Source organism: Synechococcus sp. MU1648, assembly GCF_023630615.1.
Lineage (GTDB): Bacteria > Cyanobacteriota > Cyanobacteriia > PCC-6307 > Cyanobiaceae > Parasynechococcus.
Genome location: NZ_JAKUHI010000007.1, coordinates 57,672 through 112,914, shown reverse-complemented (window position 1 = coordinate 112,914; position 55,243 = coordinate 57,672). Strand labels below are relative to the sequence as shown.

The following is a 55,243-nucleotide window of genomic DNA, read 5'->3' as shown; positions in this document are numbered from 1 at the left end:
CCGCTACGGCACAGACCGGCCCGACACCCGTTACGGCATGGAGCTCACCAACGTCAGCGACATCGTCAAAGACATGGGCTTCAAGGTATTCAGCGGTGCCGTCAAGTCCGGCGGATCGGTGAAGTGCATCGCCGTCCCCGGCGGCAACGACGCCGTCTCCAACGTGCGGATCAAGCCCGGCGGCGATGTGTTCAGTGAAGCTCAGAAAGCCGGTGCCGGTGGCTTGGCCTTCATCCGGGTGCGCGATGGCGGCGAGATCGACACGATCGGTGCGATCAAGGACAACCTCAGCGACGAGCAGAAGCAGGAGCTGCTCAGCCGCACCGGCGCAAAACCCGGCACGCTGCTGCTGTTCGGCGCCGGCGACACCGCCACGGTGAACAAGGCCCTGGATCGCGTCCGCCAGTACCTGGCCAAAGAGCTGGGCATGGTCAAGGCCGAGCGCGACAACGACCAGTGGAACTTCCTCTGGGTGGTGGACTTCCCGATGTTCGAGTTCAACAGCGACGAGAACCGCTACGAGGCGCTGCATCACCCCTTCTGCGCTCCCAACGCCGAGGATCTCGGCAGCGATGCGTCGCAATGGGCTGACACCCTCCCGGGTGCTCGGGCCCAGGCCTATGACCTCGTTCTCAATGGTTTGGAGCTCGGCGGTGGATCCCTTCGCATCCACGACTCCGCACTGCAGCGCCAGGTGTTGCAGACCGTTGGCCTGCCACTCGAGGAGGCCCAGGAGCAGTTCGGCTTCCTGATGGATGCTCTCGATGTGGGCGCGCCTCCCCATGGAGGCCTGGCCTTCGGTGTGGACCGCATGGTGATGCTGCTGGCCGGTGAGGAATCGATCCGCGACACAATCGCCTTCCCCAAGACCCAGCAAGCCCGCTGCCTGATGACCAATGCCCCTGGTGGCGTGGCCGACAAGCAGCTGGAGGAACTGCATGTGGCCAGCACCTGGGTGGAGCCCGACCAGGAGGACTGACCTCTGCCGCTGGACTGAACAGATCCCGAAGGGAATCAGCGCATTTGTCGCACCGCAGTCAACGGCGAGGAACCCTGAAGTTGGAGTTCACCAAGGCCAGCTTTTGCCCAGTAAGCCCCGACGGACAGGGGGGACCCGTGAGCGCCGCAGCAGCGGTACGACGGATCTGCTGCGGCTTTATCTCCAGGACATTGGCCGCGTCGACCTTCTCACCAACGAAGAGGAGGTGATGCTGGCGCGTCTGGTGCAACGCCGCGAAGCCCTACTGCACCAGCAAAGGGATCTGGCCGAAAGCCATGCGGCCATCGGGGAACTGCATCGTCTCGAAGAACTGCAACGCCGCGAAGCGAACCAGCACAGCCACTGGCCGACCAAGCAGGAATGGGCCCGGGCGGCCGGACTGCCCTTGCCGGAGTTGCAGCAGCGAATCGACGTGGGGTACCAAGTCTGGGCTGAGCAGGCACAACTGGAGGCCAAAGACTTAAAGCTTGCCCTCCGCAACGGTCGGCGGGCCAAGGACCACATGATTCAGGCCAACCTGCGGCTTGTGGTGGCTGTAGCCAAGAAATATCAGCAGCGGGGCATGGAACTTCTGGACCTTGTGCAGGAAGGGACACTCGGACTGGAACGGGCGGTGGAAAAGTTCGATCCCACCCGTGGCTTTCGCTTCAGCACCTACGCCTACTGGTGGATCCGTCAGGGCATCACCAGGGCCATCGCCACCCAGAGCCGCACCATTCGTTTGCCGGTCCACGTCACCGAAAAACTGAACCGGATCAAGCGGGTCCAGCAAGAGATTGCGAGCAACGAAGGACGCATCGCCTCAATCGCGGATCTCTCGAGAGAGCTAGGCATCAGTGAGGACACCGTGCGCCAGACCCTGGCCAGGGTGCCCCGCTCCGTCTCTCTAGACACCCGCGTCGGCCGCGAACAGGACACCCAGCTCGGGGATCTGATCGAAGACGGTCATGCCACCCCTGAGCAGACCCTCACCCACGACGAACTCCACAACGATCTGGAACATCTCTTGGATGAACTCACCAGTCGGGAGGCTGCTGTCCTTCGACGCCGCTTTGGGCTGGAGGACGACACGCCCCAAACGCTGGCCCAGATCGGAGAAGAACTGAAACTGTCCAGGGAGCGCGTTCGTCAGATCGAAACCCGCGCCTTGCTCAAACTGCGACAACCCCAACGCCGCAGCAAAGTCCGCGATTACATCCAGGGCCTGGATTCCTAAACCCAAAGCCCACCTGTCCCCACCACTCCATGGATATGGACATCGACATCGGCCTCTCGCAAGAGCAGCGCAGCACCATCGCCGATGGACTGGGCCGGCTTTTGGCGGATACCTATGTGCTGTACGGAAAAACCCATGGCTTCCACTGGAATGTCACTGGGCCGATGTTCAACACGCTGCACCTGATGTTCATGGAGCAATACACCGAGCTTTGGACAGCACTGGATGAGATTGCCGAACGAATCCGAGCCCTTGGCCTGATGGCCCCCCATGGCGGCAGCACCCTTGCGGCCTTGTCATCCATCACTGAAGCCGAGCAAAATCCAGCTGCCTTGGACATGGTGCGAGAGCTGGTGGCGGGCCATGAAGCGGTGGCACGAACAGCGCGCAGTGTTTTCGCTCTAGCTGACGCGGCAGACGACCAACCCAGTGCAGACCTTTTGACCCAACGCCTCCAGGTGCATGAAAAAACCGCCTGGATGCTGCGGAGCTTGCTCGACAGTTAGAGCATTCATCGCCTGGCCTCTGGAGCACACGACCAACGCCAGGTAATTTGAAGAATCGCCTGGCAGGTCATGGCCAAATTCGTCTTCATCACTGGTGGTGTGGTCTCCAGCATTGGCAAAGGGATCGTGGCGGCGAGCCTCGGCCGGCTGCTGAAGTCACGGGGCTACGACGTTTCGATCCTCAAGCTGGATCCCTACCTCAATGTGGATCCGGGAACGATGAGTCCTTTCCAACATGGGGAGGTGTTCGTCACCGAAGACGGCGCAGAAACAGATCTCGACCTCGGCCATTACGAGCGCTTCACCGACACGGCGATGTCACGGCTGAACAGCGTGACCACAGGCTCGATCTACCAATCGGTGATCAACAAAGAACGCCGCGGCGACTACAACGGCGGCACCGTTCAGGTCATTCCCCATATCACCGGCGAAATCCGCGAGCGCATCCACCGGGTTGCGTCCAACAGCAACGCCGATGTGGTGATCACTGAGATCGGCGGCACCGTCGGTGACATCGAATCGTTGCCCTTTCTCGAAGCCATTCGCGAGTTCCGAGGAGACGTGGGTCGCAACGATCTGGCCTACATCCACGTCACCTTGCTGCCCTTCATCGGCACCTCCGGCGAACTCAAAACCAAGCCGACCCAGCACTCGGTCAAAGAACTGCGCTCCATCGGCATCCAACCGGATGTCCTCGTTTGCCGCAGTGATCGCGACATCAGTGACGATCTCAAGCGGAAGATCGGCGGTTTCTGCGGCGTACCAAACCGCGCCGTGATTCCCTCCCTGGATGCCGACAGTATCTATGCCGTTCCGCTGACCCTCGAACAGGAGGGGCTGTGCCGGGAAGTGCTGGACGTGCTGAACCTGGCAGACCATGACAGCGATATGGCGGCATGGGAACAGCTGGTGCACAACCTTCGCAATCCCGGCCCATCGGTGAAGGTGGCCTTGGTGGGCAAGTACGTCCAGCTGAACGACGCCTATCTCTCCGTTGTCGAAGCACTGCAGCATGCCTGCATTGCCCAGGATGCCTCCCTCGACCTGCACTGGGTCTGCGCGGAACAGATTGAATCCGACGGTGCCGATGCACTCCTGCGCGGAATGGATGCCGTGGTGGTGCCCGGTGGCTTCGGCAACCGTGGCGTTGACGGAAAAATTGCCGCCATCCGCTGGGCCCGGGAACAACGCGTGCCCTTCCTGGGGCTATGCCTCGGCATGCAAACCGCAGTGATCGAATGGGCACGCAACCAGGCCGGTCTCACGGAAGCCACCAGTGCCGAATTGGATGCTGGCACCCCGCATCCCGTGATTCATCTCCTGCCGGAACAGCAGGACGTGGTTGACCTCGGCGGCACGATGCGGCTTGGGGTGTATCCCTGCCGAATTGCTCCGGGCACCCTGGCCCAGAGGCTTTACGGAGAGGAGGTGGTCTACGAACGTCACCGTCACCGCTACGAATTCAACAATTCCTATCGCAATCTGTTTCTGGAATCCGGATACGTGGTGAGCGGCACCTCACCGGATGGACGCTTGGTCGAACTGATCGAACTGAAAGGGCATCCCTTCTTCACGGCCTGCCAGTACCACCCGGAATTCCTCTCCCGCCCAGGAAAACCACATCCGTTGTTCCGGGGGTTGATCGAAGCGGCACAACAACGACTACCCGACTCGCCCGCCCAGGCCCTGCGTCAGCAAGGAGACATTGCCATCCCATGAGCCCGATCCATGGCTGATGCCTCGCCCCTCCCTGTGGTGGAGACGTTTCATTCCCTTCAAGGGGAGGGCCACCATGCCGGACGCAGCGCTTTCTTCATTCGATTAGCCGGCTGCACCGTGGGCTGTCCCTGGTGCGATACCAAGCACTCGTGGCCCACCCAGGGGCACCCTGAGCATCCAATCGATGACTTGGCTGAGGCAGCCAAAATGGCCGCCGACGAGGGGGCCAGCTTCGTTGTAATCACTGGTGGGGAACCGTTGCATCACGATCTCCATCCACTCACCCAGGCACTCGATGCGCGATGTGGCCTCCCCCTGCACTTGGAAACCAGTGGGGTGGATCCGCTGAGCGGACGCTTCGACTGGATCACGCTCTCCCCCAAGCGACACCAGCCCCCCCTGCAGGGAGTGCTGGACAGCATGCAAGAGCTCAAGGTGGTGATCCATGCGGCTGCAGATCTGCACTTCGCTGATGGAATGGCGCAAGCAGGCCAGGGGGAGGCGCTTCACTACCTTCAACCCGGCTGGAACAGCCCCGAGGGACAGCAACTCGCGATTGAGCACGTTCGGCAGAATCCAACCTGGCGCCTAAGCCTGCAAACCCACAAATGGCTGGGGGTGCGGTGAATTCATAGGCTGGTGATCGTTAGCTCCCGTCTCCACTCGGGTTGTTCGGCCTAACCGGCAGCCATGTCCACGTTCATTCGCCGCAGAAGGCGCCGCGAACACGGCAACGATGGCGCCATCAACGACGTCGACTACTTCGAGCTCGATCAAGTAGTCCAGCTTGATGTTCACCCTTTTCCAGTCATGCGCAGCGTTGCTCTGCTAGGCACCGGTCTGCTCGGCGAAGCCATCGGCCGACGCCTCCTACAACAAGGCGTTTCTCTGTTCGTCTGGAACCGCTCCCAGGAACGCTCCAACGCTTTGATCGACGCAGGCGCCCAAGCCCTGAGCAGCCCCTGTGAGGCCCCACACAGTTGCAACAGCGTGATCACTGTGCTGCGCGACGGGCCGGTCACAGCCGCAGTCTTAAAAGACATCGGACCCCTCGATGGCTCCACCTTGATCACGATGGGAACTGTGGGGATCACAGAAAGTCAGTCGCTGGCCAGACAAGCCGCTCAGCAAGGGGGGCACTATCTCGAAGCCCCGGTACTCGGCAGCAAACCACAAGCGCTCAACGGATCACTGCTGGTGATGGCCGGCGGCGAAGCCCAAGTCTTCGAAGAACAACAACCGCTTCTCTCTCATCTATCCCAAGAGCCCCTCCTCGTGGGCCCCGTTGGCAGCGGCGCTGCCACCAAGCTGGCCCTCAATCAATTGATCGCCAGCCTTACCCATAGCTTTTCCCTTTCCCTTCAACTGATCCAACGGGCCGGTGTCCCTGTGGAGACGTTCATGAATATCTTGCGAACGTCAGCGCTGTACGCCCCCACCTTCGACAAAAAGCTGCAACGGATGCTTGATCACAATTACGCCGATCCCAACTTCAGCACCGCCTTGCTGCGCAAAGACCTACGCCTGTTCCTGGAGGAAGCCACAACCGCTGGCCTCCAAGAGCATGGGCTCACCGGTTTGCTCAGCCTGCTTGAGCAAGCCAAGGGCACCGACCTGGACGAGCAGGACTACTGCGCACTGCACGAGCTCACCGTCTTGCCATGAGTCAACGCACCGCGATTGCTCTGCTCTCAGGAGGGCTGGATTCCGCCACAGCTGCAGCTCTTGCACTTGAAGCCGGCGATCGTGTCATCGGCCTTTCCTTCGACTATGGCCAGAGGCATCGCCGCGAATTGAACGCCGCCACTGCCGTCGCACAGCACCTTGGATTGGCGGAACACCACTGCATCGCTGTGAATCTGGCCAGCTGGGGGGGCTCGGCGCTCACCGATGCAACGATCAGCATTCCGACCGAAGGTGTGGAGGAGGGAATCATCCCCACCACCTATGTGCCCGGCCGCAATACGGTTTTCATTGCAGTCGGACTCAGCCTGGCCGAAGCCAGGGGCGCCGAACGGCTGGTGCTTGGCGTGAATGCTGTCGATTACTCCGGCTATCCCGACTGTCGCCCCGACTATCTCGACACGTTCCAGGAGCTGGCGGCTCTGTCAAGCAAATCAGGGCGAGAAGGTCGTGGCACAAAGCTGTGGGCCCCCTTGGTGCACTGGAGCAAAACGCGCATCGTGGAAGAGGCACTACGCCTGGGCGTGCCGATCGAAACCACATGGAGCTGCTACGGCGGAGGCAGCTCTCCCTGCGGCGTGTGCGACAGCTGCCGCATCCGTGATGCGGCACTGCGGGAGGCAGGACGGCCGGACCTCTGCAGCCAAGCGATTGAATGATCAGCCCAAAGCGGTGTGAACTGCCCTGGCAGGAGCCCCAAGCCATGGCCCGAATCCTCAGGGCCAAGCATGGAGAACAAGGCCTGGTATGGCTGGATGGCGACGGAAGTGAGCTGGGCAGATGGGCAACCCTGGCCGTCGCCCCCCAGGAGATCATCTGCTGCCGGGGCCTCCCCGGAGAACCAGGAGCGACCAATCCCTTCAACGCTCTGCGTGGACTAGCCCCAGGACATTGGTGCGGCTGGCTGAGCTACGAAGCCGCCGCTTGGGTGGAAGCAGGAAACCCCTGGGCCAGCGATGGCATGGCCACGCTTTGGATCGCCCGCCACGATCCGGTGCTGCGATTTGATCTCCAACAGCGCAAGGTGTGGATCGAAGCCACCAGCACGGCTGCTCTCGAGAGCCTGGCCCAAGAATTGGTCCCTAGCGCTCAGCAACCCAGGGCCGAGACCGTATCGATTCCGCTCGCAGCATGGCGTCACCACACCACAACAGAGCAGTACGCCGCAGGCGTGCAACGCATCCGTGATCTGATCGCAGCCGGCGATCTCTTCCAGGCCAATCTCACGGCGTGTTGCAGCACAGCCTGGCCCCAGGAAAGCAGTGCCATTGAGCTGTTTCTCACCCTGCGGAACGCCTGTCCTGCCCCTTTTGCAGGACTGATCATCAGCGATCAAAACGAAGCGTTGTTGTCCTCTTCACCGGAGCGATTTCTGCAGGTGAGTGCCCAGGGAGCCGTGCAAACTCGACCGATCAAAGGCACGAGGCCGCGCCATTCCGAACCCGAACAGGATGCGAACCTCGCCGCAGAACTTGTCTGCAGCGACAAAGACCGCGCGGAGAACGTGATGATCGTCGACTTGTTGCGGAACGACCTCGGTCGTACCTGCCAGCCGGGTTCAATCCAGGTTCCCCAACTGGTGGGCCTCGAAAGTTATGCCTCAGTGCATCACCTCACTTCGGTTGTGGAGGGACAACTGAAAGCCGGGTTGAGTTGGGTCGATCTCTTGGAAACCTGTTGGCCTGGGGGGTCGATTAGTGGGGCACCCAAACTGCGGGCATGCCAACGTCTGCATGAGCTCGAGCCCACCAGTCGCGGTCCTTACTGCGGATCACTCCTCCGAATCGACTGGGATGGCAGCTTCGACAGCAACATCCTGATCCGATCTCTCCTCCGACAGGGCGACACCCTCCGAGCCCATGCTGGCTGCGGAATTGTGGCCGACTCGGATCCCCTCGGCGAAGCGGAGGAGTTGATGTGGAAACTGCAGCCGCTGCTGGAGGCACTGACATGACCTCATCCATTGCCTGGATCGATGGCCAATGGGGAACTGCAGCAAGCCTGAAGCTTCCCCTCGACGACAGGGCCCTGCTCCTGGCCGATGGCCTCTTCGAAACCGTGCTGGTCCGCAACGGCCAGCCACAACTTCTGCAGGAGCACCTGCAGCGATGGAGCGACAGTGCTGCGCGGCTGGGCATGGATGCACCTCCCGAGCGCGACACGCTGGAGCCTCTGATTGAAGACGCGATTCAACGCAGCAAGCTGAACGCAGCCGATGGAGCCCTGCGGCTCAACTGGAGCCGTGGCAGCACACCCCAGCGCGGAATCGGGCTTCCAGCCTCAGGACACCACCGCTTTTGGCTCACGCTCCAGCCCTACACGCCGACGTTTTCAGCCGTCAACACCATCACCAGTCGCCATGAGCGCCGCAATGCCTCCAGCCGGCTGAGCCATTGCAAAACATTCGCCTACGGACAAGCCATTCAGGCCCGTAGGGAAGCGCAGGAGCAAGGGGCTGACGATGCCCTGCTTTTGAACACTGCTGGGGCCATGTGCTGTGGAACGGCAGCCAACCTGTTGATCCGGCGTCGCGGACAGTGGCTCACACCAGCACTCAGCAGCGGCTGTCTACCGGGCGTGATGAGGGGCCGCGCTCTGAGCCAGGGCGTTGCAATGGAAACCGAGCTGGAGGCCGAGTTCGAGGCAGATGATCAGGCCGTTCTGATCAACAGCCTCAGCTGTCGACCGATCGCATCCCACAACGGCAAACCCTTGGCTGCAATGACTGGTGCATTGGAGGTATGGCAATCCCTGCTCCACTGATCAGGATGAGGCAAACGGCTTGGCGCCATGGCACTGCAACGTGACCTCAGCCTCACCAACCTGATCTTGGCGGTGGTGACCGGCACCATCGGTTCCGGTTGGCTGTTCGCGCCTTACTTCACCGCCAAACTCGCGGGGGGAGGAAGCCTGCTGGCGTGGAGTGTCGGCGGATTGATGGCCTTCCTGCTGGCACTCGTTTTTGCAGAACTGGGATCGGTTGTCCCCAGTTCCGGGGCACTGGCACAGATTCCGTTGCTGAGCCACGGCCGCCTGTCTGGATTCATCGGAGGCTGGGCCGTCTGGCTGTCGTACGTCGCACTTCCAGCGGTTGAACTGCTGGCTCTGCTCGAATACCTCTCATCGAGCCTGCCTTGGCTAACCGTCCAGCACAACGGTGGCGAAGAACTCAGCCTTGCTGGCCATGCCGTGGCAGTGCTGCTGCTGATCCTGCTCTGCTGGATCAATCTCAACGGCGTCCGTAGCCTTGCGCGGTGGATCGACAACCTCACCTGGTGGAAGCTGATTGTTCCAGTGGGCGTCGCGATCACTCTGATGCTGATTAGCGGTCACTGGGGCAACCTGCGACTTCCTGTAGGTGGAACACAGGGCGCCGATGTTGTTCAGGCCGTTGGCAGTGGTGGAGTGCTGTTCAGCCTGCTGGGCTTTCGCACCGCCATGGATCTGGCCGGGGAAGCGCGCAGGCCCAGTCGCGATGTGCCCCTCGCCATGGGGCTCGGCTTGGGAATTTGTCTGGCGATTTATCTGTTGCTGCAGCTCAGCTTTCTGGTCAGCGTTCCTCCTGACCAGCTGACCAACGGCTGGCACAGCCTCAGCCTGAGCGCCCATGGAGGCCCCGTCGTTGCTCTCGCCATGGGGCTCGGTCTCAGTTGGATGGTCACCCTGCTGCTGATTGATGCTGTCGTGTCTCCGGGAGCGACAGCCCTCACATATGTCGGTGTCTCAGCCCGAATCAGCTGGATGATGGGGGAATGCGGCCTCGTCCCTAAAGCTCTAGGACAGCTGAATCGCCAAGGGGTTCCCCACATTGCACTGATCCTGAGCACGCTGGTTAGCGCCCTAATGCTGGCGGTAGGCCCTGGGTGGCAGAGCATCGTGAGCTTTCTCACCTCCACGTTGATCATCGCTCTGGCCACTGGCCCGATCAGCTTGATGGCGTTGCGGCGACAGCTCCCGAATGCTCCCCGCGGCTACCAACTCCCCATGGCGTCATGGTTGTGCCCCCTGAGCTTTGTGATGGCCACCTGGGCCATCAGCTGGTGTGGACGAAGCGCCCTTGAAGGAGCTGTGCTCTGCATCGGCATTCCAACGCTGCTGTTCGTCGTCCATCGCCGTTGGACAGGCATCGACATGGACGTTCGTTCGGCCCTCTGGTGGCCGCTGTACTTAGGACTTCTGGTGCTGAACACCGAGCTCTTTGGCGACGGAGGTCTGCTGCAACTACCGCAGGCGGGGCAACTGCTGGTGCTGGCGGGCATAGCACTTGGCGTGATGCCCTTAGCGGTCTTCTGCGCCCTGACCGAAGCATCTCCCCACGCCCAGCTGGAAGGCACCTCCACGACCTAGATCCTGAGAATCCGGCGCACAGCCTCATCCCAACCGGTGGCATGGGGGGCGCCGGCCAACTGAAATCGTCCAGCAGCGATGCCGGAACACAACTCCGGGTGGGGGCCATCAGGCCCTGGAACAACAACAGCGACATCGGCCACCTCGAGCAGCGGCAGATCGTTAGGAGAATCTCCCAAAGCCAAGACCTTCACCTGCTGAGCACCCAAATGTCGCTTCAGGGTTGCCAAGGCCTTGCCTTTGCTGATGTCAGGGCCCAACAGATGCCCCATGCGATTGCCCTGCACCACCGTGAGATGCATCCGCTGCGCTAAGGCTTCAAGTCGGCGCCGCCCCTCCGCCGAGGGCGGAACGAACGGCACACTGCAGCAACGCCGCTGGGCCTGGCGCAACGACTCGCCGCCGAGCCCCAATAACTGCTGACCTTCTTCCTCGCTGAGTTCATCCAACGGACGTAGCGGCTCCCCCAACTCACGCTGGAGATGCTGCAACTGGGGTTTCAGCTCCATCCAACCAGGGCCCAGCGGCAACTCCCAGGCATCCCCCTCAGGGGTTTCACCGTGCACGGCTCCACCGTTTTCAACGATGTATGGATCATGAAGCCCCGCTTCTGCGCGAAAGCCACGCACCTCCTCCGCCGTTTTACTGGTGCACGGAATCACAGGGATCCTGCGCTGTTGCAGCTGGCGGATCAGATCCTTTGCAGGAGACCAGTCGTAGGTGTGATCCAGCAACGTGCCGTCGAGATCGGTCACCACCCACCACGTCAACTCGACCTTCGCGGTCATGGCTGAACCAACCAATGCACCGCATAAGGCTCTAGCGAATGCAATTGATGTGGTGCGAACACATGACCGCTCAGGCAATCGGCCCATGGCTGATTCACATCGCCCCCCAAGCGACCGAGGCGCAAGCTCAGCCGCGATGCCGTCATGTTGTGAACAGCCACCAACGTTTCCCCCCCATAGGAACGCTGCAGGATGACGCGATCAAGGCGGTCAGCGCTCAGCACCTGCATGGGGGCATCAGGATGCAAAGCCAGATGAACAGCCCTTTCGGCAAGCGCCCGCTTCAGGACCGGAAGCAGCGCCGTTGCATCGGCATCAGGATCCGCCAGGCGTCGCTCTAAGGCCTGGGCCGTGAATTGGGGCCGATTGAGATCCCGTCGATGACCCGTCCGACGAAAGCGAGTTAGATCATTGGGAGCCGCTAAAAGCGCCGGCAGATAGAACGCGGGAACCCCTGGCAAGGCCAGGATCATGAGTTGGGTGAGCAGAAACCGCTCCCGTTGGAGATAGGTGGGATCAATCCCCCCATCCGCCATGGCACTCCACCAACTGATGTTGATCTCGTAGGGAACTTCTTCTCCAGAACTGAGCATCCTGTGGCTGACCAACCCACCCCGTTGCTCACAGCCGATCAACAATTGAAGCAAACGTTTCTGGGACATCAGTCCCTCTAGCGGCCTTAAGCCGATGCCGTCATGACAGGCGGTGAAGTTGAGCAACCCCGTCTGCTGCGGAAGGTCGGGCCATCGACTTAACCAGGCATTCAGGAGATCGGCGCGGCCACTGACGCTGGCCTCCAGCAGCAAGGGCGGCAGTGGAAAGTTGTAGGCCAGATGCGCTTCATCACCACTTCTCAGGTACGAGAGGTTTTCCTGCTCCGGCACGTTGGTCTCGGTGACCACAACGCCATCCAGTCCCACCTGATCGAGGAGCAGGCGAAGCACCTGGACCAGTTGATGCGCCTCAGGCAGATGAATGCATGAGGTATTGGGCTGCTTCCAGACAAAACCCACTGCATCCAAACGGATCCAACGCACCCCATGCCGGGCCATGCGCTGCATCAGACGGGCAAAGCCCAGCAGCACCTCCGCACTGCGCCAGTTGAGATCCACCTGATCCGGGCCAAAGGTGGTCCAGACCTGACGCGCACCTTTTGGCCCCCTCAACTGCGTGAACAGATTTGAGCTGCGGGGACGAACGACATCCGACCAACAGGGATCGGGCGCAGCCTCCAGCACACAAGAGCGACCGGGATCTTCATCCCGCATGAACTGCTGCACCCAAGGATGAGACGCCGAAACATGGTTGAGAACGAGATCGGCCATAAGCCGTCTCCCCTGGGCCAGGGCAGCAAGGTCGCTCCAATCACCGAAACGCTTCTCAAGAGACGTGTGACTGGCCACCGCAAAACCTCCATCACTGGTGGATTGCAAGAACGGCAACACATGAATCACTGCAGCAAAGGGGTGCAGATGGCGATTCACAAAGGACTTCAAAGCTTGAAGACCAGGCACACCGTCATCACCAATCGTGTCGGCATAGGTGATCAAGACCACAGCGCGGCCATCCCAACGCTCAACACGTCGCACCGCATCTGTCTCGGTATCGCCATCTGCAGACGATTCGCTCAAGATCTGCAGCAATTGCGACGACAACTCCTTGCCATCCCCGGAAGAATCATTCGGGTACAAATTGCCAAGCAGGTTCCGCAGCGTCTCTTCGCGCGGGGGCTGCATTGCCTTCCTCCTCAACACCGTTCAGGTATGGGGCAGGACTCTGACCTCTGTTGTTGCATCGAACACCACATGGATTTTCAGCAGGGCCTGATCAGCACCGTTCACGACTACAGCTTGGGCAATCTTGATGCAGTTGCCTTTAACCAGGAGTTGAGTCAGCGACCAACCACGCTGCTGATCCCCTGCCTGATGGAGGAATTCAGCCGCCCGGCCCTCGGCCTGATCCGAGAAACGCTCTCTGGACTCAAGGGCCTCAACGAGCTGGTGGTGGCGCTGGCGGCCAACAGCCCCGAAGACGTCAAAGCAGCAGAAAAGTTTTTTGAAGGGATGCCGTTCCCGGTACGGGTGCACTGGACCAACGGCCCCGCGGTTCGGGAACTGCTCGAATCCGTCGGCGAGCTGGGGCTCGATGTGACCGGGCCACCAGGCAAAGGATGGGCCGTCTGGCAGGGGCTGGGGGTGGCTTGCCAAAACGCTGAGGTCGTTGGCCTGTTCGATGCCGACATCAGAACCTTTGGATCGGCGTATCCGGAGCGCATGCTTCGCCCGCTGCTGGATCGATCCCACGGCATTGCCTACGTCAAAGCCTTTTACAGCCGCCTGTCCCTTGAGACCCAGGCGCTTCAAGGCCGCGCCACACGACTGTTTGTTGGCCCGTTGCTCGCGAGCCTGGAACAGATTTTCGGGCCTCTCCCTTACCTGGCCTATCTGCAGTCATTCCGTTATCCCCTCGCTGGTGAATTCGCCTTTACGAGCGATTTGGCCATGAATCTGCGCATCCCATCGGACTGGGGGCTGGAGGTTGGCCTGCTTTCGGAGGTGTACCGCCATGTGGCCTCCAGCCGAATTGCCCAAGTTGATCTCGGGCTGTTCGACCACAAGCACAAGGAGTTGGGCCATCAACCGACGGAAGGCCTGCAACGCATGGCTGGCGAAATCTTCGGCACCGTATTGCGTGGACTAATGGAACACGAAGGCTGCGTGATGTCGATGGACCAACTGCCAACGTTGGAGGTGCTCTATCGGCGGGTTGGAGAAGATCGGGTCCGTCAGTTCGGCCTCGACTCAGCAATCAACCGACTGCCCTACGACCGTCATGGCGAAGAACTCGCTGTTCAGAACTTTGCAAGCCTCTTGCGGCCTGGCCTCGCAAAACTGATGCAGGCACCTATTGCGCATCAACTGCCCAGCTGGTCACGACTTCGCAGTTGCAATTCAGCTCTGCAAGCTGATCTAGCTGAAGCTGGACAAGCTGATCGAAGATCTCTGAAACGGCCTAACCACCACCCACAACGCTTTGCCTCTGAGCTGGCTGCCTAAAGCCAGGCAGTTACAACATTCAGCCCAACTGCTCACGCTGCCGAGTCACCCAGGCCGTTGCAGCACGTTGCGAGTGCCAGGCCTGAAGCAATTGCTTAGCTAGTACCTGCAGTTGCTGTGGATCAAGCGTTGACTCTATGGCTCGATTCATCCGCTCAAGATCGAACTGCTGAGCAACACTCAAGCTGACTTGCTCCTGCATTTTTCAATCCCTCATATCGACGAAACAATCATGCGCAGGAGCAAGCAAAAGAATTGTTTCATTTGAAACGGAAGGCCATCTTTGCGTCGATCCAAACGTTGAACAAAAATCTGCAATCAAAAGCCTTGGGCAGAACTGTAATAGTGATTACAAAAATGACTCGATCTGTATCAACGCATATGTACCAAATCTAAAGCTGTGCTGATTCGGTGACCAATCAAACACTTCGGTTGCATCAAAAACACCAGATTGGCATGATTCGATATTGTCAAAATGATTGAGTGCGTTTATCAAAACGACACCAGCCGAATGGTGATCGTGAAATGCATTGGTAAGGACCACTTCTATCGAGAGAAGGTGGTGATGCCAACAGAGGTGTTCTGGTTCGAAGCACCTCAAGATGCGCGCTTGGAAATTTGGAAAATGTCGATGACTGGGCAGATGCTGCATGTGCGTGCCGATGTCAGTGACTACGCCAGAGATGAAGAGCCTGCCAGGGAATCCCTCTGGGCCAGCTGAACTGACCCGGATGAATTCGAGGAAAAGTGATCTAAACGCTTAGGAACTGGTCGACAACCGCTTGGCTGAGTTCACTTGTTGAACCACTGGCGACAATTCCGCCGCGTTGCATGGCGTAGTAGCGATCGGCCTGACGCACGAAATGGAGATGTTGCTCCACCAACAACACACCAATCCCGGTATCAGCAATAATCCGCCGAACAGCAGCTTCAATATCTTGAACAATATTGGGCTGAATGCCTTCAGTAGGCTCATCCAATAGCAGAAGTTTTGGCTTTCCTAGCAACGCTCGGGCAATAGCCAATTGTTGTTGCTGACCACCGCTTAGATCCCCACCCTTGCGCGGCAGAAACTCCTGCAGAATCGGAAACAGCTCATAGACAAATGGATCAATGTGTCGATGGCGCACCAAGCCACCCGGCAAAGCCTCCATCCCTAGAAGCAAGTTCTCTTCGACCGTGAGGTGCGGAATGATCTCGCGACCTTGAGGCACATAACCAATCCCCGCCCGTGCTCGCTGATGGGGAGCCTGACGATCCAGTTCAGCGCCGTCGAAGGCCATCGTTCCGGAGCGAGGGCGCAACAAGCCGATCAGCGATTTCAGCAACGTGGTTTTTCCCACGCCATTGCGGCCGATCAAACACACCATCTCACCCGACTTCACGCTGAGATCAACATCCCGAAGAATGTGACTTTCACCGTAAAAGGTGTTGAGGCCTTGGATCTCCAACAAATTCGTCATGGATTCTCCTCCTCAGTGGTGCCGAGATAAACCTCAATCACCCGGGGATCTGCTTGCACCTGATCCATCGTGCCCTCACAGAGAACATGACCCTGGTGCAGCACCGTCACCGGACTTTCAAGCCGTCGAATGAATTCCATGTCGTGCTCAATCACCAACACGGTGTGATCCCCTGCCAATGACTTAAGTAGATCCGCCGTGAGGTCGGTCTCCTCATCCGTGAGCCCAGCCACCGGCTCATCCACCAGCAAGAGGTCGGGATCCTGCCCCACCAACATGGCGATCTCAAGCCACTGCTTCTGACCATGAGACAACGACCCAGCAGCCCAATCGGCACGGTTTTGCAGGTTGACGATGCTCATCAACTGATGAACACGGTCTCGCTGATCCCCATTAAGGCTGCCCACCAGCAATGACCAGGGCTGCTTCGGCTGGCTCACTGCCAGGGCCAAGTTCTCCTGGACGCTGAGCTTCTCGAAAACGCGGGGGCTCTGAAATTTGCGGCCGATGCCCAGGCGAGCAATGCGATGCTCCGCTCGCCCCACAAGGGAACGACCTTGAAACATCACATCGCCTTCCGTGGGAGCCGTTTTGCCCGTGATCACATCCAGGAACGTGGTTTTTCCGGCCCCGTTGGGGCCAATCACGGCCCGCAGCTCACCAGGCTGCAGGCTGAGGTTGAGATCTCGCAGCGCCAAAAACCCATCGAAACTGACGGTGATTTGGCGCAATTCCAATAAAGCCGTACTCATGACTGAACCTCCTCCTGACCTTCAAGATCGAGACGTGGATAGGTCTCACTCCGACGGGAGATGCCGAATCGGTTGAGCCAATTGCGAGGACCATCTCCTCGGAACCAACCAATGACGCCTTCAGGCAAGGCCGTCACCACGAGGATGAACAGCCCCCCTTGGATGAAAAGCCAACTTTGTGGGAGAGCTTCGCTCACCAAACTCTTGGCGTAGTTGATGGCCACAGCGCCAAGGATGGCTCCCACGAGCGTGCCTCGACCACCGACCGCAACCCAGATCACCATCTCAATCGAGAAGGGAACAGTCATGTATTGCGGCGAAACGATGCCCGACTGAACGGTGTACAGCGCGCCTCCGATTCCAGCCAACCCACCAGCGATGGCAAAGACGATCGTCTTGAACAGGGTTGGGTTGTAACCCGCAAAGCGCAGCCGGGGTTCGTCATCGCGAATGGCAATCAACACATCACCGAACCGACCCCGCACCACCCAACGCAAGAACAACCACGCCAGGATCACAACAATTGCAGTCAGCCAGAAAAAACTGCGCTGCATCTCTGCCGAACCCACAACCTGACCGAACAACTCCGTGACATCGGTCTTGAGACCATTGGTGCCGTTGATCAGCTTTTGCTGCCCATTGAAAAAATTGAAAAACACCAGGAGAGCGGCCTGGGTGAGGATCGAAAAGTAGACCCCTTTGATGCGGTTACGAAAGACGAGATTGCCCAGCACCGCTGCCAAAACAGCCGGAACCAACCAAATCCCCACCAAGGTGACGAGGGGTGAGTGGAACGGTTGCCAGAACGCGGGCAAACGATCAACCCCGTAGAGACTGAAAAATTCAGGGATGCCATTGGGCAGGTCCGCTGAACTGTTCAGCTGCAAGTACATGGCTGCCACGTAACCGCCAAGCGCGAAAAAGATGCCCTGGCCCAGGCTGAGCAGACCGGTAAAGCCCCAGATCAAGTCAATACCCAGAGCAACGATCGCCAGGGAGAGGAAGCGACCCAACAAATTCAGCCGAAACACCGGCAGAACAGCAGGCGCAGCAACGATGGCCGCAACGATCACCACCCAAAGGATGATCAAGGGCCACCGGCGTTGTTGAAATGCTTGGAACATCAGATCAAGCCTCCACCATGCGGCCTTTTTGCGGGAAGAGACCCGCAGGACGGAACTGCAAAAACACCACGATCAGTGCAAACACCATCACTTGAGCCATGCTCGTTGTGGCGAAGAAATTGACGGCACCGGCCAGGGGAGCCGGCATGTCGGGCCAAATCGTGAGCAAACGTCCAGCACCGATCAGATCGGTCAGGACGCCAATGGCGAACGAGGCCAGCACGGTTCCCAGCAAATTGCCGACACCGCCCAGCACCACCACCATGAAGCAGCCCACGATGTAAGACCCGCCCACGTTGGGGCCCACCGAACCAAGCAGGGAAACAGCAACCCCAGCCACACCGGCTAAACCCGAGCCAATGCCAAACGTGAGCACATCAACGGTCTCCGTCGGGATGCCAAGGCAGTCACTCATCGCGCGGTTCTGAGTGACCGCACGAATGCGCATGCCCCACACACTTTTGTTGAGGAACCAAGTCACCCCAACCACCGCAACGATCGTCAGCACGATGATCACGAGACGGGGCACTGGGAAGGTGATGTCCATGTATTCGATCCCACCGCGCATCCATTTGGGCGCCGTCACATCCACGTTGCGGGAGGTAGCTCGGGCGATGCGGCTGATTTGTGAGGCCAAACCACCAGCCAACAACACACCTGCCAGGGCTGAAACAGCCCAGCTCCCAGCCCGCACCAAGCGGGCTCGCGGCCCCGCCAAGAGAGACGACGGAAGCAGCAGAGGCAGACCAAAGCCCAGCACCAGCGCCAGAATCAGGCCGGCAGCGTGAGCCAGAGGGACACTCCGCACAAACTGCTGAAGAATCAGACTGACACCCCAGGTCGCCAAGAGTGTTTCCAACGGATTGCCGTAAAGACGGCGAATCACGGTGCGCTCTAACAAAATGCCGACAACACCGCTGACGATGAACGCCAGGGGAATGGCAACGAGAACGTAGGCGTTGTAAACGGGCTGCAGGGCAGGAAGCTTGAAGATCAGCTGCACCACGAAGGTGGTGTAGGCCCCGAGCATGATCAGCTCGCCATGGGCGAGGTTGATGACACCCATCAAGCCAAAGACAATGGCCAGTCCGAGAGCAGCGATCAGCAGCACCGAGCCGATGGCCACACCGTTGAACAGGCTTTCAAGAAGCAGTTGCACAGAAGTCTGAAACGAAGCGTTCAGTGAAACGACAAAAAGGAGGAGCCCGGCGACGGGCTCCTCCCTGAAGAGCAATCAGGCTGTGATCGGAGGATCAGAGCTTGTACTTCTCGCCTTTCGCAGCGTCGGTCCAGTCGCAAGCGAAGCCCTTGGAGCTGGGCTCGAACTGGTTCCAGGCCTGAGGAGCCACAGGACCATCGGAAGATTCGAGGATCTCGAACTGGCCGTCAGCAGTGATCTGGCCGATGCGCACGGTCTGGGACAGATGGTGGTTGGGCATCACCGTTACAGGACCCTGAGGGGCATCGAATTCGATACCAATCAGAGCTTCACGCACCTTGTCGTCGTCGAAACTATTGGTTTTCTCGACGGCCTTCTTCCAGAGGTAAACCATGTTGTAGGCCGACTCCTGAGGGTCCGCGACCTGACGGTCGGCGCCGTACTTGTCCTTGAAGTCAGCAGCGAACTTCTTGGATGCCGGGGTGTCGATCGACATCATGTAGTTCCAGGCGCCGTAATGGCCCTCGAGGAACTCAGGTCCGATGGTGCTGATCTCTTCTTCCGCGATGGAGTAGCTCATCACGTAATAGCCGTTCGCAGGCGTGAGACCGGCGTCTTGGATCTGCTTGAAGAAGGCGACGTTCTGGTCGCCGTTCAGGGTGTTGATGATCACACCGCCGTCGGGCAGAGCCTTCTTGATCTTGGCGATGATCGGAGCAACCTCGGTGTTGCCCAGGGGCAGGTAGTCCTCACCGACCACTTCGCCACCCAGAGAAGCGACCTGCTCCTTGGTGATCGTGTTGGAAGTACGGGGGAAGACGTAGTCCGAACCCACCAGGAAGAAGGGCTTGCCAGCGGCAGGCGACTTCTCATACATGAACACGGTTGCAGGCTCCGACTGCTGATTCGGAGTTGCACCGGTGTAGAAGATGTTGTTGGAACACTCCTGACCCTCGTACTGAATCGGGTAGTAGAGGAAAGCGTCCTTCGACTCGTACACAGGCAGCATCGCCTTGCGGCTAGCAGAGGTCCAGCCACCGAAAACCACGGGCACCTGATCCTGGTCGATCAGTTTCTTGGACTTCTCAGCGAAGGTGGGCCAATCGGAAGCACCGTCTTCGACGATGTACTCGATCTTGTAGCTCTTGCCGTCGACCTTGACGCCACCAGCGGCGTTGATCTCATCGATCGCCATCTTCTCAGTGTCCACCAGGGTGGACTCCGAGATGGCCATGGTGCCGGTCAGCGAATGCAGGATGCCAACTGTGACGGTGTCGTCAAAGTCGGTTGCTGGTGCAGAAGCTTTGTCGTCACCACCACAGGCGGTCACGGCGAGACCCAGCGATGCTGCGGCCATGCCAGCAAACAGACGCTTGGAGAGAGGGGTGCTCATGGAATGAGGGGGCACTTAAAAGCTTGGACGCAGGAAACGTCCTGAAATATGACCATCGCCAGAGGAGGAGATTTGAAATGTCGCAAAGAGAACAGTTTTGAGCCAAAAAGCTTGTGTTTTCATGATTTTGGTAGCTGTTGCAACAAAAACTCCACCACTCCATCCATCCCCTCACCGCTGTGCAGATTCGTGAAACACCACGGCCTATCACCGCGCATCCGACGGGTGTCCTGTTCCATCACCGCAAGATCGGCACCGACCTGCGGAGCCAGATCAATCTTGTTGATCACCAAAAGATCAGACCGCGTGATGCCAGGCCCTCCCTTACGGGGGATCTTGTCGCCAGCAGCAACATCGATCACATAGATGCAGAGATCCACCAACTCTGGGCTGAAGCTCGCCGCCAGGTTGTCGCCGCCACTCTCAACAAGAACAAGATCCAGGTCAGGAAATTGGGCTTCCAGATCTGCCACAGCTGCTCTGTTGATCGAGCAGTCTTCGCGGATCGCTGTATGAGGACAACCACCGGTCTCCACCCCGCGGATCCGCTCTGGATCCAAGGCACCGGCACGGGTGAGGAACTGGGCATCCTCCTGGGTGTAGATGTCATTGGTGACGACCGCGAGCTGCAGGTTGTCGCGCAAGCGGCGACAGAGCGCCTCCACCAGTGCGGTCTTGCCGGATCCGACAGGACCAGCCACCCCCAGGCGCAGTTTGCTGCTCATCAGCTTCGAAACAGGCGTGAATACAACTCAGCATGGGCAAGCTGCGCCATGCCCGCACCGACACCGCTGCTCCAGAGCTGCTGCGGATCGGCAGCCTGAAGCAGCTGCGCTTGCAAGGCAATCATCGGTAGCAGCCGCTGTTGCAGCACCTGCGCTCGGGACGGACCCAACGGCAGCAGCCGCACCGACGCACTGAGCTGATTGGCAACCCAGCCGTAGAGATATCCCTCCACCATGTCTCCAGCTGGAACCGACAAGCCCACAGCGGCCCAGGCCCAGGCCGCTGGCCAGCTCAGGGGCATGGGTTCGGGCAGGTCCTGCCCCATGTCAGACATCAACTGCAGCAACGACATTCCCATCTGACGCTGTTGCGCTCGAAGCTCTGCTGCTTCACGGGTGGCCAACAGCCAACCGTCCAGATCAATCAGGCGCGCTTTGGCCGCGCCATCCGCCTGGGTTGACCACCCCACCAGCGACTCTGCAAGGGGCCTCAAGGCAGCGGCCTCCAGTCGCACCGCGCCCCGTTGCAATTCAGCCTCCAACCAAGCCTGAACGGCCTGCTCATCAGCGATGGAGCCAGCCTGAATCAGCACCTCGAGACCTTCCGAGTAGCTGAAGGCACCAACGGGCAACGCCGGGCTAACCAGTTGCAACAACGCCAGGGATGTCATCCGTGCTGATGCCCCCCATAGGCGCCACCTTCGGGAGCAAACGGCTGAAGGCAGCGACTGACCGTCAATCCACGCCCTTCCAGCATCGTGGCCAACACGGAATCCTCCGGGAGCAACAGCTCCTGCTCATGCAGCTCCAGGGCGACATGGCGATTGCCCAGGTGATAAGCCGCCTGCAACAGCTCCAGAGGATGCGACCCCTGCACCCGCAGCAACGCTTCCGGCGCTGCCGTCACCTCCACAACGGTCGAACCGGACTGATCGCCCAGCAGATCACCAGGCTGCAGGGAGCCCATACGGGGCAACTGCAGCAGCACCGGACGACCGCATGAAGTGGTGCGGCGACCGCGCAATACCGTGCGCTCTTCAGCCGTTAACGGCAAGTGCAGGGTTGCCATGGCACTGCTGTTCTGCAGGCGCTGCTCCAACACCACCACTGCATCTGTCACCACCATCTCCTTTCCAGTTCCACAGAGAAAGCCTGCCCAGACATCACCAGCACTTTGGTGTGCGTTGCTACAGAGATGAAGGCGATGGCAGCGGAGCGTGAAGCCATGCAACGTCTCGATCCTTGGCACGGCCGCTGCGACCTGCAGTTTCGTGCAGCCAACGGCAGCACCCGACACCAGGGGGGCTGCACGGCTCCGTTCAAGTTGCTTCGCAGTGAACGCGGTGATGACGGACGCTGCGAGCTGCCGATTCTGCACACAGCTGGAGGCCTGGTAGGCGGCGATCAACTCAGCCTCGACATCAAGCTTGAAGCCAGCAGCCGCAGCCTGATCACCAGTGTGGCGGCGCAGAAGGTTTACGGGTCCATCGGCCGCAGCCGCTTACAGCCTGAGGGCTGCTCTGCACAACAGCACGTGTGCTGCTCGCTAGCCAGCGGCAGTGATCTGGAATGGCTGCCGCAGGAATTGGTGCTGTACGCCGATGCCTTGTTCGAGCAGCACCTGACGGTGACCCTGCCAATGGATGCCTCCTTTGTCAGTGCAGAAATCGTGCGCTTGGGTCGAACCGCCGCTGGTGAAACCCTGCAGCAGGGGCGATGGCGGTCCAGCCTCACGATTCAGCGCATCACTTCAACCAGCTCGACATGGGAGTTGGCGGATCGCGTGGAACTGGGCGGCGCCAGCCTGGACAGCCCCCACGGTCTGGCTGGCGCCCCGGTTTTCGGAACACTGATCTGGGCCGCACCCATGGCCATGAGCGCCGAAACAACGGCGACACTGCTGGAGGAAGCACGGGCCGACCGTGAAGGGCTGACGGGCACGATGCGCTGCGGGGCCCTCGGGCAAGGGCTAATCGCCCGCTATTCCGGCAACTCCAGCCGTGATGCCCGCTTCTGGTTCAGTCGGATCTGGGAGCGCACGCGAACGCTCCGGGGACTGACAACGCCACGCATCCCCAGGGTCTGGCCCCTGCAGGAACAGCCTCTACGCCGACAAACGTCCACCATGAACGCTTTGGAGACCGCAGCGGAGACACACTGAAGAAGACCGAGCTTCGCTATGCATCTCAGTCCCCAGGAAAAGGACAAACTCCTGATCGTGACCGCGGCACTGCTTGCGGAACGACGATTGAACCGCGGCCTGAAGCTCAACCACCCCGAATCGGTGGCCTGGCTCAGTTTTCTGGTGCTTGAAGGTGCCCGTGACGGCAAGAACGTGGCGGAGCTGATGCAGGAGGGCACCACCTGGCTGCGTCAGGACCAGGTGATGGACGGCGTGCCCGAGCTCGTGCACGAGGTGCAGATCGAAGCCGTCTTCCCCGATGGCACGAAGCTCGTCACCCTGCACGACCCAATTCGCTGAGGCAGAACCCATGGCACCTCTCATTCCCGGCGAACTGCTTCCCGAACCGGGTGAACTTGAGCTGAATGCGGGACGACCCGTCACCACGGTGAGCGTCTCCAACAGTGGCGATCGACCGGTGCAAGTGGGCTCCCACTTCCATTTCGCCGAAGCCAACGCCGCCCTGCAGTTCGACCGAGCCGCAGCCCGCGGTCATCGTCTCGACATCCCTGCCGGCACCGCCATCCGTTTTGAACCTGGCGACAGTCGCGACGTGAACCTCATTCCCTTTGCCGGTGCCCGACGCGTCATCGGCTTCAACGGCCAGATCAACGGATCCCTCGACGCCTGACCCATGCCCTACCGCATCTCCCGCCAGGCCTACGCCGAGACCTACGGACCCACCACTGGCGACCGGGTTCGCCTTGCGGACACCGAGCTGATCCTCGAAGTCGAGAAGGATTTCACCGTGTACGGCGACGAGGTGAAATTCGGCGGCGGCAAGGTGATTCGCGATGGCATGGGCCAGTCCCAGACACCTCGAGCCGCGGGTGCCGTCGACACCGTCATCACCAATGCTCTGATCCTCGATTGGTGGGGCATCGTCAAAGCCGATGTCGGACTAAAAGACGGCCGGATCGTGGGCATCGGCAAAGCCGGCAACCCCGACACCCAGGAAGGGGTCACGATCGTGGTGGGCCCCGGCACCGAGGCGATCGCTGGGGAAGGTCACATCCTCACGGCCGGTGGCATCGACACCCACATCCACTTCATCTGCCCCCAGCAGATCGAAACTGCTCTGGCCAGTGGCGTCACCACCCTGATGGGCGGCGGCACCGGACCAGCCACCGGCACCAATGCCACCACCTGCACCCCTGGGGCGTTTCACATCGGGCGAATGCTCCAGGCCGCCGAAGGCTTGCCGGTGAACCTGGGCTTCTTTGGCAAGGGCAATGCCAGCACCCCGGAAGCCCTGGAGGAACAGGTGCGCGCCGGTGCCTGCGGCCTGAAGCTGCATGAAGACTGGGGCACCACGCCGGCCACCATCGATGCCTGTCTGTCGGTGGCCGACCGGATGGATGTGCAGGTGTGCATCCACACCGACACCCTGAACGAAGCCGGCTTCGTGGAAGACACGATCGCCGCCATCAAGGGACGCACGATCCACACCTTCCACACCGAAGGTGCCGGCGGCGGCCATGCCCCAGACATCATCAAGATCTGCGGCGAAGCAAATGTGCTGCCGAGCAGCACGAATCCCACCCGGCCCTACACCCGCAACACGCTCGAGGAGCACCTCGACATGCTGATGGTGTGCCACCACCTCGACCCCAAAATCCCCGAGGACGTGGCTTTTGCCGAATCGCGGATTCGCCGCGAAACGATCGCCGCCGAAGACATCCTTCACGACCTCGGCGCCTTCTCGATCATCGCCAGCGACTCCCAGGCCATGGGGCGCGTGGGCGAAGTGATCACCCGCACCTTCCAGACCGCCCACAAGATGAAGGTGCAGCGCGGTGCGCTCCCGGAAGACTCCAACCGCAACGACAACCATCGGCTGAAGCGCTACATCGCCAAGGTGACAATCAACCCCGCTCTTGCCCATGGCATCAGCAGCGAGGTGGGCTCGATCGAAACCGGCAAGCTCGCCGATCTCGTGCTGTGGAAGCCGGGCTTCTTCGGCATTCGCCCGGAACTGGTGATCAAGGGCGGTTCGATCGTGTGGGCCCAGATGGGCGATGCCAACGCCTCCATTCCCACCCCCGGGCCCGTGCACGGCAGGCCCATGTTCGGCGCCTTCGGCAAAGCCTTGGCTCCCAGCTGCCTCACCTTCGTGAGCGCAGCCGCCATGGATGCTGATATCCAAAGTCAGCTGGGTCTGGAGCGCACCTGCATGGCGGTGAAGGACACCCGCAGCGTGGGCAAAAGCGCTCTCAAACTCAATTCCGCCCTGCCGAAGGTGAGCGTGGACCCGCAGACGTATGAGGTGTTCGCCGACGGTGAACTGCTCACCTGCGAGCCCGCCGAAGTGCTGCCCCTCGCCCAGCGCTATCTGCTGCTTTGACCACCACCCTGCTGGTGATCCAGCACGTTGACCACGAAGGGCCCGAACTGGTGGAACAACTGGCACGGGAACGGGGAATGACTCTCCGGACCCTGCGGCCCGACCGAGGCGACCGCCTGCCGCACCCAAGTGAATGCCCGAACAGCATCGCGCTGGTGCTGGGGGGACCAATGGGGGTGAACGAGCAGCATCATCCGGACCTGCACTGGCTCCAAGCCGAGCTGAACTGGTTGACGGCCTGGCACCAGCAGCGTCGACCGGTGCTGGGCATCTGCCTGGGGGCGCAGCTCTTGGCTGTCGCTGCTGGCGGATCCGTGGAACCCCTGCAGGTTGGAGCACCACCACAGCAACTCAAGGAACTGGGACTGGGGGCAATCCACTGGGTTGCTGAACGGAGCGATGAGGCCTTACTGCAGGGACAACCGAGCAGCAGCTTGGTGCTGCATTGGCATGGCGATCGCATCCACCTGCCGGGCGATGCAACCCTTCTTGGTTCCTCGCTGCACTGTGCGGAACAGGTGTTTCGAATCGGCGATCACGCCATTGGCCTGCAATGCCACCTCGAGATCAACAGAGACGCACTGCAACACTGGATCGCCAACGACCACACCTATGTGATGAGCGCCCTTGGGCCTGAAGGGCCCGAACGCCTGATGCGGGAGTGGCGCTGGCTTGGAGACAAGCTGCAGGAGCAAGGTCGACACTTTTTCAATGCTGCGCTCGATCAGCTGCAGGAGTGCTGCAAGACCAGGTGATTCACATCAGCAAGGCCAACTAATTTCTACGGATAAAAATAAACAAAAGCAAAAACTTTTCAGATCAAGTATCGAACCGAACATCAACACAACGACCGAAAACGCTTCAATGGTTCTGTAGCAACAGCTACCGATCGTTCACTTCGCACCACGCGAAGCGCAGTTCGCCTCAGGCCATGGAACGGGGACCTGAGCTTGCTTCGAGGACCTTCCAATGACCACCCTTCTCTATCGCGGGCATCAGTACCAGCAAAAGAACGCCACTGAGGGCAGGCCCGGTGTGCAGCTGGTCTACCGCCGCAACGTGTACCAATCCCGCCAGATCAACAGCCACCGCACTCCGGTGCAGCTCGTGTACCGCGGGGTGGGCTACACGCGCTAGGCCAACTTCTCAATCTGTAGCAACTCGAACATTCCAGTTCCGAGGATTAGGGCGTAATAGATCCAGCCTCAGCAACGACGTTGGATCTCATCACTTCCCGCCTCGACAAAGGCCTTGTGCAGGTGAATCCCTCCAGCGTGCACGGCGTGTTCTGGCTGCAAACCCACTTCCCAGCCAGCGAATGGGATGCCTTGCTGTCGGGCCAGGCTGCATTTGGAATGGATTGCATCGACGACCTCGTCAATGATGCGCGTCAAGCTGGTTTGAATGTGGAGTGGGAAGCCACAGTCCCCAGTTGAGCCATTCAGAGTTTTGCAAAAAGCCCTCGACACCCAGTGTTGATGGGCTTTTTTTAATGGCACAAACCAACGCGAATCACTAAGCCACCAACCGGTTGAGCATGGGCAACTCTGAGAGTTCATCCCTCCATTCCTGGGCCCAAAGTGCCTGGCTGCGTTCGTAAACCTCCATCAACTGTTCCACCGCACGCTCATGGAAATCAACCCGTAGGTCCAAGAGCGGAAAGGCAGCTTCACCACTCACCTGCACCGCTGCTGAGGTGCAGAAATCGGAGCGGTGATCGCCTCCAGCAGCCTCCCCCGCCTGCAGGGCAGCCATCAGGCGTCGACCAAGTTTCCAGCTGGGATCGCTGGTGAGATACGCCTGCTCCATCGCCTCCACAACACCGTCGTCAACCAAACAATTGCCGGCGACAGACAAGTCACGCCGATGGCGGTGCCCAGCCCAAGCCCCGCAATCCTGCCCCGTCCAACAGGCCGTTCGACCATCCAGGTCGATCAGATGAAACTGACGCCGATCACGATGCTGATCATCCGCCAGAAGGCTGGCCAAAACACTCTCCGCATCCGCACTCTGCTCCAAGCGTTCAAGACCACAGATCCCCAGATAGGGATTGGTATGGGCCTGGGTCGCCACAGCGCCAACTCCTGCGCGGATGTGGGGCACGGTGGATCCAACGGCCAGATGACAGGTGGCAACAGCCACGCCAAAGCGGCCGTTGCTGGGATCACGGGCCAGGATCGAAAAGGTCACGGCAGCTGGCGGTCGAGCCGCAGCAGCGTTTCCAAAAGCACCGAAGTGCCCGCCCAGCACTGTTCGTCGCTGGTGAACTCCGCAGCTGAGTGACTCAAACCGCCCCGACTGGGAACAAAAATCATGCCCATCGGCCAACGGCGACCAACCTCCTGCGCATCGTGGCTGGCTCGGCTGGGGAGATGGCTGTGAGACAAGCCGAGATCGGCCGAGGCCTCAGCAATCGTGGCCATCACCACAGCATCAGCAGGGGTGGGATCAACACTGAACTGTGGGTCCACCGAAATCGGGCAGCCCGTTTCAGCACCAATGCTTTCGACCTGCTGCATCAACTCCTCCACCAATTGATCGAGAACAGTCGGGTCAACATCCCTCAGGTCGACCGTCAGGGCGACAGCGCCGGGGACGACATTGGCGGCATTGGGCCAAACCTCCAGTCGACCCACGGTCGCCACAGGATCTCCTGGATGGCGGGATGCCATCGCCTCGACGGCAAGAACAATGCGCGACGCCGCCACGAGGGCGTCCTGTCGCAGACCCATCGGTGTGGTGCCGGCGTGATTGGCCTGTCCCTGCACATTGATGCTGAACCGACGCTGACCAACAACACCCTCAACAACACCAATGGCATCCCCGCGTTGCTCGAGAACGCCGCCCTGTTCAACATGCAACTCAAGAAAAGCGGCATAGGCCTCATCGGAGCGTCGGGCCGACGCCAGCGAAGGCCAATGCCCCCCGATTCGCGCCAGATTCTCTTGAATCGCCTGGCCGTTGCTGGTGATGTAACTCTCCGGGTTAGCGGAAGCCGTCCCCGCCAAGCCTTTGCAACCCACCATGGTCGACTCCTCATCGGCAAAGGCGATCAACTCAATGCCGTGCCGCAGCCTCATGCCCTGGTCCTGAAGAGCGCGGCAGGCTTCCAGACCTGCAAGAACACCCAGGGCACCATCAAAGCGTCCACCGGTGGGAACGGTGTCGAGGTGTGAGCCGGTCACCAAAGCAGGACGGTGTGGATCGAGGCCTTCAAGACGCCCGATCAAATTGCCAGCAGCATCCACACGCACCTGCATGCCCAACTGCTTCATCCAACTGGCCAGCAACTCACGGCCCTGAACGTCTTCCGCTGAAAACCCGCGTCGACAAACGCTGCCATCCGGCTTCGCGCCAATCCTGGCAAGCTGCTCAATCGTGCCAACCAAACGATTGTGGTTTGGTCGCGCCGCAATTTTGACTGGCTCGACCCTCGATGCAGGGGTAGTCGGAGACGCCGAGATGAGCCCTGGCAATGCCGTGACCTGCAGTTCAAAGGGGTAAGTACTTTGACCTGACTCGGCCGATTGGCTTGTAGCTAGCGCAACGATTTAACGCTGATCAAAGAATTCAAACGGGCATCAGCACCCGCCACCCCAGGCGGTCGGCCTCCCGACGGGCCAGGGCTGGCACGTCCTCTGCCACAAACATCCGGTGCAACATCTGCACACCCAGCAGATGATTGATCACGGCATCCATCTGCACACGCTCCGCATCGGTGGTGGCAGGGTCCGCATGACGTGCAAACAAGGCGCTAACGCCGGCCTTGCTCAATAAACCAGCGGCATCGATCGCCTCATCACTGAGGTAGTCATCGGCGAGTTGCTTCATCTGCTCCCACTTCTCGGGCTCCGTATGGGCTGGCGGCGCCATGAAGGCGAACTTCTCACGCCGATACAACACCTCCGGCAACAAACCCGCCATGGCTTCCCGCAACACGTATTTCTCGGTTTTCCCCTTAATCCGCAGTTCGGGAGGCACTTGCACGGCAACAGCGGCCAGATGGTGATCCAGGAAGGCCGGTCGGGCCTCCATGGAATTGGCCATGTCGACCCGGTCACCGCCCCAAGTCAAGATCTGGCCCTCCAACATGGTCTTGATCCAGACGTACTGGGCCTTGTCCAGGGCATGGCGCCCTTCAAGTTGATCCGCATCCAATTGCTCAGCAATCGCTTTACCCGGGGAGTAATCCTGCAGGGCTGCAGCATGAGACTCCGCCAGAAGCTCCGGCACCAAGGGCGCACAGGCCAGCCACGGCTGCAGGCAACTGGGGGTAAAGCCAACCACCGCATCGAGGTCGGGATCGTCCACCTGGTTTTCAGCGAGCATCGCTCCCTGCACCAGGGCATTGGACTGCTGAAGCAAGGTTTCCCAGCTGGCGCGCTCCTCCTGAGGCAAGTCATCCAGACCGTGGAGGAACATGTCGCGGCGAAAGGCGGGATAACCGCCGAACAACTCGTCTGACCCTTCACCGGTCATCACGACCTTGTAGTCAACGTTGTTGACATGGCGACTCATCAAGAACTTCGCCACCGCCAAGGTGTTGTAGATCGTTCGCTCCGCATGCCAGATGGTGCGCTCCATATGGCCATAGAGCTCCTGACCGGAGAGACGCATCAGATCCTGCTCAGCCCCCGTGGCCTCGGCCATCTCCTGAGCAATCGGCGACTCGTCGTAACGGGCGTCATCGAATCCGATCGTGAACGCCTTCACCGGTGCCTGGCTGACAGCTGACGCCAAACCGAGAATCGAACAACTGTCGATGCCACCGGAGAGATAACAGCCCACAGGCACGTCGGCCACCATGCGCAGCTCGACGGCCTCCAGCAAAGACGCACGAACTGCAGCGATGTGGTCGGCCTCCGTGAGGCGACGATCGCGCTGATCCTGACGCGGAAAGTCGACATCCCAGTAGGTCGACTCCGACACCTCCAGCCGCCCATTCGCACGTTGCACCTTCAGCACATGGCCGGGCTTCACCTGTTGCACTCCAGCAAAGGCAGTGGTGCCAGGAACCATGGTCTGCATCAACTGATGGAACAGACCCTCCGACGTGAAGCGTCGCTCAACCGCTGGATGCGCGAACAGCACCTTCAACTCGGAACCAAACACCAGACCCTCAGGCGTCATCACCCAGTACTGCGGTTTGATGCCGAAGCGATCCCGCACCAGGTAAAGGCAATCCTCCGCGCGATCAAACAACGCAAAGGCAAATTCCCCGCGCAATAGAGGCAAGGTCGCCTCCAAACCCTGGCGCTGATAAAGCCGGAGCAGGATCTCGGAATCGCTCTTGCTGCTGAAGCGCACCCCCTGGGCGGTGAGGTCAGCCCTGATGCGTTGAAAGTCGTAAAACTCACCGTTATGCGCCATCAGCACCTCACCGTCATCGGTGAGAAAGGGCTGACGGCCACGTGACTCGTTCAGATCGATGATCGAGAGGCGGGCATGGCAGAAACCAACACCAACCTGATCAAGCACCTCCACGCCAAAGCCATCGGGCCCACGATGGGCCTGGATCGCTGCCATGTTGACCAGCAGCTGGCGGTCCACCGTCTGACGACGGTCTGCGTTGAAAACACCTCCGATTCCGCACATAACGCTCGCTCAGACGACATCCATGACGCGTTCGGCCCGGTTCACCATGCAGGTGAGCAGTGCCATCCGCAGGAACACAGCTCCCCTGGCCTGGCTGAAATACCAGTTGTGGGGTGTGTCATCAAGGCAGGTGCTCAGTTCCGCTCCCCGCGCCAAGGGATGAAGCACGATCGCTTCAGGCTTGAACGGCATGTCGCGGGTGAGGCGAAATCCTCTCCCGTGCACTTCATAGGTATCGCCAACCCAGGCGATGGCGTTGATGTAAATGACATCCAGATCGGGCACTTCAGCCTGTAGATCGGTGCTGCAGCGCACCTTCATGCCGCAAGCCTCGAGCTCCTCCAACTGCCCAGGGTCAAACAACTGCAGATCCGACTCCAGCCCGGGAGCATGAATCACCACCACCTCATCCACGGTCTGCGGGAATTTGGCCAGGATCCTCAGCAGTGAGCGAACCGTTCGCATCCGCGATGGAATCCCGACGATTCCGATGCGAATCCGATCAGCCGCAGCCACCTCAACTTCAGCGAGCTTGGGCCGCCACTTGAAGATGGTGTACAGATCCGCCATTGCCTGAGTCGGATGTTCATCAATGCCATTGCCGGCATTAATGATCGGGATTCGCAGAGTTGACGTCATCGCATAAACAGCACCGGGATCGCTGTCCCGAAGCACCACGCAATCGCCGTAGTTGTTGAACATGTGGGCGACATCTTCAAGGGACTCGCCCTTGGCAATCCCGGTGGTAGCTCTGTCGGTGATGTTGATCGAGCTGCCACCAAGGCGATGCCAGGCACTGTCAAAAGAGAGACGGGTGCGCGTGCTCGGCTCGTAAAACGCGTTAATCAGAATCTTGCCGGTCAGGGGCGTGTTGTGGCGGCAATACCGATCTGGATTGCTCTCGAATTTCGCCGCCAGCCGAAACACCTGCAACAAGGCCTCGGGTCGAAACGGTTGGATCGACACCACATGCTGATTCACCAGATCCAGCAACGGCTCTCCGTCCTCGGCAATCGCAGCCAGCAGCTCCTGGGGTTGGTTCTGGCCATAGACATCGGGACCCATCGGCTGAAACCGAATCTGTACCGACGACGCTTCAACTACTGCTGAATTTGCATGTGCCATAGCTAAATCGGATCAACACTCTGTTTGCCAAACCGAGTGCTAAGGCCAAGAACTACATCTTTTACCGGTAACAACAACAACACCCCTTCGTCCACGAAGAAACAGCTTCTTAAGCAAAGATCCGGAAAAAATGTTCAGCTGGTTACTAATACCTGCAGCCGTCACCACACACGACCGTTCCGCCACTCAACCCACCAAATCAGTAGCAACACGAACACAGACAGCACCAAGGCAAGCTGACTGGCCACCAGCAGAAACTGAAAGCCGGAGAGTCCAACAAGGCTGGCCATCAAAAAAAGACTTTGGATCATCCCTCCTCCTGCAACAAAGTAAAGTCAAACCTTTCCGGCCACGTGCGACTGCCGATCAGCATCACGACTGCTGATACGGCCGCCGAAAACACAGCGGCGCAGTAAGGCGCTATCAGCACATAAGCGAGCAGGCCAACAACGCTGCCGGCGAGCATGGCCGCAATGGCAGCCGTGCGATTGGCCGTGCGCCAGTACAGGCCGCAGGCCACTGGCCAGACCGTGGAGGCCACCAGGGCACCGGTGAAGAACAGCACCGACGCCAAAGAATCAAGCCGCGGCCAGGACAGCGCCAACGTGACGACCGCCAACCCCACCACCATCAGCCGCGCAGCCTGCTTGAGCTGCAGGTCACTGGCTTGGGGCCGCAACAGGCGGAAGTACACATCCTCCGCCAGAAGATCGGCGGTGGATGCCAACAGCGAATCCAGGGTGGAGGTGAGCGACGCAAACACCACCACAAACACCAGAGCAGCGCCGCCGGCGCCGAGCAGATCAGCTGCCATCACTGGGAACACCATGTTCACCTGCTCGAGAGGCAACTCACGCGCCAATGCCACCAGCCCGATGGAGCCCGTCACCATCGGCACGCTCATCCAGGCGACCCCCCCCAACACAAAGGAGGTCATCACCACCGAGCGACGGCTAGCGAAGACCCGAGACCACCAGATGTTGTTGTGAAACACCTCGCCCATCGAGAAGAGGGCAGAATTCCACGCGATCAACAAACCAGCAGGCAACAGCAGATCGAGCCGATCGGGATGCCGGGCAAGCAACGAGGCATGCACCTCGGGCATCGGGAATTGCCGGAAAGCGAGCACCGCCACCACCGCCAACAGCACCATGATCAAGAGCGACTGGATGAAATCGGTGCCGATCACGGCCCGCATCCCACCGAACAGGGTGTAGAGCGTGGCGACACCAATCACCACCACCATCCCCACGTGGTAATTGAAGCCTGAAAGGGCCTGCAGCAGCAGTCCGGCACCCATCGCCTGGGTCATCAAAAAACCCAGGGTGTAAATAGCGGTGATCACCATGAACACCCACCACGCCAGCCGCCCGTAACGCAACCGAATGAAATCGCCGCTGGTGCGTCCGTTGGGCATCACCTGCTTGATCCGCGAAGCCAGGGGAGCAAACAGGATCAGTCCAAGCCCTGCCAGGGCATAGCTGAACATGCCCCAAAGCCCGGTCTTGTAGCCGAATTCAGGGGCAAGCAACGTGGTGTTGCCGGTGACCCAGGAGGCCATCAACGTGGCGGTGCTCAGGGCCAGCCCGATGTTGCGCCCCGCCAGCATGTAGTCATCGGCATTGCCTTGACCGCGCCGACCCCAAGCAATCCCGAGGGCAACCCAGAGAACGGAGAACAACACCACCAGCGCCCAGGCGATCCCGGGCTGGAGGAAGGGAACCGAGTCAGCGGACATCCGTCGACCCCCTGCGGTTCCAATAAAGATGTCCGCGCAGAATCATCACCACCGTCGCCGCAGTAACAACGGCACCGAGGGCAAAGATCAGTCGCGCCCAGAGCAATTCATCCAAAGCGAAGACCCTTTGAACTCCAGAAACAGATAAGCAAAAGAGTCTTCCCCGCCTGGCCCTTCGCCCTCGATTCAGGTGCCTTCGGATACGCAAACATCAAGCGATCAGCGCCCTGTCACCTGAAATTGCGGAATGTGTAGCAACTACAACCCGAGGGGGTTGGGGCGACGCCTTGGATGAAATGTGCCCAGACCATCGGAATGTTCACCGACTACAAACCCACGGTCGGCTTCGACGAATATTTCTGCAGTGACACGGCGAGGCCTCGCGACGATCTGGCCACCCTGCTTGCATCGCTGGGGCAGATGGGATTGCCCGAGCTCAACCGCAGTCATGCCTCCGCCAGCCAGCTGCTGCGTCGCCTCGGTGCCACGTTCCGCCTGAACGATTCCGGCCTCAAGGGCAGTGAACGGATTCTTCCTTTCGATCCCTTGCCCCGACTGATCGGCCGCAGCGACTGGATCAACCTGGAGCGGGGACTGCTGCAACGCCTGGAAGCCATCGACTGCTTCCTCGCCGACATCTACGGCCCGCAGCAGATCCTCAACGACGGTGTGATCCCGCGGGAAGACGTGGAAAGTTCCTCCGGCTGGCGACCTCAGATGCAGGGCATCAGCCTGCCCCTCAACCGCTGGTGCCACATCTCCGGACTCGACCTGATCCGCGACGGCAATGGCACCTGGCGTGTCCTAGAAGACAACCTGCGCTGCCCGTCAGGGGTGGCCTACTTCCTCGAGAATCGTCGGGTGATGAAACGGTTGTTCCCTGGCCTGTTCGAGGGCCGTGCCGTTCAACCGATCGACGCCTATCCCTCCCATCTGCTGCGCACCCTTCAGGACCTGGCGCCCTGGAGTGAAAGCCCTCGCGTGGCAATCCTGACGCCCGGGGTGTTCAACAGCGCCTATTTCGAGCACAGCTATCTGGCCCAGCAGATGGGCATTGCACTGGTTGAGGGACGGGACCTGGTCTGCGAAGACGGCCGGGTGTGGATGCGCAGCACCAACGGGCTCAAGCCCGTGGATGTGATCTACCGCCGTATCGACGACGATTTTCTCGATCCCACCGTGTTCCGGCAGGACTCGATGCTGGGGGTGCCGGGCCTGATCGACGTGCTTAGGCAAGGACGGGTCGCCATCGCCAATGCCCCCGGCACCGGCGTCGCCGACGACAAGCTGATCTACGCCCATGTGCCGGCAATGATCCGCTACTACCTCGATGAGGAGCCGATCATCGAGAACGTTCCCACCTATCTCTGTGCCCGGCCCGACGATCAGCGCTATGTGCTCGACCACCTCGAGCAACTGGTGGTGAAATCGGTGGCGGAAGCCGGGGGCTACGGAATGCTGATCGGCCCCCAGGCCAGCCGATCGGAACTGGCTGACTTCGACACCAAGATCCGTGCGAATCCCCGCAACTTCATCGCGCAGCCCACACTGCAGCTCTCCACCGTGCCATCCCTCAGTGACGGTGAGCTGTATCCCTGCCACGTGGATCTGCGCCCCTATGTGCTGCGCGGCTCAAACAGCTGGGTGAGCCCAGGGGGGCTGACGCGGGTGGCCCTCAAGCGGGGCTCACTGGTGGTGAATTCATCCCAAGGGGGCGGCTGTAAGGACACCTGGATCGTCGACGACCAACGGATGTCGGCACCGCAGCCAAAGGAGGCTGTGCCGTGTTGAGTCGCGTTGCCGATTCGCTCTACTGGATCAACCGTTATCTGGAACGCGCCGAAAACATCTCGCGTTTTCTGGAAGTAAGTGAAGCGATGGCTCTGGACTGTCCTCCGGGGAGCGCAGAACCATGGTTGCCGTTGGTGGAGGTGACAGGGGATCGGAACAGCTTCGACGTGGCCTATCCCGATGCCACTCCCAAACAAGTGGTGCGCTTCCTACTGCTGGACCGCAGCAATCCCAACAGCATCGTGAGCTGCATTGCGATGGCTCGGGAAAATGCAAGGCAGATCAGGGATGTGATCACCACGGAAATGTGGGAGCAGATCAATGATCTGCACTGGAGCCTGCAAGACGACGAAGACATCTGGCGGGAACCCGTGCAGGAGCAACTGCAGATCATCCGCCGCGGCTGCCAGCTTGTGTACGGGATCACCGACACCACACTGAGCCGCGATCTGAGCTGGCTGTTCAGCCAGCTGGGACGTCTGATCGAACGCGCTGACAAAACCTCCCGCATCCTCGACGTCAAATACTTCCTGCTGCTGCCGTCCACCGAGGAGGTCGGCGGGGTGCTGGATGAACTGCAGTGGATCACCCTGCTGCGCACGGCGGGCGCGTATCAGATGTACCGCCAGAGCGTCCAACAAGCGATCAGCCCCGCATCGGTGGCCCGCTTTTTGCTGCTGGATCCATTCTTTCCTCGGTCGGTGCGCTACTGCCTCCAGGGCATCAGCGACACCTTGCAACAGATCCAGCAGCACCCGAGCCAAGACACGCCAGATGATCTCGACTGCTTACGCGGCCAGCTCTTGGCCCGCTGGAGCTACGTGAGGATCGACAACCTGATCGAATCCGGTCTGCATGAAGCGATTGACCGGCTTCAACAGGACCTCAATCAACTCCACATCCTGATCCAGACCCGCTACTTCACCAGCGCCGACCTCCGTTCCACTCCCACCGATCCAGCATGCGCGCTCTCATCGTTCACCGCCTGACGTATCGGTATGAGGCCAGGGTCGTTCTGGGGGAGCATCGCCTCTGTCTGAAACCCAGGGGACAGGGGTTCCAGACCCTGCTGGACCATCACCTCAGCGTGCTGCCTGAACCTGAGCAACGTCGGGAACTGGTGGCCGCCAGCGGCGACGAAATCCAACGGCTCCACTTTCTTGGCAGCACCGAGCAACTCGTCTTTGAGGCCCGCAGTCTGGTGGAAACCCGGCCGGCACCACCGCTGCAGAGCTGCTTCAACGGACTCGAACCACCACTGCCCTACCCGCGGGGCCAACTCAACAGTGATCTGCAGGGCGCCTTAGAAGGCTGGTTGCCCAATGGCCAGCACGAACCCGCAGCCATCGACCTCACCCAGGAAGCGCTGATGGGCAGCAACCAACAGACCCTTGCCTTTCTGAATCAACTCATTGAACTGATTCAAGAGCGGGTGAAATACACCCAACGCCATGTGGGGCCGGCCTGGCCAGCGGGCCGAACCCTGCGCGAGCGAATCGGCTCTTGCCGAGATCTGGCCATGCTGATGGTGGCCTGCTGCCGCGTGGTGGGTCTTCCGGCCCGATTCGTGAGCGGATATCAACTGCAGCAACCTCCCCCGAACGAGTACGACCTCCATGCCTGGGCGGAGGTCTACCTACCTGGAGCGGGCTGGAGAGGCTTTGACCCCAGTGCCGGCAAGGAGGTCACCGAGCGCTATGTGGTGCTAGCCACCTCCTCCAAACCGGAACTAACCGCGGCCGTGAGCGGCAGCTTCAGCGGCCCCCCAGGAACAGCGAGTGAGCTGAATTGGCAGATTCAGATCAACGACGAAGCCTCCGGAACGGAGAACTCACAACACAACCTCGTTCAGGCCGCCTGAAGCAGAGGTTCCACCCCATGCAACTGGGGCCTCCGAGCAGAGCTATGGGTTGCAGCCATCAAGGCCGGGATCTCGGCGCTGTTGTAGACCCGAAATTCCCGCACAAGAGAGACGCCCTCCTCACGGACCGCCTGGTTCAGAACGACGGAGCCGTCGGGATCGGAAATCGAGCGGTGGAAGGTGCCGGGGGGAATGCGAAGGATGTCACCACCACTTTCCAGCCGAACGATGTGAAACGGCTCCTCCCAGGCCAGATTCACCAAAAAGAAGGTTCTCCCGCCACTCGCCGCCAGCAAATTGTCTTCCTGATGGGGATGCAAATAAAACTGCCAGGCTCCACTCTCAGGGTCGTTGGGTGGCGACACCGCAGGACCGCTGTGAATCACCAAGTCACGCGCGTTCGAGGTGTCCACAGTCACGTCGAAAAAACGAACCGATGGGGTGTCGCGAAAGCGCTCGTAGGCCAGCAGTTCGAACATCTCGATGGATCCTTGAAGATCCTTCAGCTGACCTGTTGTACCTGGAGCCTCACTCAAAAACGGTGACGATCACAACGGTTCAGCCCCCCAGATACGCCATCTCCGCATGCGTTGACGCACCGGCCTCTGGATCACGCTCCTCGCTGTAGCGGTCTTGGCGCCGCTGCCAAAGATCGCGTATGGCCTGCTCGAGGCAAGGCTCCGACGAGAGCACAGGCTTGAGATCCATGCCATGAGCGGAGAACAAACAGGTGAACGCCTGCCCATCGGCGGTGACACGCAACCGGTTGCAATCTCCACAGAACGGCTCACTGATGGAGGCGATCACACCGATGGATCCGGCACCATCGCAATAGTTCCAACGCTGTGCCGTGCCACCCCTGGGGCGCCCCAGGGGTTCGAGCGGCCAACGGGCGTGAATGCGCTCCACCATCTGCGCCGCCGGCAGCACCTGGTCCAGCCTCCACTGGTTGCGGTTGCCCACATCCATGAACTCAATCAAGCGCAGCTCCACCCCCTGCTGCCGCGCCAAACCGGCCAAGGGAAGAAGTTGATCATCATTCATCCCCCGTTGGATCACGGCGTTGAGCTTGAGTTCACCGGCCGAGGGGTCAAAACCAGCGGCACGAGCCGCCGAAATGCCGTCCTGCACCTTGCGCACCAACCGTTCACCGGCGACAGCGCCACCCTGGAGACCAGCCATGCGCGCTGCTGCCTCCCCTTCTGCTGCATCCAAGCTGATGGTGATGCGATTCAACCCTGCTGCGCGCAGCGACCGAGCCATCGGTTCCGAAAGCAAAACCCCATTGCTGGTAAGCGCCACCACTTCAAGACCTGCTATGGGATCTGATCGACGCCTCCGGGCCTGCGCCACCGCCTCAAGCAAGGGCAACAACCGACGGCTCAACAACGGCTCTCCACCCGTGAGCCGTAGCGTTTGGGTTCCAAGGCGCGAGGCGACACGAATAACGCGCATCTGCTGCTCAAGCGTGAGCAAGCCAGGGGGATCATCCACATCCGGACGGCAGTACGGACAAGCGAGATTGCAGCGAGCCGTCAGCGACAGCCGCAGTACTCCGAGGGGCCGGTTGAAACGATCTGCGAGCGGCAGCGAGGTGCTCATCCTTCCAACGCTGACAGATCTGCTGAGCAATTGGCATTCAGCAGAGCCTCTGCAGGCAACTGCACCGACTGATGAGGAACACGCATCAACCAGTCCATCCAGCGCAACTCTCCACGTTGCAATTGCTGATCGAGACAGGAGCGAAAGGGGGAGCCTGAAGGAATCACCGCCAACAACGGCTGCAGCCGCATACCGTCATGGGCCACCGCTGCCTGCTCAGGAGCACGGTTCCAGGCCGCGATGAGCTGAAGAAATACAGCCGTCCGCAAGCGCGGCATGTCCACCGGAAGCACCAGCAACGCCTCCCCGGGCGGAAGCGGCAGCACCCTGGCAAGCGCCTGCAGGGGGCCATTCCAAGGAGGGGGCTCCAACAGCACGGAACATCCGGGTCGGAGCCCCAGCACCTCTGCATGCTCGCGATGGCGACTCAACACCTGCACCGGATACCCCAAAGGCAGCAGCTGGTCGACCAACGCGGTGAGCCAAACACCACCGGATGGATGGGGCAACAGCGCTTTGTCACGCCCCATGCGACGGCTGCTACCGCCACTGAGCAAACAAACCCGCAAGCCTTGGTTCACATCTCTGATCAACAATCTGCACCAGCGAAGTCCAACAACCTAAAAAAGTTGCAACCGCTACCAAATCATCCAGGCACAAGAACACCTGATCCAATCAATCAGCTCCATTGATGTTTGCAGGGGAACACAAAAACAGAAATTGGTAACCAATCTGACCAAAGAGTGGCCCGACGAATTGATTAACTGCGCGAGTTAAACGGATCTTCTTTTCGACCGTTTTGCCATCCCCGGGCACCCTTCGTTTTGACGCCCGAGGTTTCACTTCTTCTTCTCAATGCTTGGCGACCTCTGGTCGTTCCAGGGCAGGTATCGAACCCTTCACCTGACCTGGATCGCCTTCTTCCTGACCTTCGTGGTCTGGTTCAACTTGGCCCCTCTGGCCACCACTGTGAAAGCGGACCTCGGATTGACCGTTGGTCAGATCCGCACTGTGGCCATCTGCAATGTGGCCCTCACCATCCCGGCTCGCGTGCTGATTGGCATGCTTCTGGACAAATTCGGACCCCGGGTCACCTATTCCTCGATCCTGGTCTTCTCAGCCTTTCCCTGCCTGCTGTTTGCGTCCGCTCAGGACTTCAACCAACTGGTGGTGGCACGTCTGCTGCTCTCCATCGTGGGCGCCGGCTTCGTGATCGGCATCCGAATGGTGGCCGAGTGGTTCCCTCCTAAGGAAATCGGCCTCGCGGAAGGGATCTACGGCGGCTGGGGCAACTTCGGCTCCGCCTTCTCCGCCCTCACGATGGTGGCCCTCGCCGGCTTCCTCTCCTTCTCCGGTGGTTTCGAACTGCCGACCGGTGCTGTTCTGAACTGGCGCGGTGCGATCGCCCTCACCGGCATCGTTTCGGCTGCCTACGGCTTCTTCTACTTCTTCAACGTCACGGACACACCCCCCGGCAAGACCTACCAGCGGCCTGAGAAGACCGCAGGCCTGGAAGTCACCTCTATGCGCGACTTCTGGGGCCTGCTCGGCATGAACGTGCCCTTCGCAGCCATCCTCTGCGTGCTCTGCTGGCGTCTCGGCAAGGTGGGCTTCCTCACCGCAAGCACCTATCCGCTGGCCCTCGGTGCCGTCGCCGTCTGGTTTGCCTTCCAAACCTGGGGAATCATCCGCACCAACCGCGATCTGATTCTTGGCAACAAGGTTTATCCCAAAGAAGACCGCTATGAGTTCCGCCAGGTGGCGATCCTCGAGCTCACGTACATCGTGAACTTCGGTTCCGAACTGGCCGTGGTTTCGATGCTGCCCACCTTCTTTGAAACCACCTTCGATCTGCCGAAGGCCACCGCCGGAATCCTGGCCTCCTGCTTCGCTTTCGTGAACCTGGTGGCCCGCCCTGCCGGTGGTCTGATCTCCGACCGCGTCGGCAGCCGCAAGAACACCATGGGCTTCCTCACCGCCGGTCTCGGCGTGGGCTACCTGGTGATGAGCATGATCAAGCCGGGCACCTTCACCGGCACCACCGGCATCGCCGTTGCCGTGGTGATCACCATGCTCGCCTCCTTCTTCGTGCAGTCCGGTGAAGGCGCCACCTTCGCGCTGGTGCCCCTGGTCAAGCGTCGCGTCACCGGTCAGGTGGCCGGTCTGGTCGGTGCCTACGGCAACGTTGGTGCTGTGACCTACCTGACCATCTTCAGCCTCCTGCCGATGTGGATGGGCGGCGGCGGCGAACCCACCCCCGAGGTGATTGCTGCCTCCAACAGCGCCTTCTTCCAGATCCTGGGCGTCGCAGGTTTGGTCGTGGCCTTCTTCTGCTTCTTCTTCCTCAAGGAGCCCAAGGGCTCCTTCGCAGAGCTGCACGAAGGCGAAACGGCCTGATCCATCAGCCTCAGCAGCAACGCATTGCTGCGCAACGACCCGGAGCTTCCGCTCCGGGTCTTGTTCTTTTTTGGTTCCTGCATGGCGAAATCCCCCCGCAGCGTGCGCAGCCAGTGCCCCTACTGCGGCGTGGGCTGTGGCCTGGAGCTGCTCCCACCTGCTGTGAAGGGTCAAGCCGTGAAGCGGGATGGTGAAGGCAATCCAATGTGGACCGCCCGCGGCGACCGCGAGCATCCCTCCAGTCTTGGTCAGGTCTGCATCAAGGGCGCCACGGTTGGCGAAACCCTGGCCCAAGGACGACTGCGCCAACCCCTATTCCGCGAAACGCTCGAGGACGACTTCGCACCGATCAGCTGGGACGAGGCCCTCGACAAAATCACCGGACAGATTCAGGCAAGCGTGACCCAGCGCGGCAATGCCGATGGCATCGCCATGTACGGCTCCGGCCAGTTCCACACCGAGGACTACTACCTGGCCCAGAAACTGCTGAAAGGCGCACTGGGCACCAACAATTTTGATGCCAACTCGCGGCTGTGCATGAGCTCAGCAGTGGCGGGCTACACCCGCAGCCTGGGCTCCGATGGCCCCCCCTGCAGCTACGAGGATCTCGACCACTGCTCAGTGGCGTTTCTGATCGGAACCAACACCGCCGAGTGCCACCCGGTGCTGTTCCAGCGTCTTCTGAAGCGGAAACGAAAAAACCCTGGCAGCGTCACCATCGTGGTGGTGGATCCACGCCGCACCGACACGGCCAAAGCCGCCGATATTCACTTGCCGATTGCACCAGGCAGCGACCTGGCCCTGCTTCACGGCATTGCCCACCTGGTGCTCCGCGAGAACGGCCAGGACCCAGCTTTCATCGACGACCACACCGAGAATTACGACGCCTTTTTTGACGTCGCCGCCCGCTGGACACCGAGACGGGTTGCCCTGTTCTGCAACATCCCCGAAAAACGCCTGCGGGAAGTGGCCGCTCTGTTCCACCGGCGCGAAAAGGTGCTCAGCCTCTGGTCAATGGGGGTGAACCAACGCCGGGAAGGAACAGCAGTGGTGCAGGGGTTGATCAATCTGCATCTGCTCACCGGCCAGATCGGCAAGGAAGGAGCGGGCCCGTTTTCCCTCACCGGCCAACCAAATGCCATGGGCGGGCGTGAGGCTGGAGGCTTGGCGCATCTGCTGCCGGGCTACCGCTTGGTGGCCAACGCGGAGCACCGTGCCGCAGTGGAACAGGCCTGGCGGCTGCCAGAAGGAAGGATCAACGCCAAGCCTGGATTAGCGGCCTGGCAGCAGATCGAAGCAATGGAACAGGGCGCGCTGGATCTGTGGTGGGTGGCCGCCACCAACCCCCTGGTCAGCCTCCCGGATCTCGACCGGGTGAAGTCAGCCATGAACAAGTGCCCGCTGGTGGTGGTGAGCGAGGCCTATGCCGACTCTGAAACGTCCCATTACGCCCACCTGCTTTTACCCGCAGCCCAGTGGAGTGAGAAGGCCGGTGCCATGACCAATTCCGAACGACGGGTGACCTATTGCCCGGCCTATCGACGCCGCTTCGGCGAAAGCCGGCCCGACTGGGAGGTCTTCGCTGACGTGGGACGCCGCTTGGGCTACACCGAACAATTCAGCTTCGATTCAGCGGCTGAGGTTTACGCCGAATTCACCGAACTGACCCGAGGGCGCCTCTGTGACGTCAGTGGCCTGAGCCATGCGCTGCTTGAACAGGACGGTCCACAGCAGTGGCCGTACCCCCACGGCAGCAGCCCCAGCGCAGCAGCGAAACGCCTCTACGAAGACCATCAGTTCCCCACCCCGAACAAACGCGCCCGCTTCAGCACCGATCAACCGCTCGGGCTGGCGGAACCCCCCTGCGAGACCTACCCCCTGGTACTGACGGTGGGCCGCTATCTGGGGCAGTGGCACACCATGACCCGCACAGGGAAGGTGGAACGGCTGATGAAACAGCATCCCGAGCCGCTGCTGGAGATTCACCCCGGTGACGCTCAGGATCTAAAACTGCGCAACGGCGAACTGGCAGCGATCAGCTCGCGCCGCGGTCACCTCACCGCGACCGTGAAGGTCACCGATCGCATTCGGCGTGGATCGGTCTTTCTGCCAATGCACTGGGGATTCACCCAGGAGAAGGCCTGCGAGGCCAACACCCTGATGCATGACGAGGCCTGCCCGGTATCGAAGCAGCCGGAACTCAAGGCCTGCGCGGTGATCGTGGCTCCGGCCGTCTCGGTGGTGAAGCCCGTCGAGCAGCAAAAAGGAAAGCTGGAGGCACTGCGCCGGCTACTCACACCAGCACTTCGCTGAAGGCTGCTTCAAGGTTGTGGTGATCGTGCCCCGGCCGGGCCAACTTGCACAACGCAAAGCGATCCAGCTCACTGAGCTGAGCCCATTGCTCCAGGGTCAGCAACACACCTCGCGCCGTGGCCGCCTCCTGTACCGCAGCGGGCAGCTCGGCCAACTGTTGCCAGGGGGCGCCGCTGACCGGTGGAAGATCCTTCGCCATGCCATCGGCCATGGCGCTCGTGCAATCGCGCAGATGCTGGCGAAGCTGCTCGAGGGCGTCGGCCCCATCCGGCCAATCCACCAGGGTTTGACGTTGATCCCTGGAGAGTTGCAACCAGTGATTGAGCTTTAACTTCACCCCACAGAGATCAAGTTTCCGACGCACACACAGCGGTATGCAGCGCCAGTTGCCGATGAAATCCTGCTCAAAGGCAAAGCAATGGCTGGCGGAATCGCAACGGCTGGACATCAACCAAAGCCTTGATTGGTGTCAATGATGACAACAGAAGGCCGCGGAAACAGAGATGTTTACGTTGATACAAATCTTGGCTTGTGCGCTTCGCCCTATCCCTCGGAATGTTGCTGGGAATGTCCCACGGATGGGTCACAGCTGAAGCTCTCCAGCAACATCCAATGCAAGACTTTGATCCCATAGGAACTGTTAATTCCGCTACACAATTCAGCCCATTCAGTAGTCGTTCACACCAATTCTTTCCATACTGAAGCTCTGTTCTGAGAGTTTCTGCCGTGACCAGCAGCATCTCGTCCACTTCCGGCCGCAGCCCCATCACCCTGGCAGCCGGCTTCCTGGGTGCGTTCATCATTGGCTCGCTCGCCGTGCAACTGGTGCGCAGCCAGACGGCCTCCGTACAGGCTGGCGCTACTGGCGTCGAGCCGGTGATCGCCGGTCCTGCCGCTCTCTGGGCTCCCTTGGCCGAAGCGGATGTCTCCTCCATGAGCGCGAATGTGAGTGCTCAACCGGCTGCTGCCAGCAAGCCCGCCGTGGAACCCGTGGTCGGCTCCGAGGCCACGCTCTGGGCCCCCTTCGGCGAGCGCTGATCGCACTAGCGCTAATCGCACATCCCAACAGCCGGCCATAAGGTGCCGGCATGGGGATTCAACGCCGTCAATTCCTCCAATCAACAGGCGGCATGGCCTTGGCCGCCCTAATACAAGCGCGGCCTGTTGATGCTGCCGAAGATGGGTTCTGCGTTCCCGACGATCCACTTCAGGCCCTGATGGCGGGGAACCGCCGTTTTGCAGAAGCGTGGCGCCTGGCGCTTCAGGAGAACAGGGCAACGCTGCGGACGACCGATCCTGACCCACGCTGCTTCAATTCCCCCAGAGCTTTGTCCACAAGCCAACGTCCCTGGGCGACTGTGCTCACCTGCTCTGATTCACGGGTGTCACCGAGCTGGGTGTTCGACACCACCCCTGGCGACCTGTTCGTGATCCGCAACGCCGGCAACAGCGCTTTTGACGAAGCGATTGCCTCGGTGGAGTACAGCGTCAGCGTTCTCAAAACCCCGTTGGTGATGGTGATGGGGCATAGCGGCTGCGGAGCTGTCACGGCGGCGATGGACGACAAGCCTTTGACCCCTTCGCTGGAACGGCTGATCCATCCCATCGAGGAGACCATTAGCGGCAGCAGCAATCTGGCAGAGGCCGTCAGACGCAATGCCCTTGCCACAGCATCCACGCTGATCCAACGCAGCTCGGCCTTGGCCGAAGCGAAAAGCAGCGGTGCCCTGAAACTGGTGGTGGGTTATTTCGAACTCACGACCGGTGTTGTGACCTTGATCAAATGACGGAAGAGCTAAGTCATCTGAACCAACAAGGCGAAGTTCACATGGTGGACGTGGGGGACCGTCCTGCCAGCAAGCGCGAAGCCCATGCCAGTGGAGCCATTCGTATGGCGCCCGCAACCCTGACCCTGATCCAGCGGGGAGAGACACCCAAAGGGGATCTTCTGGCGGTCGCCCGGGTGGCTGCCATCCAGGCCGCAAAACGCACTTGGGAATTGATTCCCCTGTGCCACCCCCTACCGCTCAGTGGCATGGATGTGTCGATCGACGCGGACGAATCCCTGCCTGGCCTCGTCGTCCACTGCCGTTGCCGGACAACGGGCCAAACCGGGGTGGAAATGGAAGCAATGACAGCCGTTTCCGTGGGGCTGCTGACCCTTTACGACATGCTCAAGGCGGTCGATCCAGCCATGACGATCGAGGCCATCCAGCTTCATTTCAAAGAAGGGGGGCGCAATGGTGTTTGGAAGCGCTGAGCCGTACGGACGCGAAGGTCTACCCCTGGAGGAGGCACGCCGACGGGTTCTGGCGGCAATCGAGCCGATCACGGCCAGCAGCACGGTGCCCCTCCAGGAGGCCCTCGGCCGCGTGAGCGCAGCAGCTGTGCTGGCCAGCACGGCCGTTCCGGGGTTTCCGGCCTCAATTATGGATGGCTACGCCTTGGGGCAAAGCCACCAGCCCAAGCTCGGAGAAACCTGGCAGCTGAAAGGGCGCTCCGCCGCAGGCCAACCCTTCAACGGGACCCTCGCCAACGGCGATGCGATTCGGATCCTCACCGGAGCTCCACTGCCGAACGGTGCCGGCTGGGTGCTGCCCCAGGAGCTCATCACAGTGGACGGCAACACCCTCCAGCTGGCGAAAGAAGCGTCGGATCGTCCCTGGATTCGCCCGAAGGACGAGGAATGCCGGCCGGGGGACCTGCTGCTGGCCGCTGGACAGCGATTGGGGTCCGCCGATCTCGCACGCCTCGCCGGCTGCGGCATCGCCGAATTGGCCGTTGTGCCGCAACCCCGCATCGGGCTGCTGATCAGCGGGGACGAACTGGTGCCACCCGGGACAGCGCGGCACCCCGGTGCCATCTGGGAGAGCAACGGCACGCTTCTGGAGACGATGCTCCAGGCCCTCGGGCAGTCGGTGACCCAGCGACGGGTGGTGGCCGATCAACCCAACGCCCTGCGGCAGGCCCTGCTTGATCTGGCCAACGACTGCGACGTGGTGGTGAGTACCGGAGGCGTCTCGGCCGGCGATACCGACTGGATCCGACCGCTGGTGGCGGAGCTGGGTGCCGTGGACTTCTGGAAACTGTTCCTTCGCCCGGGTCGCCCCTTCGCCTTTGGAAGCATCGGTGAAGGCGTGCCGTTTTTCGGACTACCGGGCAATCCCGTGGCGGCGGCGGTCACCGCCCTGCAACTGCTCTGGCCCGCCCTGCAGGCCCTGGAGGGGCAGATCGAACCGGAGCTGTTCCCCCGGGTGATGGTGGAACTCGCCGACCCTTTAAGCCGCCGACCGGGACGGCCGGAACTGGCCCGAGCCCGCCTCGATACCAACGCCGCAGGAGCCCTGCTGGCACGGGTGGATGGCTCGCAGGCCTCCTCCCGAATCGGCTCCCTGCAACGGACCGATCTTCTGTTGGAACTACCGGCGGAGGCCGGCTCCTTGCAAAGCGGTACGCGCCTCTGGGCCCAGGTGATCCGTCAGCGAATCTTCTGAACCGTCGCTGGGCGAAAGCATCGGCGCTCCCAGGCCAAGAGCTGGCCCGATGCATCGAAATGGATGCTGACCTGCTGAAACAACTCAGCGCCGAGACGTCCAGCGATCTCCAAGCTGAAAGGCTCCGCTGAAATTTCACTGGGCACCGAGAACACCAAGCCATCGGGCATCACGGCTGAGCAGTCATTGTGGAGAAATTGGTGCGCATCAAACACCACGGGAGCAGCGTCCTCGGCCTCGGCGTTCACCCCCAGCTGAGGTCGCAGCGTCTGCCGCTCACCGCTCCATCCCTTCACCAAATCCAGCAGAGCCTCGGGTGTCCCGCATGCGGGACGCTCGGGTTCGGGATCGGGGCTCAGACGACAACGAAAGCCCACCGCCCCAACGCGCTGCAAGCGCCAACGGCCGTTCCGCGGTTCCCAGAGCAGCACCAGCATCGAGCGGGAGCGACCGCAAAACAGGTTGATCTCGTGGCCGAAGCGCGGACGATCGGCATCCAACCCCAGGCTGGACTGGCCCCCCGCCCCGGGAAACTGCCAACAACCGCCACCGGCGTTGTATTTGGCTCGGCTGATGGGATAGGTGGCATGGCCACCGGGAGCAAACGCCAGCCCCGACCCATCCCAGACCCCGTGGTCATCATCGGAAAAGGAAATCGCGTATGTGGTGGGGTCAATCCGGCGGGATGGATGCTGTAGGTCCAGCCGATCGGCGCCGTCGCGTTCAAACCAGTGGCCACAGCCCTGCCAGTGGCCGGCGAAATTGCGACGGTTGAGGGTCCATTGATCAGTCATCTCCGTGACGGCATGGAACGGTCGATCTCCTTAGGGTCGCTGCAACAGCCATCCCCCGCCATGGACCTCACGATCGTTGGCTGCGGGTATGTGGGGCTTGCCCTGGCGGAGCGGCTGCAACTGAGACGGCCACAGCTAAGGCTGACGCTGACCACCACCAGCAGCGAACGGCTGGAGCACCTCAGCTCCTTGGCGGATCGGGTGAGGGTGTGCGATGCCACCAACCCTGCCCAATTGCTGGACGCACTGCAGCAGAGCAGCAGCGCCGTGTTCTGCCTCGGTCCCAAGGGAGATCGCCAGGTGGATGCCGACGGCTACCGCCACACCTTCGTCGACAGCTTCCGCTGCCTGAAGTCGCTGTTGCCACAACTGCCGAATCTTCGACAGATTCTCTACACGAGCAGTTGCTCGGTGTACGGGGATGCCCAGGGTGACTGGGTGGATGAGCAAACGCCGCCCGACCCGGGCCGCGGCCATAGCGATGTTCTGCTGGAAAGCGAGCAACTGCTCAACAGCATCAGCGACCGGCGCGTTTGCATCCTGCGCCTCGGAGCGCTGTACGGCCCCGGCCGCGATCTGGATCGACGTTTGCGCGGACTCGCCGGCCTGGAACGCCCCGGCAGCGGAGGCTCTTACAGCAACTGGCTGCATGTGGCGGATGCCGCCGGTGCCCTGGAAGCAGCAATGGATGGTGAATGGGCCAGCGTGGTGAATGTGGTCAACGACGAACCGATCCTGCTGCGGGATCTCGTGGAGCGAAGCCTGCGACGCCAAGGGCTGGCACCGGTGCACTGGCTTGGACAAGACGATCCGAGTTCAGCGGGCCGACGGATCCGCAACACCCGGCTCAAACAGCTGGGCTACCAACTGCAGCACCCAAGCGTTGATCAGAGCGGCGTATTTGCCGCCAGCCAGGTTCCCTGACCGCTGCACCACTCCCGCTTCCAGAACGGGGCCTGATGCTTGAGTTGCTCCAATAACGCGGCAGAGCAGCGCTGCGCCGCGCCGCGCCGATCCGCCTGGACCGCCACCAGCACAATCGGGTCCCCAGGGGCGAGCCTCCCCACCCGATGCAGCACCAAAATCGGTCCCACCCGGTGCTCCTGCTGCAAACGCTGTGCCATGGCCGTGATCTGACGTTCGCAAAGGCCGGGGAAGTGCTCCAGCTCAAGCGCCTGCAGAGGCCGGCCATCCATGGTGGTGGGACGCACCCGACCAATGAAGATCGCCGCGGCCGCGGCATCCCCACTCCAGTTCGCAAGCTGCTGCCAAGGATCAAAGGGATCCGGGCACACCTCCACACAACAACTGGTCATGCTTCAACCCCCCGTGAACGGTGGAAGAAAGGCCAGCTCATCACCGGCCTGCAACCGCTGATTCGCACCGACCAACTCCTGATTGACCGCAATGCTGATGCCCTCGAGCGGGCCAAGATCCAACTGGTTCCAGACCTCACGGGCCGTTGATACCCCTGGCGTGAAGGGGAGGGAACGCTCCGCCCAACCGGCACGTTCTCGGAGGGAGGCGAACAACAGCACCTTCAGCACCGCGTCCATGGCAGCTGGAGCGGTTCTAGCGTCCGAAGGCTCCGCCGCTGTGCCATGGGCCTGTCCATCGCCCTGCTCACCATCTCCGACACACGCACCCTGGCGGACGACAGCAGCGGAGATCAGCTGCTGCGCAGCCTTGAAGCCGCCGACCATCGGCTTCACGAGCGAAGACTCTGCCCCGATGATCGCTATCAAATCCGCAGTGAACTGAGCCGCTGGATCGCCGATCCCGCGGTTGATGTGGTGATCACCAGTGGGGGTACCGGTCTGACCGGCCGCGATGGCACCCCCGAAGCCGTGGCACCTCTGCTGGACAAAACAATCGAAGGATTCGGGGAACTGTTTCGCGTGCTCTCCTTCGAGAGCATCGGCACCAGCACCCTGCAAAGCCGCTGCCTTGCCGGCGTGGCCAACGGCACCTTTGTGTTTGTGCTGCCGGGTTCTCTGGATGCGGTGACCACGGCTTGGGACCGGCTCATCCGTGCTCAGCTCGATACCAACACCCGGCCGTGCAACCTGGCCCAGCTCCGGGCTCGCTTGAAGGAATAGAGCGTGGATTGTCAGAACGGAATCGGCATCGTGACCGCTGCCGGTGTGGGCATGCAGGCCTCAACCTGCTGATCAATCACCTCACCAACCACAACGATCGAGGGTGACTTGAAGGCTTGCGCTCGGCATTGATCGGCAACGTCAACCAAGGTTGCTTTGAGGCAACGCTGCCCCGCCACCGTGCCCTGCTGGATCACCGCCACGGGAGTTGTCGAAGCCAAACCACCCGCCATCAGTTCCTCCGCGATCCGGGGCAGATTGTGCAATCCCATGTAAATCACCAAGCCGTCACTGGCAGCGGCCAAGGCACGCCAATCCACAGAGGGACGGCGCTTGTCGATTTCCTCATGACCGGTGACGAAGGTCACCGATGACCCCGCCCGCCTGTGCGTGACGGGAATTCCGGCATAAGCAGGGGCAGCGATGCCGGCTGTCACGCCCGGGACCACCTGAACAGAGATGTTCCTTTCCGCCAAGTAAGCCGCTTCTTCACCTCCACGACCAAACAGAAAGGGATCACCCCCCTTCAACCGCACCACCGTGCTGTGTTTCTGGGCCATTTCCACGAGCACGGCGTTGGTGCTCGGTTGCGGCACTGAATGATGCCCACGACGCTTGCCGACAAAACGGCGTTCGCAGGCATCAGGGACAAGATCCAGCACTTCCTCGGGCACCAGCGAGTCGTACACCAGGGCATCGCACTCGCGAAGCAGCCGATGCGCCTTCAGCGTGAGCAACTCGGGATCGCCAGGACCGGCTCCCACCAGATAAACGGTTCCGGATTGTTCAGCGGTGCTCACGGCAGAGAAACAAGCAGATCGATCAAGGCCTGACGGGTGGGGGGATGCTCCAGCAGAGGAAGCAATCCACCAGCTTCGCTTAGCGCCTCCGTCATGCGATTCGGAGCTAGAGCCAACGGGAGTGGCCGGGCGCGGGGATGGCGCTGCTGGAACTCCGGCCAGGCATCGAAGGAAACCAACGGCAACGCCAATTGAGACGACAGCATCGTGAGAAACCGATCCGCCACACCTGGACGGAGGGGATGGTGCACCAGCACGGCATCACGCCGTTCCGGCAGGGGAAGCGCTGAAAGCACAGCATCCCACCAGGAGGTCCATGCACCGAGAAAGGGCAGCAAGCTCACATTGGCCCCAGTTGAACGAAGCCTGTCCCGAATTGCCGGCACATCGGTTCGAGCGTGAGCTCCAGGCAGCAACAACAAAGGAACGATCCAAGCGGGTTGGAGAGGAGCCGAAACGGCCTGTTCAGCTGTCAGCACCTCGAGCTGTACCGGCGCCGATCGCCGCTGAGCCAGAAGAGGCGGCAGGGATGCCAAACAGTCGGGAACAGCACCGCCATTTCGGCCGTGCACCACGAGATGCAGACCACGCCTTCTCGCGTCGGAAGCGTCATTCCGTAGCAATGGCCACGGATCGATGACCGTGCCGGCTGATGTCATCGGGTTGTTCTGAACGTTGAGGAAGTCATGGCGCCCCGCCGTAATTTTGATCGTGCTCCATTGGACAGTCGCTCCTACCGCGAGCCTCTGGACGGACGAATCGAGCGATACGACGCCCGGAACGACCGCTACCGCAGGGGATACGACCCCAGGGACGCCCGCTACGACAGAAGACTTGATCGCGCGGCTGGGCCGTCCGAATTGGACCAAGACTTCGCTGCGATGAAGCGCGTTTGGCAAATGCTCCGGGCCGGAGCGGTGCGGATGGTTGGCGAAATTGGACGCCAATACTGAGGCTTAATCAGGTTGCCTTTTACGGCCTCACGGGAACCACCAGATGTAGCCGAAATTACAAATTGGCCAAATCAGAGCCCTGCAATCGATCAACTCCAAAAGTGTTCTCTTTGTTACGGACCAGGGTTCCCATCACGGTGATTATTCAATCAACCCAACGCACCCTTCGTTTTGAAGCGTTGCCGGTCTTCGGGCCATCTCGATTGATTCGCACCTCGTCTTTGAGCAATCAATCCGCCCACTTTTCAATCGACTTATGACTACTAGCTCTCCCTCCAGGCCTTACCTGGATGGCAAGAAGCTCAACAAGATCGAGCAGAACAAGGCGGCCAAGGATGGCCTGTTGGTCGGTAGCGAGATCGAGAAATTCGCCGAACTCGGCTGGGAGCAGGTGGATGAGACCGACCTTCAACTGCGTTTGAAGTGGTACGGCATGTTCTGGCGTCCGAAAACGCCAGGCAAGTTCATGCTCCGCCTGCGTGTGCCCAATGGAGTACTAACCGCAGATCAACTTCGTGTGGTTGGTTCGATCGTCGAGCGCTACGGCGAAAACGGCAGTTGCGACATCACCACTCGGCAGAACCTTCAGTTGCGTGGTGTGCTGCTGGGCGACCTGCCAGAGATTCTTAAACGACTAACGGAAGCAGGTCTCAGCACGATTCAATCCGGCTTCGACAATCCCCGCAACGTCACTGGCAACCCAATCGCCGGCATCGATCCCAACGAGATCGTCGACACGCGGCCCTACACAACCGAGCTGCAGAACTTCCTCACCAACAACTGCCAAGGGAACCCGGAGTATTCCAACTTGCCCCGCAAGTGGAACACAGCCGTTGCAGGGGCGAAGGACAACTTCCTGCTCCACAACGACATCGTCTTTCACCCCGTGGAACGGGATGGGGTGATGGGTTTTGGTGTGTGGATCGGCGGTGTTCTGTCATCGCAGATGAATGCCTATGCCATTCCTCTGAATGCCTGGGTGAAGCCTGACGAAATCTGCAAGATGACCGACGCCGTGATCAGGCTCTGGCGCGACAACGGCGAACGGGACAAGCGCCCCAAAGGCCGCTTCCGCCTCTATCTGGATCAGGTGGGCCACGACGTGTTCCGCAGCCAAGTGGAAGAACTCTTCGGTCCGCTGACATCGGATCCTGGCTCCGTGTTCAACACCACGCCCCGCTCCCACTACGGATTCCATCCCCAGAAACAGGAGGGCCTGTCCTACGCCGGTCTGCACGTTCCAGTCGGCCGCCTGACCGCCCAGGATCTTCAGGATTTGGCCACCGCCAGCCTCAATTACGGCAGCGGCGAAGTGCGTCTCACGGAAGATCAGAACGTCATTCTGGTGGGACTGGCCAACGACAAACGGGAAGCCTTGAAGGCCGATGCCCTAGTGCAGCGCTTCCCTCTGGAACCTGGTCACATCTCGGCTGGAACGGTGTCCTGCACCGGCAACACCTACTGCGGCTTTGCCCTAACCAACACCAAAGACCAAGCCCTTGAAGCAGCCAAGGAACTGGATCAGGAGCTCAACCTTCCCGACGAGCTGAAGATCCACTGGACCGGCTGCCCCAACACCTGCGGCCAGGCCTACATGGGTGCCATCGGCCTCACCGGCACGAAGGCAAAAAACAGTGAAGGCGTGATGGGCGAGGGCTACACGATGACCATCGGCGGTTCCCAAGGCGCCAACCCAAGCATCGGCGAAATCCACCGCAAGGCCATCCCCGCCGATGAGATCAAGGCAGCTCTGAAAGAGGTGTTGATCGACAAGTTTGGGGCCACCCCGAAGGCCTGATCGCTGCTGTCGCCGTGACGCTTCCTTTTGAAGTCACGGCTCCAACGCAACGACCACACCCCCTCACCGTCATGGCCAACCGCAACGACGTGTTCTCTCGTTTCGTCAACTGGCTTAGCGCCAGTGGTCGCGACGGAGCCGCCATCAACCGTCAGGGCGGCAGCCCTGATCTGTTCTCCCGCCTGATGAACCGCATCAGCGGCTGACATCAAACCTTCGTCCAACTCTCAATCTCAACCGATGGACTACGTCCTACCTAATGAGCTTGTCGACGGCATGATTGCCGCCGGCGGCAAAAAATCAACGGTCAGCGTGAAGAACCTGCTGATCCGCGGCTTTTACTCCGGAGCCATCCTTGGCCTGGCAGTGATCCTGGCCCTGACCGTGGGCATCACCGTGAAAGCGCCCTTCGTCGGCTCGCTGCTGTTCCCCTTCGGCTTCGCCAGCATCGTGCTGTTCGGCATGGAGCTGGTCACCGGTAACTTTGCGCTGCTGCCGATGGCCACCTGGGCTGGCAAAAGCACCTGGGGCGCCACCTTCCGCAATTGGGTCTGGGTCTGGATCGGCAACTGGATCGGCACCGCAGTTGTGGCCGTGATCATGGCGATCAGCCTCACCAGCGGCACCATGGATGGCGCTGCTGACAATGTCGGCCCGCCGATCTGGGATGCCGTGGCCCAGAAGATCATGGCTCTCAATCAAATCAACGTTGAGAAGAAGTACGAGGCCCTGGGAAGCATGGGCTTTTTCCTCGCCTTCCTGCGCGGAGTGGTGGCCAACTGGCTGGTCTGCCTTGGCGTAACCATGGCTCTGGTGAGCAAGAGCGTTCCTGGCAAAATCCTGGCCTGCTGGCTTCCGATCACGGCCTTCCAATCGATGGGCATGGAGCACATCGTGGTGAACCAGTTCCTTCACACCGCCGGTCCGATCCTTGGTTCAGGTGTCCCCTTCACCAAGGTGATCTTCTGGAACTTCCTGCCGGTCACCCTGGGCAACATCGTGGGCGGCATGGTGTTCATCGGCATGCTCTTCTACAGCACCCACCGCACTCAGATGGAGAACGTGCTGCCGACCGAGCACGATGAAAAGCTGGAGCGTGAGCTCGCTGCTGAACTGGGTGCCCGCTGATCCATCCATGAACGACGAAGCCGTTCTCTGGGAACGGCTCGCCCGATCACGACGCGCTCCTTTGGAGCCCGCTTGGCTGGGGGAGGTCTACTCCCCCAGCCTTTCTATTGATCTGCGGCGAGCCCTCTGCGAAAAACTGGGGATGCAGGCCGAGCGGGGCTGGCCCGTCATCCAAGAACTCCTCGCCAACCATGGGGTTCAAACCGATTTAGTGATGGCAGCAGGGCTGTGCCACCAGAGCGAAGCCCGTGATTGGTTGTTAGTTCAACTCGAGCAAACCTCGGACAACGAGGACGCC

General features: G+C 60.6%; 61 protein-coding genes (2 of these 61 only partly in view). 35 read left to right on the top strand and 26 right to left on the bottom strand.

Features of this window, described 5'->3' with window-relative positions; translation table 11 throughout:
- From aspS to NCN06_RS09090, 10 genes are all read left to right on the top strand, one after another.
- A protein-coding gene (aspS, locus tag NCN06_RS09135) for an aspartate--tRNA ligase (RefSeq protein ID WP_226397500.1) crosses the window boundary here: on the top strand, window positions 1–979 show its 3' portion. 851 nt of this gene lie to the left of the window's left edge; the window shows 979 of its 1,830 coding nt (coding positions 852–1,830); the start codon falls outside the window, past its left edge; its stop codon occupies window positions 977–979.
- Between the two features lie 103 nt (window positions 980–1,082).
- Window positions 1,083–2,216: an RpoD/SigA family RNA polymerase sigma factor gene (locus NCN06_RS09130; RefSeq protein WP_226397501.1), complete on the top strand. Its 1,134-nt coding sequence runs from the start codon at window positions 1,083–1,085 to the stop codon at window positions 2,214–2,216.
- 29 nt (window positions 2,217–2,245) lie between these two features.
- Complete coding sequence (locus NCN06_RS09125; protein ID WP_115094782.1) at window positions 2,246–2,722, top strand: Dps family protein; 477 nt, start codon at window positions 2,246–2,248, stop codon at window positions 2,720–2,722.
- A 69-nt stretch (window positions 2,723–2,791) separates the two neighbouring features.
- Window positions 2,792–4,441, top strand: coding sequence for a CTP synthase (gene pyrG / locus NCN06_RS09120; RefSeq protein WP_115024624.1), 1,650 nt, complete (start codon window positions 2,792–2,794; stop codon window positions 4,439–4,441).
- A 9-nt stretch (window positions 4,442–4,450) separates the two neighbouring features.
- Window positions 4,451–5,068 carry a 7-carboxy-7-deazaguanine synthase QueE gene (locus tag NCN06_RS09115; protein ID WP_226397502.1) on the top strand — a complete coding sequence of 206 codons (618 nt, stop codon included), beginning with the start codon at window positions 4,451–4,453 and terminating at the stop codon, window positions 5,066–5,068.
- Between the two features lie 183 nt (window positions 5,069–5,251).
- Complete coding sequence (locus tag NCN06_RS09110; protein ID WP_226397571.1) at window positions 5,252–6,106, top strand: NAD(P)-dependent oxidoreductase; 855 nt, start codon at window positions 5,252–5,254, stop codon at window positions 6,104–6,106.
- Complete coding sequence (queC, locus tag NCN06_RS09105) at window positions 6,103–6,783, top strand: 7-cyano-7-deazaguanine synthase QueC (protein ID WP_115024628.1); 681 nt, start codon at window positions 6,103–6,105, stop codon at window positions 6,781–6,783. The genes NCN06_RS09110 and queC overlap by 4 nt, the downstream gene beginning before the upstream one ends.
- Window positions 6,780–8,078 (top strand): anthranilate synthase component I family protein, encoded by a 1,299-nt coding sequence (locus NCN06_RS09100; protein WP_250398870.1) that lies wholly within the window; start codon window positions 6,780–6,782, stop codon window positions 8,076–8,078. The genes queC and NCN06_RS09100 overlap by 4 nt, the downstream gene beginning before the upstream one ends.
- Entirely contained in the window at window positions 8,075–8,887 is an 813-nt protein-coding gene (locus NCN06_RS09095; protein WP_226397503.1) for an aminotransferase class IV, read from the top strand. The genes NCN06_RS09100 and NCN06_RS09095 overlap by 4 nt, the downstream gene beginning before the upstream one ends.
- Window positions 8,888–8,914: 27 nt before the next feature.
- Complete coding sequence (locus tag NCN06_RS09090) at window positions 8,915–10,471, top strand: APC family permease (protein WP_250398869.1); 1,557 nt, start codon at window positions 8,915–8,917, stop codon at window positions 10,469–10,471.
- On the opposite strand, the gene NCN06_RS09085 is transcribed toward NCN06_RS09090, so the two are convergent.
- Together NCN06_RS09085 and NCN06_RS09080 are read right to left on the bottom strand one after the other, a co-directional pair.
- Window positions 10,468–11,259 (bottom strand): HAD-IIB family hydrolase, encoded by a 792-nt coding sequence (locus NCN06_RS09085; RefSeq protein WP_226397505.1) that lies wholly within the window; start codon window positions 11,257–11,259, stop codon window positions 10,468–10,470. The two genes, NCN06_RS09090 and NCN06_RS09085, sit on opposite strands and share 4 nt — an antisense overlap.
- Window positions 11,256–12,995: an alpha-amylase family glycosyl hydrolase gene (locus tag NCN06_RS09080; protein WP_226397506.1), complete on the bottom strand. Its 1,740-nt coding sequence runs from the start codon at window positions 12,993–12,995 to the stop codon at window positions 11,256–11,258. The genes NCN06_RS09085 and NCN06_RS09080 overlap by 4 nt, the downstream gene beginning before the upstream one ends.
- Window positions 12,996–13,064: 69 nt before the next feature.
- On the opposite strand from NCN06_RS09080, the gene NCN06_RS09075 reads away from it, so the two are divergent.
- The gene (locus NCN06_RS09075) at window positions 13,065–14,315 is read left to right on the top strand and encodes a glycosyl transferase (RefSeq protein ID WP_226397507.1); all 1,251 of its coding nucleotides are present in this window, start codon (window positions 13,065–13,067) and stop codon (window positions 14,313–14,315) included.
- A 19-nt stretch (window positions 14,316–14,334) separates the two neighbouring features.
- On the opposite strand, the gene NCN06_RS09070 is transcribed toward NCN06_RS09075, so the two are convergent.
- Window positions 14,335–14,517, bottom strand: a complete 183-nt coding sequence (locus NCN06_RS09070; protein WP_226397508.1) for a hypothetical protein — start codon at window positions 14,515–14,517, stop codon at window positions 14,335–14,337.
- Between the two features lie 273 nt (window positions 14,518–14,790).
- Between NCN06_RS09070 and NCN06_RS09065 the strand changes: the two genes are divergently transcribed.
- Window positions 14,791–15,036: a DUF1830 domain-containing protein gene (locus tag NCN06_RS09065; protein WP_226397509.1), complete on the top strand. Its 246-nt coding sequence runs from the start codon at window positions 14,791–14,793 to the stop codon at window positions 15,034–15,036.
- 31 nt (window positions 15,037–15,067) lie between these two features.
- On the opposite strand, the gene urtE is transcribed toward NCN06_RS09065, so the two are convergent.
- The 8 genes from urtE to ureE all read right to left on the bottom strand — a co-directional run bounded on the left by urtE (window position 15,068) and on the right by ureE (window position 22,051).
- Entirely contained in the window at window positions 15,068–15,778 is a 711-nt protein-coding gene (gene urtE / locus NCN06_RS09060) for an urea ABC transporter ATP-binding subunit UrtE (protein ID WP_226422764.1), read from the bottom strand.
- Window positions 15,775–16,530 carry an urea ABC transporter ATP-binding protein UrtD gene (gene urtD / locus NCN06_RS09055; RefSeq protein ID WP_226397511.1) on the bottom strand — a complete coding sequence of 252 codons (756 nt, stop codon included), beginning with the start codon at window positions 16,528–16,530 and terminating at the stop codon, window positions 15,775–15,777. Before urtD ends, urtE begins: the two co-directional genes overlap by 4 nt.
- On the bottom strand, window positions 16,527–17,654 hold the full coding sequence (urtC, locus tag NCN06_RS09050; protein ID WP_115024638.1) for an urea ABC transporter permease subunit UrtC: 1,128 nt from the start codon (window positions 17,652–17,654) through the stop codon (window positions 16,527–16,529). The genes urtD and urtC overlap by 4 nt, the downstream gene beginning before the upstream one ends.
- Before the next feature lie 4 nt (window positions 17,655–17,658).
- Entirely contained in the window at window positions 17,659–18,813 is a 1,155-nt protein-coding gene (locus NCN06_RS09045) for an ABC transporter permease subunit (protein WP_166016168.1), read from the bottom strand.
- A gap of 94 nt (window positions 18,814–18,907) precedes the next feature.
- Window positions 18,908–20,206, bottom strand: a complete 1,299-nt coding sequence (urtA, locus tag NCN06_RS09040) for an urea ABC transporter substrate-binding protein (RefSeq protein ID WP_226397512.1) — start codon at window positions 20,204–20,206, stop codon at window positions 18,908–18,910.
- Between the two features lie 119 nt (window positions 20,207–20,325).
- Entirely contained in the window at window positions 20,326–20,931 is a 606-nt protein-coding gene (gene ureG / locus NCN06_RS09035; protein WP_226397513.1) for an urease accessory protein UreG, read from the bottom strand.
- Window positions 20,931–21,602 carry an urease accessory protein UreF gene (locus NCN06_RS09030; RefSeq protein ID WP_226397514.1) on the bottom strand — a complete coding sequence of 224 codons (672 nt, stop codon included), beginning with the start codon at window positions 21,600–21,602 and terminating at the stop codon, window positions 20,931–20,933. Before NCN06_RS09030 ends, ureG begins: the two co-directional genes overlap by 1 nt.
- Window positions 21,599–22,051: an urease accessory protein UreE gene (gene ureE, locus NCN06_RS09025; protein WP_226397515.1), complete on the bottom strand. Its 453-nt coding sequence runs from the start codon at window positions 22,049–22,051 to the stop codon at window positions 21,599–21,601. The genes NCN06_RS09030 and ureE overlap by 4 nt, the downstream gene beginning before the upstream one ends.
- Before the next feature lie 105 nt (window positions 22,052–22,156).
- On the opposite strand from ureE, the gene NCN06_RS09020 reads away from it, so the two are divergent.
- The 7 genes from NCN06_RS09020 to NCN06_RS08990 all read left to right on the top strand — a co-directional run bounded on the left by NCN06_RS09020 (window position 22,157) and on the right by NCN06_RS08990 (window position 26,893).
- A complete protein-coding gene (locus NCN06_RS09020; protein ID WP_226397572.1) occupies window positions 22,157–23,092 on the top strand; it encodes an urease accessory protein UreD in 936 nt (311 codons plus the stop codon).
- Window positions 23,093–23,110: 18 nt separating this feature from the next.
- Window positions 23,111–23,413, top strand: coding sequence for an urease subunit gamma (locus NCN06_RS09015; RefSeq protein WP_115024644.1), 303 nt, complete (start codon window positions 23,111–23,113; stop codon window positions 23,411–23,413).
- A gap of 10 nt (window positions 23,414–23,423) precedes the next feature.
- Window positions 23,424–23,744, top strand: a complete 321-nt coding sequence (locus NCN06_RS09010; protein WP_115094764.1) for an urease subunit beta — start codon at window positions 23,424–23,426, stop codon at window positions 23,742–23,744.
- Window positions 23,745–23,747: 3 nt separating this feature from the next.
- Entirely contained in the window at window positions 23,748–25,457 is a 1,710-nt protein-coding gene (gene ureC / locus NCN06_RS09005) for an urease subunit alpha (protein WP_226397516.1), read from the top strand.
- Window positions 25,454–26,212, top strand: coding sequence for a type 1 glutamine amidotransferase (locus tag NCN06_RS09000; protein WP_226397517.1), 759 nt, complete (start codon window positions 25,454–25,456; stop codon window positions 26,210–26,212). Before ureC ends, NCN06_RS09000 begins: the two co-directional genes overlap by 4 nt.
- A gap of 214 nt (window positions 26,213–26,426) precedes the next feature.
- Complete coding sequence (locus NCN06_RS08995) at window positions 26,427–26,594, top strand: DUF4278 domain-containing protein (protein WP_115024648.1); 168 nt, start codon at window positions 26,427–26,429, stop codon at window positions 26,592–26,594.
- A gap of 80 nt (window positions 26,595–26,674) precedes the next feature.
- A complete protein-coding gene (locus NCN06_RS08990) occupies window positions 26,675–26,893 on the top strand; it encodes a hypothetical protein (RefSeq protein WP_226397518.1) in 219 nt (72 codons plus the stop codon).
- 79 nt (window positions 26,894–26,972) lie between these two features.
- On the opposite strand, the gene NCN06_RS08985 is transcribed toward NCN06_RS08990, so the two are convergent.
- From NCN06_RS08985 to NCN06_RS08965, 6 genes are all read right to left on the bottom strand, one after another.
- Window positions 26,973–27,647: a DUF1028 domain-containing protein gene (locus tag NCN06_RS08985; RefSeq protein WP_226397519.1), complete on the bottom strand. Its 675-nt coding sequence runs from the start codon at window positions 27,645–27,647 to the stop codon at window positions 26,973–26,975.
- The gene (locus NCN06_RS08980; RefSeq protein WP_226397520.1) at window positions 27,644–28,933 is read right to left on the bottom strand and encodes a Zn-dependent hydrolase; all 1,290 of its coding nucleotides are present in this window, start codon (window positions 28,931–28,933) and stop codon (window positions 27,644–27,646) included. The genes NCN06_RS08985 and NCN06_RS08980 overlap by 4 nt, the downstream gene beginning before the upstream one ends.
- 94 nt (window positions 28,934–29,027) lie before the next feature.
- Entirely contained in the window at window positions 29,028–31,052 is a 2,025-nt protein-coding gene (asnB, locus tag NCN06_RS08975) for an asparagine synthase (glutamine-hydrolyzing) (protein WP_226397521.1), read from the bottom strand.
- Between the two features lie 9 nt (window positions 31,053–31,061).
- Window positions 31,062–32,177, bottom strand: coding sequence for an aspartate/ornithine carbamoyltransferase family protein (locus NCN06_RS08970; protein ID WP_226397522.1), 1,116 nt, complete (start codon window positions 32,175–32,177; stop codon window positions 31,062–31,064).
- A gap of 161 nt (window positions 32,178–32,338) precedes the next feature.
- On the bottom strand, window positions 32,339–32,467 hold the full coding sequence (locus tag NCN06_RS12795) for a hypothetical protein (RefSeq protein ID WP_255614063.1): 129 nt from the start codon (window positions 32,465–32,467) through the stop codon (window positions 32,339–32,341).
- Between the two features lie 17 nt (window positions 32,468–32,484).
- Window positions 32,485–33,915, bottom strand: coding sequence for a sodium:solute symporter family protein (locus NCN06_RS08965; protein ID WP_226397523.1), 1,431 nt, complete (start codon window positions 33,913–33,915; stop codon window positions 32,485–32,487).
- A gap of 315 nt (window positions 33,916–34,230) precedes the next feature.
- Here NCN06_RS08965 and NCN06_RS08960 point away from each other — a divergent pair, with 315 nt between their 5' ends.
- The 3 genes from NCN06_RS08960 to NCN06_RS08950 are packed head-to-tail and all read left to right on the top strand — an operon-like array spanning window position 34,231 to window position 37,567.
- A complete protein-coding gene (locus tag NCN06_RS08960) occupies window positions 34,231–35,706 on the top strand; it encodes a circularly permuted type 2 ATP-grasp protein (protein ID WP_226397573.1) in 1,476 nt (491 codons plus the stop codon).
- Entirely contained in the window at window positions 35,700–36,695 is a 996-nt protein-coding gene (locus tag NCN06_RS08955; protein WP_226397524.1) for an alpha-E domain-containing protein, read from the top strand. The genes NCN06_RS08960 and NCN06_RS08955 overlap by 7 nt, the downstream gene beginning before the upstream one ends.
- The gene (locus NCN06_RS08950) at window positions 36,668–37,567 is read left to right on the top strand and encodes a transglutaminase family protein (protein ID WP_226397525.1); all 900 of its coding nucleotides are present in this window, start codon (window positions 36,668–36,670) and stop codon (window positions 37,565–37,567) included. Before NCN06_RS08955 ends, NCN06_RS08950 begins: the two co-directional genes overlap by 28 nt.
- On the opposite strand, the gene NCN06_RS08945 is transcribed toward NCN06_RS08950, so the two are convergent.
- The 3 genes from NCN06_RS08945 to NCN06_RS08935 form a co-directional block, all read right to left on the bottom strand.
- On the bottom strand, window positions 37,555–38,046 hold the full coding sequence (locus tag NCN06_RS08945) for a redox protein (RefSeq protein ID WP_226397574.1): 492 nt from the start codon (window positions 38,044–38,046) through the stop codon (window positions 37,555–37,557). The genes NCN06_RS08950 and NCN06_RS08945 overlap by 13 nt on opposite strands.
- Window positions 38,047–38,125: 79 nt before the next feature.
- Window positions 38,126–39,169: a GTP 3',8-cyclase MoaA gene (locus NCN06_RS08940; RefSeq protein ID WP_226397526.1), complete on the bottom strand. Its 1,044-nt coding sequence runs from the start codon at window positions 39,167–39,169 to the stop codon at window positions 38,126–38,128.
- Complete coding sequence (locus tag NCN06_RS08935) at window positions 39,166–39,750, bottom strand: molybdenum cofactor guanylyltransferase (protein WP_226397527.1); 585 nt, start codon at window positions 39,748–39,750, stop codon at window positions 39,166–39,168. Before NCN06_RS08935 ends, NCN06_RS08940 begins: the two co-directional genes overlap by 4 nt.
- 274 nt (window positions 39,751–40,024) lie before the next feature.
- On the opposite strand from NCN06_RS08935, the gene NCN06_RS08930 reads away from it, so the two are divergent.
- Together NCN06_RS08930 and NCN06_RS08925 are read left to right on the top strand one after the other, a co-directional pair.
- Window positions 40,025–41,566, top strand: a complete 1,542-nt coding sequence (locus NCN06_RS08930; RefSeq protein ID WP_226397528.1) for a NarK family nitrate/nitrite MFS transporter — start codon at window positions 40,025–40,027, stop codon at window positions 41,564–41,566.
- Window positions 41,567–41,647: 81 nt separating this feature from the next.
- Window positions 41,648–43,879 (top strand): nitrate reductase, encoded by a 2,232-nt coding sequence (locus NCN06_RS08925; protein WP_226397529.1) that lies wholly within the window; start codon window positions 41,648–41,650, stop codon window positions 43,877–43,879.
- On the opposite strand, the gene NCN06_RS08920 is transcribed toward NCN06_RS08925, so the two are convergent.
- Window positions 43,860–44,327, bottom strand: coding sequence for a nitrate reductase associated protein (locus tag NCN06_RS08920; protein ID WP_226397530.1), 468 nt, complete (start codon window positions 44,325–44,327; stop codon window positions 43,860–43,862). The genes NCN06_RS08925 and NCN06_RS08920 overlap by 20 nt on opposite strands.
- 278 nt (window positions 44,328–44,605) lie before the next feature.
- Between NCN06_RS08920 and NCN06_RS08915 the strand changes: the two genes are divergently transcribed.
- Genes NCN06_RS08915 through NCN06_RS08900 form a run of 4 tightly spaced genes read left to right on the top strand, consistent with a single transcriptional unit; the run spans window position 44,606 to window position 47,373 of the window.
- The gene (locus NCN06_RS08915; RefSeq protein WP_226397531.1) at window positions 44,606–44,917 is read left to right on the top strand and encodes a hypothetical protein; all 312 of its coding nucleotides are present in this window, start codon (window positions 44,606–44,608) and stop codon (window positions 44,915–44,917) included.
- A gap of 50 nt (window positions 44,918–44,967) precedes the next feature.
- The gene (locus tag NCN06_RS08910; RefSeq protein ID WP_226397532.1) at window positions 44,968–45,666 is read left to right on the top strand and encodes a carbonic anhydrase; all 699 of its coding nucleotides are present in this window, start codon (window positions 44,968–44,970) and stop codon (window positions 45,664–45,666) included.
- Window positions 45,663–46,139, top strand: a complete 477-nt coding sequence (moaC, locus tag NCN06_RS08905) for a cyclic pyranopterin monophosphate synthase MoaC (protein WP_115024665.1) — start codon at window positions 45,663–45,665, stop codon at window positions 46,137–46,139. Before NCN06_RS08910 ends, moaC begins: the two co-directional genes overlap by 4 nt.
- Window positions 46,123–47,373 carry a molybdopterin molybdotransferase MoeA gene (locus tag NCN06_RS08900; protein ID WP_250398876.1) on the top strand — a complete coding sequence of 417 codons (1,251 nt, stop codon included), beginning with the start codon at window positions 46,123–46,125 and terminating at the stop codon, window positions 47,371–47,373. The genes moaC and NCN06_RS08900 overlap by 17 nt, the downstream gene beginning before the upstream one ends.
- Here NCN06_RS08900 and NCN06_RS08895 read toward each other — a convergent pair.
- Complete coding sequence (locus NCN06_RS08895) at window positions 47,358–48,167, bottom strand: DUF3598 family protein (RefSeq protein ID WP_115024666.1); 810 nt, start codon at window positions 48,165–48,167, stop codon at window positions 47,358–47,360. The two genes, NCN06_RS08900 and NCN06_RS08895, sit on opposite strands and share 16 nt — an antisense overlap.
- Window positions 48,168–48,227: 60 nt before the next feature.
- Here NCN06_RS08895 and NCN06_RS08890 point away from each other — a divergent pair, with 60 nt between their 5' ends.
- The gene (locus NCN06_RS08890; protein ID WP_250398875.1) at window positions 48,228–49,091 is read left to right on the top strand and encodes an NAD-dependent epimerase/dehydratase family protein; all 864 of its coding nucleotides are present in this window, start codon (window positions 48,228–48,230) and stop codon (window positions 49,089–49,091) included.
- Here NCN06_RS08890 and NCN06_RS08885 read toward each other — a convergent pair.
- Together NCN06_RS08885 and NCN06_RS08880 are read right to left on the bottom strand one after the other, a co-directional pair.
- Complete coding sequence (locus NCN06_RS08885; RefSeq protein ID WP_115024667.1) at window positions 49,055–49,483, bottom strand: molybdopterin synthase catalytic subunit; 429 nt, start codon at window positions 49,481–49,483, stop codon at window positions 49,055–49,057. The two genes, NCN06_RS08890 and NCN06_RS08885, sit on opposite strands and share 37 nt — an antisense overlap.
- A 3-nt stretch (window positions 49,484–49,486) precedes the next feature.
- Complete coding sequence (locus NCN06_RS08880) at window positions 49,487–49,723, bottom strand: MoaD/ThiS family protein (RefSeq protein WP_115024668.1); 237 nt, start codon at window positions 49,721–49,723, stop codon at window positions 49,487–49,489.
- 45 nt (window positions 49,724–49,768) lie between these two features.
- On the opposite strand from NCN06_RS08880, the gene moaB reads away from it, so the two are divergent.
- The gene (gene moaB / locus NCN06_RS08875; RefSeq protein ID WP_115024669.1) at window positions 49,769–50,266 is read left to right on the top strand and encodes a molybdenum cofactor biosynthesis protein B; all 498 of its coding nucleotides are present in this window, start codon (window positions 49,769–49,771) and stop codon (window positions 50,264–50,266) included.
- Between the two features lie 11 nt (window positions 50,267–50,277).
- Here moaB and cobA read toward each other — a convergent pair whose 3' ends face one another.
- Together cobA and NCN06_RS08865 are read right to left on the bottom strand one after the other, a co-directional pair.
- On the bottom strand, window positions 50,278–51,066 hold the full coding sequence (gene cobA, locus NCN06_RS08870) for a uroporphyrinogen-III C-methyltransferase (RefSeq protein ID WP_250398867.1): 789 nt from the start codon (window positions 51,064–51,066) through the stop codon (window positions 50,278–50,280).
- Window positions 51,063–51,725 carry a DNA mismatch repair protein MutS gene (locus NCN06_RS08865; protein WP_250398866.1) on the bottom strand — a complete coding sequence of 221 codons (663 nt, stop codon included), beginning with the start codon at window positions 51,723–51,725 and terminating at the stop codon, window positions 51,063–51,065. The genes cobA and NCN06_RS08865 overlap by 4 nt, the downstream gene beginning before the upstream one ends.
- Window positions 51,726–51,752: 27 nt before the next feature.
- Between NCN06_RS08865 and NCN06_RS08860 the strand changes: the two genes are divergently transcribed.
- The 5 genes from NCN06_RS08860 to NCN06_RS08840 all read left to right on the top strand — a co-directional run.
- Window positions 51,753–52,019 carry a hypothetical protein gene (locus NCN06_RS08860; protein ID WP_136987740.1) on the top strand — a complete coding sequence of 89 codons (267 nt, stop codon included), beginning with the start codon at window positions 51,753–51,755 and terminating at the stop codon, window positions 52,017–52,019.
- Window positions 52,020–52,275: 256 nt separating this feature from the next.
- Complete coding sequence (locus NCN06_RS08855; protein ID WP_226422780.1) at window positions 52,276–53,817, top strand: ferredoxin--nitrite reductase; 1,542 nt, start codon at window positions 52,276–52,278, stop codon at window positions 53,815–53,817.
- Between the two features lie 14 nt (window positions 53,818–53,831).
- Entirely contained in the window at window positions 53,832–54,023 is a 192-nt protein-coding gene (locus tag NCN06_RS08850; protein WP_226422781.1) for a hypothetical protein, read from the top strand.
- A gap of 34 nt (window positions 54,024–54,057) precedes the next feature.
- Window positions 54,058–54,945 (top strand): formate/nitrite transporter family protein, encoded by an 888-nt coding sequence (locus NCN06_RS08845; RefSeq protein ID WP_226422782.1) that lies wholly within the window; start codon window positions 54,058–54,060, stop codon window positions 54,943–54,945.
- A 7-nt stretch (window positions 54,946–54,952) separates the two neighbouring features.
- On the top strand, window positions 54,953–55,243 hold the start of the coding sequence (locus NCN06_RS08840) for a HEAT repeat domain-containing protein (RefSeq protein WP_226422874.1). It continues 432 nt past the right edge of the window; 291 of the gene's 723 nt are visible here — the first part of the coding sequence; the start codon lies at window positions 54,953–54,955; its stop codon lies off the right edge, out of view.

What these genes read in the sequence shown, in the direction of transcription:
- NCN06_RS08890 (WP_250398875.1), top strand. Translation starts at nt 48,228, where the DNA reads ATGGACCTCACGATCGTTGGCTGCGGGTATGTGGGGCTTGCCCTGGCG.
- NCN06_RS09125 (WP_115094782.1), top strand. Translation starts at nt 2,246, where the DNA reads ATGGATATGGACATCGACATCGGCCTCTCGCAAGAGCAGCGCAGCACC.
- NCN06_RS08925 (WP_226397529.1), top strand. Translation starts at nt 41,648, where the DNA reads ATGGCGAAATCCCCCCGCAGCGTGCGCAGCCAGTGCCCCTACTGCGGC.
- NCN06_RS09075 (WP_226397507.1), top strand. Translation starts at nt 13,065, where the DNA reads ATGGATTTTCAGCAGGGCCTGATCAGCACCGTTCACGACTACAGCTTG.
- NCN06_RS09015 (WP_115024644.1), top strand. Translation starts at nt 23,111, where the DNA reads ATGCATCTCAGTCCCCAGGAAAAGGACAAACTCCTGATCGTGACCGCG.
- NCN06_RS09010 (WP_115094764.1), top strand. Translation starts at nt 23,424, where the DNA reads ATGGCACCTCTCATTCCCGGCGAACTGCTTCCCGAACCGGGTGAACTT.
- NCN06_RS08895 (WP_115024666.1), bottom strand. Translation starts at nt 48,167, where the DNA reads ATGACTGATCAATGGACCCTCAACCGTCGCAATTTCGCCGGCCACTGG.
- queC (WP_115024628.1), top strand. Translation starts at nt 6,103, where the DNA reads ATGAGTCAACGCACCGCGATTGCTCTGCTCTCAGGAGGGCTGGATTCC.
- NCN06_RS09070 (WP_226397508.1), bottom strand. Translation starts at nt 14,517, where the DNA reads ATGCAGGAGCAAGTCAGCTTGAGTGTTGCTCAGCAGTTCGATCTTGAG.
- NCN06_RS09085 (WP_226397505.1), bottom strand. Translation starts at nt 11,259, where the DNA reads ATGACCGCGAAGGTCGAGTTGACGTGGTGGGTGGTGACCGATCTCGAC.
- NCN06_RS09115 (WP_226397502.1), top strand. Translation starts at nt 4,451, where the DNA reads ATGGCTGATGCCTCGCCCCTCCCTGTGGTGGAGACGTTTCATTCCCTT.
- NCN06_RS08940 (WP_226397526.1), bottom strand. Translation starts at nt 39,169, where the DNA reads ATGAGCACCTCGCTGCCGCTCGCAGATCGTTTCAACCGGCCCCTCGGA.
- NCN06_RS08845 (WP_226422782.1), top strand. Translation starts at nt 54,058, where the DNA reads ATGGACTACGTCCTACCTAATGAGCTTGTCGACGGCATGATTGCCGCC.
- NCN06_RS08995 (WP_115024648.1), top strand. Translation starts at nt 26,427, where the DNA reads ATGACCACCCTTCTCTATCGCGGGCATCAGTACCAGCAAAAGAACGCC.
- NCN06_RS08930 (WP_226397528.1), top strand. Translation starts at nt 40,025, where the DNA reads ATGCTTGGCGACCTCTGGTCGTTCCAGGGCAGGTATCGAACCCTTCAC.
- NCN06_RS09080 (WP_226397506.1), bottom strand. Translation starts at nt 12,995, where the DNA reads ATGCAGCCCCCGCGCGAAGAGACGCTGCGGAACCTGCTTGGCAATTTG.
- NCN06_RS12795 (WP_255614063.1), bottom strand. Translation starts at nt 32,467, where the DNA reads ATGGCCAGCCTTGTTGGACTCTCCGGCTTTCAGTTTCTGCTGGTGGCC.
- urtA (WP_226397512.1), bottom strand. Translation starts at nt 20,206, where the DNA reads ATGAGCACCCCTCTCTCCAAGCGTCTGTTTGCTGGCATGGCCGCAGCA.
- NCN06_RS09090 (WP_250398869.1), top strand. Translation starts at nt 8,915, where the DNA reads ATGGCACTGCAACGTGACCTCAGCCTCACCAACCTGATCTTGGCGGTG.
- urtD (WP_226397511.1), bottom strand. Translation starts at nt 16,530, where the DNA reads ATGAGTACGGCTTTATTGGAATTGCGCCAAATCACCGTCAGTTTCGAT.
- NCN06_RS09100 (WP_250398870.1), top strand. Translation starts at nt 6,780, where the DNA reads ATGATCAGCCCAAAGCGGTGTGAACTGCCCTGGCAGGAGCCCCAAGCC.
- NCN06_RS09095 (WP_226397503.1), top strand. Translation starts at nt 8,075, where the DNA reads ATGACCTCATCCATTGCCTGGATCGATGGCCAATGGGGAACTGCAGCA.
- NCN06_RS08965 (WP_226397523.1), bottom strand. Translation starts at nt 33,915, where the DNA reads ATGTCCGCTGACTCGGTTCCCTTCCTCCAGCCCGGGATCGCCTGGGCG.
- NCN06_RS09020 (WP_226397572.1), top strand. Translation starts at nt 22,157, where the DNA reads ATGCAACGTCTCGATCCTTGGCACGGCCGCTGCGACCTGCAGTTTCGT.
- NCN06_RS08920 (WP_226397530.1), bottom strand. Translation starts at nt 44,327, where the DNA reads ATGTCCAGCCGTTGCGATTCCGCCAGCCATTGCTTTGCCTTTGAGCAG.
- ureG (WP_226397513.1), bottom strand. Translation starts at nt 20,931, where the DNA reads ATGAGCAGCAAACTGCGCCTGGGGGTGGCTGGTCCTGTCGGATCCGGC.
- urtE (WP_226422764.1), bottom strand. Translation starts at nt 15,778, where the DNA reads ATGACGAATTTGTTGGAGATCCAAGGCCTCAACACCTTTTACGGTGAA.
- NCN06_RS08880 (WP_115024668.1), bottom strand. Translation starts at nt 49,723, where the DNA reads ATGGACGCGGTGCTGAAGGTGCTGTTGTTCGCCTCCCTCCGAGAACGT.
- NCN06_RS09030 (WP_226397514.1), bottom strand. Translation starts at nt 21,602, where the DNA reads ATGACATCCCTGGCGTTGTTGCAACTGGTTAGCCCGGCGTTGCCCGTT.
- urtC (WP_115024638.1), bottom strand. Translation starts at nt 17,654, where the DNA reads ATGTTCCAAGCATTTCAACAACGCCGGTGGCCCTTGATCATCCTTTGG.
- NCN06_RS08860 (WP_136987740.1), top strand. Translation starts at nt 51,753, where the DNA reads ATGGCGCCCCGCCGTAATTTTGATCGTGCTCCATTGGACAGTCGCTCC.
- NCN06_RS08910 (WP_226397532.1), top strand. Translation starts at nt 44,968, where the DNA reads ATGGGGATTCAACGCCGTCAATTCCTCCAATCAACAGGCGGCATGGCC.
- NCN06_RS08885 (WP_115024667.1), bottom strand. Translation starts at nt 49,483, where the DNA reads ATGACCAGTTGTTGTGTGGAGGTGTGCCCGGATCCCTTTGATCCTTGG.
- NCN06_RS08865 (WP_250398866.1), bottom strand. Translation starts at nt 51,725, where the DNA reads ATGACATCAGCCGGCACGGTCATCGATCCGTGGCCATTGCTACGGAAT.
- moaB (WP_115024669.1), top strand. Translation starts at nt 49,769, where the DNA reads ATGGGCCTGTCCATCGCCCTGCTCACCATCTCCGACACACGCACCCTG.
- NCN06_RS08970 (WP_226397522.1), bottom strand. Translation starts at nt 32,177, where the DNA reads ATGGCACATGCAAATTCAGCAGTAGTTGAAGCGTCGTCGGTACAGATT.
- NCN06_RS09110 (WP_226397571.1), top strand. Translation starts at nt 5,252, where the DNA reads ATGCGCAGCGTTGCTCTGCTAGGCACCGGTCTGCTCGGCGAAGCCATC.
- NCN06_RS08950 (WP_226397525.1), top strand. Translation starts at nt 36,668, where the DNA reads ATGCGCGCTCTCATCGTTCACCGCCTGACGTATCGGTATGAGGCCAGG.
- NCN06_RS08855 (WP_226422780.1), top strand. Translation starts at nt 52,276, where the DNA reads ATGACTACTAGCTCTCCCTCCAGGCCTTACCTGGATGGCAAGAAGCTC.
- pyrG (WP_115024624.1), top strand. Translation starts at nt 2,792, where the DNA reads ATGGCCAAATTCGTCTTCATCACTGGTGGTGTGGTCTCCAGCATTGGC.
- NCN06_RS08960 (WP_226397573.1), top strand. Translation starts at nt 34,231, where the DNA reads ATGTTCACCGACTACAAACCCACGGTCGGCTTCGACGAATATTTCTGC.
- NCN06_RS08945 (WP_226397574.1), bottom strand. Translation starts at nt 38,046, where the DNA reads ATGTTCGAACTGCTGGCCTACGAGCGCTTTCGCGACACCCCATCGGTT.
- ureC (WP_226397516.1), top strand. Translation starts at nt 23,748, where the DNA reads ATGCCCTACCGCATCTCCCGCCAGGCCTACGCCGAGACCTACGGACCC.
- NCN06_RS09065 (WP_226397509.1), top strand. Translation starts at nt 14,791, where the DNA reads ATGATTGAGTGCGTTTATCAAAACGACACCAGCCGAATGGTGATCGTG.
- moaC (WP_115024665.1), top strand. Translation starts at nt 45,663, where the DNA reads ATGACGGAAGAGCTAAGTCATCTGAACCAACAAGGCGAAGTTCACATG.
- asnB (WP_226397521.1), bottom strand. Translation starts at nt 31,052, where the DNA reads ATGTGCGGAATCGGAGGTGTTTTCAACGCAGACCGTCGTCAGACGGTG.